This is a genomic window from Paenibacillus hunanensis (genome assembly GCF_014645615.1).
Classification (GTDB): Bacteria; Bacillota; Bacilli; order Paenibacillales; family Paenibacillaceae; genus Saccharibacillus; species Saccharibacillus hunanensis.
The window spans coordinates 1-57,671 of sequence record NZ_BMMB01000006.1; the positions used below are offsets into that span (position 1 = coordinate 1).

At 47.1% G+C, this 57,671-nt stretch carries 44 protein-coding genes, 10 tRNA genes, 1 CRISPR repeat array and 1 riboswitch; of the genes, 46 read left to right on the forward strand and 8 right to left on the reverse strand.

Going from position 1 to position 57,671, the window contains the following annotated elements; genetic code table 11:
- The first annotated feature begins 92 nt into the window (after window positions 1-92).
- The 10 genes from IEX62_RS13600 (at window position 93) to IEX62_RS13645 (ending at window position 1,080) form a co-directional block, all read left to right on the forward strand.
- A tRNA-Asn gene (locus IEX62_RS13600) sits at window positions 93-168 on the forward strand.
- A 3-nt stretch (window positions 169-171) separates the two neighbouring features.
- Window positions 172-263: transfer RNA gene (locus IEX62_RS13605), tRNA-Ser, on the forward strand.
- 91 nt (window positions 264-354) lie between these two features.
- A tRNA-Glu gene (locus IEX62_RS13610) sits at window positions 355-426 on the forward strand.
- 6 nt (window positions 427-432) lie between these two features.
- Window positions 433-508, forward strand: a tRNA-Val gene (locus tag IEX62_RS13615).
- A gap of 19 nt (window positions 509-527) precedes the next feature.
- A tRNA-Met gene (locus IEX62_RS13620) sits at window positions 528-601 on the forward strand.
- Window positions 602-608: 7 nt separating this feature from the next.
- Window positions 609-684, forward strand: a tRNA-Asp gene (locus tag IEX62_RS13625).
- A 56-nt stretch (window positions 685-740) separates the two neighbouring features.
- Window positions 741-815: transfer RNA gene (locus tag IEX62_RS13630), tRNA-Gly, on the forward strand.
- 3 nt (window positions 816-818) lie between these two features.
- Window positions 819-895: transfer RNA gene (locus IEX62_RS13635), tRNA-Arg, on the forward strand.
- A gap of 24 nt (window positions 896-919) precedes the next feature.
- A tRNA-Leu gene (locus tag IEX62_RS13640) sits at window positions 920-999 on the forward strand.
- Between the two features lie 7 nt (window positions 1,000-1,006).
- Window positions 1,007-1,080 (forward strand) — tRNA-Pro (locus tag IEX62_RS13645).
- Between the two features lie 392 nt (window positions 1,081-1,472).
- Here the strand turns inward: IEX62_RS13645 and IEX62_RS13650 are convergent.
- Window positions 1,473-2,711: a cellulase-like family protein gene (locus IEX62_RS13650; RefSeq protein WP_188776435.1), complete on the reverse strand. Its 1,239-nt coding sequence runs from the start codon at window positions 2,709-2,711 to the stop codon at window positions 1,473-1,475.
- 976 nt (window positions 2,712-3,687) lie between these two features.
- Here IEX62_RS13650 and ruvC point away from each other — a divergent pair.
- From ruvC to IEX62_RS13735, 17 genes are all read left to right on the forward strand, one after another.
- Window positions 3,688-4,191 carry a crossover junction endodeoxyribonuclease RuvC gene (gene ruvC / locus IEX62_RS13655; protein WP_188776098.1) on the forward strand — a complete coding sequence of 168 codons (504 nt, stop codon included), beginning with the start codon at window positions 3,688-3,690 and terminating at the stop codon, window positions 4,189-4,191.
- On the forward strand, window positions 4,188-4,808 hold the full coding sequence (ruvA, locus tag IEX62_RS13660) for a Holliday junction branch migration protein RuvA (RefSeq protein ID WP_188776099.1): 621 nt from the start codon (window positions 4,188-4,190) through the stop codon (window positions 4,806-4,808). Before ruvC ends, ruvA begins: the two co-directional genes overlap by 4 nt.
- Window positions 4,809-5,213: 405 nt before the next feature.
- On the forward strand, window positions 5,214-6,230 hold the full coding sequence (gene ruvB, locus IEX62_RS13665) for a Holliday junction branch migration DNA helicase RuvB (protein ID WP_188776100.1): 1,017 nt from the start codon (window positions 5,214-5,216) through the stop codon (window positions 6,228-6,230).
- A 482-nt stretch (window positions 6,231-6,712) separates the two neighbouring features.
- Window positions 6,713-7,459 carry a SurA N-terminal domain-containing protein gene (locus tag IEX62_RS13670; protein WP_188776101.1) on the forward strand — a complete coding sequence of 249 codons (747 nt, stop codon included), beginning with the start codon at window positions 6,713-6,715 and terminating at the stop codon, window positions 7,457-7,459.
- Between the two features lie 254 nt (window positions 7,460-7,713).
- Window positions 7,714-9,783: a SpoIID/LytB domain-containing protein gene (locus tag IEX62_RS13675; RefSeq protein ID WP_188776102.1), complete on the forward strand. Its 2,070-nt coding sequence runs from the start codon at window positions 7,714-7,716 to the stop codon at window positions 9,781-9,783.
- Window positions 9,784-9,789: 6 nt separating this feature from the next.
- On the forward strand, window positions 9,790-10,818 hold the full coding sequence (gene queA / locus IEX62_RS13680) for a tRNA preQ1(34) S-adenosylmethionine ribosyltransferase-isomerase QueA (protein ID WP_188776103.1): 1,029 nt from the start codon (window positions 9,790-9,792) through the stop codon (window positions 10,816-10,818).
- Between the two features lie 243 nt (window positions 10,819-11,061).
- On the forward strand, window positions 11,062-12,201 hold the full coding sequence (gene tgt, locus IEX62_RS13685; RefSeq protein ID WP_188776104.1) for a tRNA guanosine(34) transglycosylase Tgt: 1,140 nt from the start codon (window positions 11,062-11,064) through the stop codon (window positions 12,199-12,201).
- A 94-nt stretch (window positions 12,202-12,295) separates the two neighbouring features.
- Window positions 12,296-12,613 (forward strand): preprotein translocase subunit YajC, encoded by a 318-nt coding sequence (gene yajC / locus IEX62_RS13690; RefSeq protein ID WP_188776105.1) that lies wholly within the window; start codon window positions 12,296-12,298, stop codon window positions 12,611-12,613.
- Between the two features lie 193 nt (window positions 12,614-12,806).
- Window positions 12,807-14,147 carry an ArsB/NhaD family transporter gene (locus tag IEX62_RS13695; protein ID WP_188776106.1) on the forward strand — a complete coding sequence of 447 codons (1,341 nt, stop codon included), beginning with the start codon at window positions 12,807-12,809 and terminating at the stop codon, window positions 14,145-14,147.
- A gap of 155 nt (window positions 14,148-14,302) precedes the next feature.
- The gene (locus tag IEX62_RS13700; RefSeq protein WP_308422649.1) at window positions 14,303-14,554 is read left to right on the forward strand and encodes a post-transcriptional regulator; all 252 of its coding nucleotides are present in this window, start codon (window positions 14,303-14,305) and stop codon (window positions 14,552-14,554) included.
- A gap of 237 nt (window positions 14,555-14,791) precedes the next feature.
- On the forward strand, window positions 14,792-16,285 hold the full coding sequence (secD, locus tag IEX62_RS13705) for a protein translocase subunit SecD (RefSeq protein WP_188776108.1): 1,494 nt from the start codon (window positions 14,792-14,794) through the stop codon (window positions 16,283-16,285).
- A complete protein-coding gene (secF, locus tag IEX62_RS13710) occupies window positions 16,275-17,186 on the forward strand; it encodes a protein translocase subunit SecF (RefSeq protein WP_188776109.1) in 912 nt (303 codons plus the stop codon). The genes secD and secF overlap by 11 nt, the downstream gene beginning before the upstream one ends.
- A 72-nt stretch (window positions 17,187-17,258) precedes the next feature.
- On the forward strand, window positions 17,259-18,236 hold the full coding sequence (locus IEX62_RS13715) for a cation diffusion facilitator family transporter (protein ID WP_188776110.1): 978 nt from the start codon (window positions 17,259-17,261) through the stop codon (window positions 18,234-18,236).
- A 17-nt stretch (window positions 18,237-18,253) separates the two neighbouring features.
- Complete coding sequence (recJ, locus tag IEX62_RS13720; protein WP_188776111.1) at window positions 18,254-20,662, forward strand: single-stranded-DNA-specific exonuclease RecJ; 2,409 nt, start codon at window positions 18,254-18,256, stop codon at window positions 20,660-20,662.
- 26 nt (window positions 20,663-20,688) lie between these two features.
- Window positions 20,689-21,207 carry an adenine phosphoribosyltransferase gene (locus IEX62_RS13725; protein WP_188776112.1) on the forward strand — a complete coding sequence of 173 codons (519 nt, stop codon included), beginning with the start codon at window positions 20,689-20,691 and terminating at the stop codon, window positions 21,205-21,207.
- Between the two features lie 238 nt (window positions 21,208-21,445).
- Window positions 21,446-21,997: a cation:proton antiporter regulatory subunit gene (locus IEX62_RS13730; RefSeq protein WP_373289134.1), complete on the forward strand. Its 552-nt coding sequence runs from the start codon at window positions 21,446-21,448 to the stop codon at window positions 21,995-21,997.
- Window positions 21,997-23,205, forward strand: a complete 1,209-nt coding sequence (locus IEX62_RS13735; RefSeq protein ID WP_188776113.1) for a cation:proton antiporter — start codon at window positions 21,997-21,999, stop codon at window positions 23,203-23,205. Before IEX62_RS13730 ends, IEX62_RS13735 begins: the two co-directional genes overlap by 1 nt.
- 296 nt (window positions 23,206-23,501) lie before the next feature.
- Here IEX62_RS13735 and uraA read toward each other — a convergent pair whose 3' ends face one another.
- Window positions 23,502-24,821: a uracil permease gene (gene uraA / locus IEX62_RS13740; protein WP_188776114.1), complete on the reverse strand. Its 1,320-nt coding sequence runs from the start codon at window positions 24,819-24,821 to the stop codon at window positions 23,502-23,504.
- Window positions 24,822-25,177: 356 nt separating this feature from the next.
- On the opposite strand from uraA, the gene IEX62_RS13745 reads away from it, so the two are divergent.
- The 10 genes from IEX62_RS13745 (at window position 25,178) to IEX62_RS13790 (ending at window position 40,821) form a co-directional block, all read left to right on the forward strand.
- Window positions 25,178-27,358, forward strand: coding sequence for a RelA/SpoT family protein (locus IEX62_RS13745; protein WP_188776115.1), 2,181 nt, complete (start codon window positions 25,178-25,180; stop codon window positions 27,356-27,358).
- A 209-nt stretch (window positions 27,359-27,567) separates the two neighbouring features.
- Window positions 27,568-28,035 (forward strand): D-aminoacyl-tRNA deacylase, encoded by a 468-nt coding sequence (dtd, locus tag IEX62_RS13750; protein ID WP_188776116.1) that lies wholly within the window; start codon window positions 27,568-27,570, stop codon window positions 28,033-28,035.
- Between the two features lie 145 nt (window positions 28,036-28,180).
- A CRISPR array of direct repeats spans window positions 28,181-28,481; the repeat unit is 32 nt; unit sequence GTCACTCCTTGCACAGGAGTGTGGATTGAAAT.
- A gap of 593 nt (window positions 28,482-29,074) precedes the next feature.
- Window positions 29,075-29,581: a type 1 glutamine amidotransferase domain-containing protein gene (locus tag IEX62_RS13755; RefSeq protein WP_188776117.1), complete on the forward strand. Its 507-nt coding sequence runs from the start codon at window positions 29,075-29,077 to the stop codon at window positions 29,579-29,581.
- 95 nt (window positions 29,582-29,676) lie between these two features.
- Complete coding sequence (locus IEX62_RS13760; RefSeq protein ID WP_188776118.1) at window positions 29,677-30,132, forward strand: hypothetical protein; 456 nt, start codon at window positions 29,677-29,679, stop codon at window positions 30,130-30,132.
- Window positions 30,133-30,755: 623 nt separating this feature from the next.
- Window positions 30,756-31,415, forward strand: a complete 660-nt coding sequence (locus IEX62_RS13765) for an SUKH-4 family immunity protein (protein ID WP_188776119.1) — start codon at window positions 30,756-30,758, stop codon at window positions 31,413-31,415.
- Window positions 31,416-32,024: 609 nt separating this feature from the next.
- Entirely contained in the window at window positions 32,025-33,269 is a 1,245-nt protein-coding gene (hisS, locus tag IEX62_RS13770; RefSeq protein ID WP_188776120.1) for a histidine--tRNA ligase, read from the forward strand.
- Between the two features lie 53 nt (window positions 33,270-33,322).
- A complete protein-coding gene (aspS, locus tag IEX62_RS13775) occupies window positions 33,323-35,104 on the forward strand; it encodes an aspartate--tRNA ligase (RefSeq protein ID WP_188776121.1) in 1,782 nt (593 codons plus the stop codon).
- Between the two features lie 297 nt (window positions 35,105-35,401).
- The gene (locus tag IEX62_RS13780; RefSeq protein WP_188776122.1) at window positions 35,402-36,157 is read left to right on the forward strand and encodes a tRNA threonylcarbamoyladenosine dehydratase; all 756 of its coding nucleotides are present in this window, start codon (window positions 35,402-35,404) and stop codon (window positions 36,155-36,157) included.
- 768 nt (window positions 36,158-36,925) lie between these two features.
- Window positions 36,926-39,082: a HelD family protein gene (locus IEX62_RS13785; RefSeq protein WP_188776123.1), complete on the forward strand. Its 2,157-nt coding sequence runs from the start codon at window positions 36,926-36,928 to the stop codon at window positions 39,080-39,082.
- 419 nt (window positions 39,083-39,501) lie between these two features.
- Entirely contained in the window at window positions 39,502-40,821 is a 1,320-nt protein-coding gene (locus IEX62_RS13790; protein WP_188776437.1) for a replication-associated recombination protein A, read from the forward strand.
- 322 nt (window positions 40,822-41,143) lie between these two features.
- On the opposite strand, the gene IEX62_RS13795 is transcribed toward IEX62_RS13790, so the two are convergent.
- Complete coding sequence (locus IEX62_RS13795) at window positions 41,144-42,052, reverse strand: tetratricopeptide repeat protein (RefSeq protein ID WP_188776124.1); 909 nt, start codon at window positions 42,050-42,052, stop codon at window positions 41,144-41,146.
- Window positions 42,053-42,127: 75 nt separating this feature from the next.
- On the reverse strand, window positions 42,128-43,075 hold the full coding sequence (locus IEX62_RS13800) for an ATP-binding protein (RefSeq protein WP_188776125.1): 948 nt from the start codon (window positions 43,073-43,075) through the stop codon (window positions 42,128-42,130).
- A 203-nt stretch (window positions 43,076-43,278) separates the two neighbouring features.
- Window positions 43,279-43,341: riboswitch (Fluoride riboswitch) on the forward strand.
- A gap of 76 nt (window positions 43,342-43,417) precedes the next feature.
- On the opposite strand from IEX62_RS13800, the gene IEX62_RS23805 reads away from it, so the two are divergent.
- From IEX62_RS23805 to crcB (IEX62_RS13810), 3 genes are read left to right on the forward strand one after another with little or no spacing between them, the layout of a single operon-like run.
- The gene (locus tag IEX62_RS23805; protein ID WP_229685783.1) at window positions 43,418-43,606 is read left to right on the forward strand and encodes a hypothetical protein; all 189 of its coding nucleotides are present in this window, start codon (window positions 43,418-43,420) and stop codon (window positions 43,604-43,606) included.
- Window positions 43,588-43,983, forward strand: coding sequence for a fluoride efflux transporter CrcB (gene crcB, locus IEX62_RS13805; RefSeq protein ID WP_188776126.1), 396 nt, complete (start codon window positions 43,588-43,590; stop codon window positions 43,981-43,983). The genes IEX62_RS23805 and crcB (IEX62_RS13805) overlap by 19 nt, the downstream gene beginning before the upstream one ends.
- Window positions 43,973-44,347, forward strand: coding sequence for a fluoride efflux transporter CrcB (gene crcB / locus IEX62_RS13810; protein ID WP_188776127.1), 375 nt, complete (start codon window positions 43,973-43,975; stop codon window positions 44,345-44,347). Before crcB (IEX62_RS13805) ends, crcB (IEX62_RS13810) begins: the two co-directional genes overlap by 11 nt.
- A 324-nt stretch (window positions 44,348-44,671) precedes the next feature.
- Here crcB (IEX62_RS13810) and IEX62_RS13815 read toward each other — a convergent pair whose 3' ends face one another.
- Window positions 44,672-46,177 carry a glycoside hydrolase family 32 protein gene (locus IEX62_RS13815; RefSeq protein ID WP_188776128.1) on the reverse strand — a complete coding sequence of 502 codons (1,506 nt, stop codon included), beginning with the start codon at window positions 46,175-46,177 and terminating at the stop codon, window positions 44,672-44,674.
- 217 nt (window positions 46,178-46,394) lie between these two features.
- Complete coding sequence (locus tag IEX62_RS13820) at window positions 46,395-47,639, reverse strand: MFS transporter (RefSeq protein ID WP_188776129.1); 1,245 nt, start codon at window positions 47,637-47,639, stop codon at window positions 46,395-46,397.
- Window positions 47,640-48,094: 455 nt separating this feature from the next.
- Between IEX62_RS13820 and IEX62_RS24115 the strand changes: the two genes are divergently transcribed.
- Window positions 48,095-48,253, forward strand: coding sequence for a hypothetical protein (locus IEX62_RS24115; RefSeq protein WP_373289143.1), 159 nt, complete (start codon window positions 48,095-48,097; stop codon window positions 48,251-48,253).
- A 166-nt stretch (window positions 48,254-48,419) separates the two neighbouring features.
- On the opposite strand, the gene IEX62_RS13830 is transcribed toward IEX62_RS24115, so the two are convergent.
- Together IEX62_RS13830 and mnmA are read right to left on the reverse strand one after the other, a co-directional pair.
- The gene (locus tag IEX62_RS13830) at window positions 48,420-49,403 is read right to left on the reverse strand and encodes a LacI family DNA-binding transcriptional regulator (RefSeq protein ID WP_188776131.1); all 984 of its coding nucleotides are present in this window, start codon (window positions 49,401-49,403) and stop codon (window positions 48,420-48,422) included.
- Window positions 49,404-49,767: 364 nt separating this feature from the next.
- Window positions 49,768-50,892, reverse strand: a complete 1,125-nt coding sequence (mnmA, locus tag IEX62_RS13835; protein ID WP_188776132.1) for a tRNA 2-thiouridine(34) synthase MnmA — start codon at window positions 50,890-50,892, stop codon at window positions 49,768-49,770.
- Between the two features lie 362 nt (window positions 50,893-51,254).
- Here mnmA and cymR point away from each other — a divergent pair, with 362 nt between their 5' ends.
- The 5 genes from cymR (at window position 51,255) to alaS (ending at window position 57,613) form a co-directional block, all read left to right on the forward strand.
- The gene (cymR, locus tag IEX62_RS13840) at window positions 51,255-51,674 is read left to right on the forward strand and encodes a cysteine metabolism transcriptional regulator CymR (protein WP_188776133.1); all 420 of its coding nucleotides are present in this window, start codon (window positions 51,255-51,257) and stop codon (window positions 51,672-51,674) included.
- A gap of 359 nt (window positions 51,675-52,033) precedes the next feature.
- A complete protein-coding gene (locus IEX62_RS13845; RefSeq protein WP_188776134.1) occupies window positions 52,034-53,179 on the forward strand; it encodes a cysteine desulfurase family protein in 1,146 nt (381 codons plus the stop codon).
- Between the two features lie 120 nt (window positions 53,180-53,299).
- Window positions 53,300-53,806: a PRC-barrel domain-containing protein gene (locus tag IEX62_RS13850; protein ID WP_188776438.1), complete on the forward strand. Its 507-nt coding sequence runs from the start codon at window positions 53,300-53,302 to the stop codon at window positions 53,804-53,806.
- A gap of 170 nt (window positions 53,807-53,976) precedes the next feature.
- Window positions 53,977-54,180 (forward strand): YrzR-like zinc ribbon domain, encoded by a 204-nt coding sequence (locus IEX62_RS13855; RefSeq protein WP_188776135.1) that lies wholly within the window; start codon window positions 53,977-53,979, stop codon window positions 54,178-54,180.
- An 805-nt stretch (window positions 54,181-54,985) separates the two neighbouring features.
- Window positions 54,986-57,613 carry an alanine--tRNA ligase gene (alaS, locus tag IEX62_RS13860; protein WP_188776136.1) on the forward strand — a complete coding sequence of 876 codons (2,628 nt, stop codon included), beginning with the start codon at window positions 54,986-54,988 and terminating at the stop codon, window positions 57,611-57,613.
- Window positions 57,614-57,671 lie beyond the last annotated feature (58 nt).

Genomic DNA, 57,671 nt, shown 5'->3' on the forward strand with positions numbered 1-57,671 from the left:
ACGTCGCCAAGCGAACAAGCAAGACCTCACAGCTTTATTCTGTAAAGCTGGCTTCGAAAGTGTAAGCTGCCGCTCGTAAGAGCGGGTACTATTCCCTGATAGCTCAGTTGGTAGAGCACTCGACTGTTAATCGAGTTGTCACAGGTTCGAGTCCTGTTCGGGGAGCCATACGGAGAGGTGTCCGAGTTGGCCGAAGGAGCACGATTGGAAATCGTGTAGGCGTCACAAGCGTCTCGAGGGTTCGAATCCCTCTCTCTCCGCCAGAAGCCCGTTAGTAATTAACTAATGAAATGTAAAATAAGGCTTGCAATTATGTAAGAAATGTGTTAAGATAATAAAGGTTGTTTTGAGTAAGGCCCGTTGGTCAAGGGGTTAAGACACCTCCCTTTCACGGAGGTAACAGGGGTTCGAATCCCCTACGGGTCATAATATGGAGACTTAGCTCAGCTGGGAGAGCATCTGCCTTACAAGCAGAGGGTCGGCGGTTCGATCCCGTCAGTCTCCACCATATATACTTTATTTGACGACGCGGGGTGGAGCAGTCCGGTAGCTCGTCGGGCTCATAACCCGAAGGTCACAGGTTCAAATCCTGTCCCCGCAATTAAAGTGGAACCGTGGTGTAGGGGTTAACATGCCTGCCTGTCACGCAGGAGATCGCGGGTTCAAATCCCGTCGGTTCCGCCATTTATAACTTATAAGTTTTAGTTATAATGAGGATTACAAAGAAACACATGCAGTATGCGGACGTGGCTCAGCGGTAGAGCATCGCCTTGCCAAGGCGAGGGTCGCGGGTTCGATTCCCGTCGTCCGCTCCATACGCGCCCTTAGCTCAGCTGGATAGAGCGTTTGACTACGAATCAAAAGGTCAGGAGTTCGAATCTCTTAGGGCGCGCCATTTATTTTTAAGTTTTTCACACTTGCCGGTGTGGCGGAATTGGCAGACGCGCGCGACTCAAAATCGTGAGGGAAACCGTGGGGGTTCGAGTCCCTTCACCGGCACTTATATCGGGATGTAGCTCAGCTTGGTAGAGCACCTGGTTTGGGACCAGGGGGTCGCATGTTCAAATCGTGTCATCCCGATACAAAAAAGCCATCATTCATTAAGAATGATGGCTTTTTATTTTATATAGGAGTTTATTGGTGTATAAAATAATGGGTTGGTTAGTTTTTGAATGTACATTGTTGAATATACACTATATAAAATGTATATGTATTTGATTGGTTTGTACGTATCAGATTGGTTTGTACGTATCATGGACATATATACTTCTTATTCTTATATGAGAAAAATACGTATATATAGATGGAGTATATAGGTGGAATACGTATACTGAGCGAATATACTTGATAATTAGTGAGCGTGCTTATATAAAAGCGAGCATACTTATATAAAAGCTCATTTTGCATAGAAATTACATGGAAATTTTAAGTTGTGCATATGCATCGCTGCATATATACATCAAAGTATTGATTTAACTTGTTAAAATGTACTGGTTCCATCTTTGTTGCCAGTGGATGTCTTGCCAGAATGGGTGATGAGGTGCACAGTTAGAGCATAGTGTTATGCCCCAGAAGTTCATTTTCATACTAAGCTGAATAGCATATTCGGCGATAAATTTTCCTACAGGGCCTTCTTCAAAGCTTGCATATAGTGGTGTATAACCGATATATCCTTCGCCTACAACGGCAGGGATATGCTGCTCATCTGCCCATGCGTGAATCTCCGTCAGACGTTCTTCTGCTTTGTTTAGCATCGCTTGTTTATGTTCTCCATAGTGATCGTATAAGTATGCATCCCAGCGATCGGGATCAGCCCAATCATGTACGTATAGCATTTTGGCACCTACAGGATTACCGTCTAATCTCCACGCTTGCTCTGATGGTAGCTGCCATTGTTGAATCGAAGGAGCATTTTCGCGTAATAGGCTTTGTACGAATGGATTAGGAAAAGGAGCATACTGTTCATCCAGATCCATGGCATCCATCAACTGTTGAAGCACACCTTTCAAATAGAGATGGAAATGAGCGACCTGAAAGTTACGAGGTAGAATCTTTTTATCATAGGGCTCATTGGCAGTATAGCAGCCTGTCATCAGTATATCCGGATGACGATCACGCAGTAACTGAACGGCTTCTTCTACATAAGGGGTAAGGTGACGAATCTGTTCACCGATTGGATGTGCAGGAATACCTGCTTCATCGGCAAGGGCAGTGAGTTGTCCAAATTCGATCTCGTTATGTAGCTCAGCGTAAGCGATCTGCTGCTGAAAGCCAGCTTGTTTTAGAAAATCGAGCAAGCTGTTCATCGAATGTGCAATTGTGAGGAAACGCTCGCCTGGTGGTATCTGTCGTAGTTCTTTACATAGCTCGGGCGATTCAAGAAAGCTGGGGCTTTGCTGATATTCCCAGGATGACAGGATAATGTAGCAATTATGAAGCCGTGCTTGCTTAAACAGCTCTAAAATATGCTGATGCCCGTCTAGCTCAGCGCCACCCGCACAATTGTACCAGCGACTTCGCTGACCAAGCTGTCCTAAGTTACTGAATCGCAGCTTTCCTGAACGTGGACCTTGCGATGTAAATAATAGAAAAGGCATTGCACAAATCCGAATTGTATTGTAGCCGCGCTCTACAGCTTCTGTAAAACGTGCCTGCAAGTCATGATAAGGCTCTCCGGGCATGGTCATTGTATACCAGGAAAAATCCCACATTGTAATAGTAAGACGCTGAGGTAGATGATTCGGTATGATCAAGGGAATAGCCACTCCTTTATGAATGAAATGAACTACATTTTTTTATATAGCTAGTGATACTTTCTCTATAGATAACTGTGTCAGCGATAGGTGCGTAGTAGCAGGATCGGTATAGAGAAGATAGCGCATATGGTTAGAAAAAATAAAAGATAGAAAATAAAAGATAAAAATGGAGAATGAACAATGAAATAGAAAAGACAGAAATTTAGAAAAGATATAATCATCTTATGTGCGTGTTCATAGCTATTTGGATCTGGTAGTCATGAAGTTGGTTCGATTGTTGAGTTTCGATTGCTGATTATATACAAAGAATTGTGACTGCGCTGGAATTGATTTAAACAGGTAGATGTAAGAATGAGAGAGGCTCTTAAGAATCAAGATTTTCTTACTATTAAGCTAACGTGAAATGGAATGGATGACAATGCAATAAACCGTGCGAAATGTTTGAATAATAGTGTTGATCAGCTGTCTATTTAATAGAGAAGAGGGCTTATGGACGATAGCTTTGTTGATATAACTGATTACTTTAATCACTCACAGGAGATATACTACATCTTTATTCTGGGGAAAGAAATGAAGCTAGATAGTATGCAGCAAAATTAAACGACGAGGAAAATGTAGGTATACATTAAGAGGTGCAACAAAGATATAGAAGACATCTATAAGATACATATAAAAGACTAAGATACCAATGGAGTAAATAAAGTTAGGGCATATTTTAAAACTAAAAATGATAGAAAAACCTAATTAAGCAGGTATATCGATTCACCAAGGGTGTATAACAATTCGCCGCGACCGCCATAGAAATTTTCTGGTATAATAAAAAAATGATACATATGTTCGCCTGTTTCGCTTATTATAGAGAGGAAGCCATTTTTCAACAAAGACGTTGGAGTGTGGTCTGAACGGCGGGTTACGTAAGGGAGAGATGGATTTGCGTATTATGGGAATTGACCCCGGGATTGCTATTGTTGGTTTCGGGTTTATCGATAAAAATGGTAGTAAGCTGACGCCGGTGCAATATGGCTGTATTCAGACTGAAGCCCATACACCGGAGGAGGAACGTCTACTCCATGTGTATGAAGGTATGGTGCAGCTGATCGAAAAGTATGAGCCACAGATGATTGCATTTGAAAAGCTTTTTTTTAATCGTAACGTAACTACGGCGATGTCGGTTAGTCAGGCGCGAGGTGTAGCTATTTTAGCAGCAGCGCAAAAGGGACTACCGATCGCTGAATATACACCAATGCAGGTGAAGCAGGCTATTGTCGGTTATGGTAAGGCAGAGAAGCGTCAGGTGCAGGAGATGGTGCGGATGTTTTTGAATTTGCAAAAGGTTCCAAAACCAGATGATGTAGCGGATGCGCTCGCTGTAGCTGTCTGCCATGCTCACTCCTATGTATTAAATTCCAAGTTAAATGAGGTATTGAAAAAATGATCGATTTTTTGCGTGGGCCTGTAGTTCATCTGGAAAATGAATATGTAGTGATGGATGTGCATGGCGTAGGTTATCGTGTATTTTGCCCGAATCCATTTGCAATTGCGAAGGCAGAGGGAGAAACGATCGTGTATATTCATCATCATGTACGTGAGGATGCGATTCAGCTGTTTGGTTTTCCGACTCGGGATGAGCAGAAGCTATTTCGTAAGCTGATTGAAGTGTCGGGCATTGGACCTCGAGTGGCACTTGGAATTTTGAGTGGTGGTAGTCCGGAGGGGGTAATTACGGCGATCTATCAGGAGAATATTACGTTCTTGACCAAGCTTCCTGGTATTGGGAAGAAGACGGCACAGCGTATGATTCTCGATCTGAAGGATAAGCTGGATGGTATCGGTGACTCGATCATGGCGACTGGACTGTTTGCAGCGACGTCGACAGCACCAGCTGTAGCTGGTGGCGATGTATGGTCAGAAGTGCGTGAAGCTTTGAAAGCTCTTGGTTATACCGATACTGAACTGGATCGGGTATGGCAGACGCTCAAGCATGAGGTGTTTCCAGAAGATACGGTGGATTCTGTTATGAAACGGGCTTTGAAGATGCTGTATACTGGTTAAGCACAAGCAGCACAAGCAGCACAAGCAGCACAAGCAGCATAAGCGCGGTAAATAAGATAAGTGACAGGAGCAATTGTGCATTTGCACTTGTACGCTTGTTAATAAGCGGTTGTAGCACTGCTTACATCCGTAAATAAAGACTGAGATACAACATGCTAATATCAAATTACACGCTTGTATTATAAAATCTTTTGTACTATAAAATCTGTACTATAAAATCGTATGATCAATATCAAGCAATAATATAAAGCAATTATATCAAGCAACTATAAAATAAGATAAAACAAACAATATGAACGATGAATAGGAGTGTACATCGTATCCATATATTATCTTATCCACGTATGAATAACGTATCGATGATGAAACAAACTTGCCGCAGGCAAGAAGAGGGGAGCGATTAAGATGACGGATGACCGCATTATATCGGCGAATTTGATGATGGAAGACCAAGCGGTGGAACTCAGTCTGCGTCCCCGTTACCTTGCGGAATATATCGGACAGAGTCGTGTAAAGGAAAACCTGAAAATCTATATCGAGGCTGCCAAGATGCGCGGCGAAGCATTGGATCATGTATTACTGTATGGCCCACCGGGACTGGGTAAAACAACGCTGGCGAATATTATCGCTAATGAGCTAGGGGTGAACCTGCGTACTACATCAGGGCCAGCGATTGAGCGTCCAGGGGATCTGGCTGCGTTGTTAACGAATCTACAGGACGGAGATGTACTGTTTATCGATGAAATTCACCGTTTGAATCGTTCGGTGGAGGAGGTACTGTATCCTGCGATGGAGGATTCGGCACTTGATATTATGATCGGTAAAGGACCAAGTGCACGCTCGGTACGTCTGGATTTGCCGCCATTCACGCTGATCGGAGCGACAACTAGAGCGGGACTGTTATCGGCGCCACTGCGCGATCGTTTTGGTGTAGTCAGCCGCTTGGAGTTTTATACGGTGGATGAGCTGACGTTTATCGTAAGTCGTGGTGCGGATATTCTCGGTATTGAGATTCTGGGAGATGCTGCTGAGGAGATTGCGCTTCGTGGACGTGGTACACCGCGTATTGCGAATCGTTTGCTCAAGCGTGTGCGTGACTATGCGCAGGTTCGTGGTGACGGGATTATTACACCGGAGATTGCGAAGGAATCGCTCAACATGCTACAGGTTGACCCTTGTGGTCTGGATCAGATCGATCATAAGATGCTGGAGGCGATGATTCATAGCTTCCGCGGCGGTCCGGTAGGTCTGGACACGATTGCAGCGACGATCGGCGAGGAAGGGCAGACGATTGAGGATGTGTATGAGCCTTATTTGCTTCAGCTGGGCTTTTTGCAGCGTACACCGCGTGGACGTGTGGTAACGCCAAAGGCGTATAGTCATCTGGGCATTCCGATGCCGGAGGATTTGAAGGGGAAGTAAGGTTATAGTCTAGTATAGGAGAAAGCTACAGATACATGAATGTGTATATCTGTAGCTTTTTTGTATGCTTATTTGGTTTTGATAGGCTCACACAGGAACGGGCACGAACGATTCTATTTTTAAGCAAGATACATCATAAAATGCATCTAAGTACAAAGTAATACATCCCATAGGCTGTAGCTCACAATTTAACTGGAATCGGTTTACTTCGATACCGGGCTATGAAATAATTCAATAAAATACATTTTTCTGGAAATCGTAGCCTGCCAATAGTTAGATGGATGTAAGCTAGAGAAGTCGACCCTATTAGAATTCACCTGTAAATAGTAATGGATGAATAGTTGTTTGTGAAAAGATGAATAGTCAGTAGTGAAAAATTGCTGGGTAGTGAAAAGCTGTTGATTTGTTTTAATTAATAGAAACGAACAAAATAAGCAACATCAAGTACATACGATGTTCTAGTAAACAGGAGGTTGATTGGGATGAACAAGAAAGTTATTGTGATGGCATTAGGTATTATAGTCGTAACTGCGGCTGGAGTAGCTGTTGGGAGGTACGGAGGAGCACAGCCGTCAAAGGAACAAGTGGCTGCACAGCGGCAGGCAGTTATGCAAACAACGTTTGATCAGCTGAAGTCGAAGGAGGGTCAGAAGGGCTCTATATTTGGAGAATCTACGCATTCGTCAAACCATGCACTGATTGTGGAAGGCGACAGCATCCACGTTTCCAAACAGGAATTTGATTTTTACAAAGCAAATGTAGAAATGGTGACAACGCTCAATCAGCTACAGCAGGGAACAGATAGCTCTGTAAATATTGGAACGGATGCTGAACTACTGAATCAATTATTGAAAAAAGAGCTGGCTGCCCAATATGCACAGAAACTAGGCATTACCGTCTCGGAGCAAGAAATGGCACAAATGGTGAAGACTGAAAAGGATCGTTTATATGATCCTGCGCTGGCAAGCAAAGGTAACGACCAGCAGCTTATTCAGCAAATTATGAAGAGTAGGATCGCATTGACCGGACTTAGCGAACAGGAATTTTGGAATAGTAAGCAGATCCAGCAGCAATATGGACAAACGATCTATATCAGCAAGCTGTATGATGAGCTATTGAAAAAGGGACAGATTGATGGGCCTGTTGCATTTGATGCCTTTCAGGATCAACTTGTACAGCAGCAACAGGGTCAATATACAATAAATACACAATTGTTTAACAAAAGCTAAATTCAATCAAGTTAAAAAGAGCTATTCACGATGTCGTATAGACGTGGTGGATGGCTTTTTTCCATGAGGAAGTCGTTTGTATACTCCCGTTATAGCCATCGTCAGCAAAAATCCTAAAAAAGTGTTATATTTATAACACGTATGTCTGGCAGAATTATCGTCAGGCATAAAGATGAAGTATAATTAAAGTAGATCGTCATGTCGTGAGTGTATCCTTTGAATGTTCAATCTATAATAAATCTTCTGAGGTGTGTATGCGTAAAACAAGTAGCTTTCTTTTGGCAGTGGTGATGAGCTGTAGCTTCTTCGGTCATTCTTCGGTATCTCATGCCAGTGAACCTTCGTTCGAAGAGGACGTGCGGGTGGGGCTCTTTTTTAATGGCGGTAGTACATATACGTCTATCGTGCCAGTCGTTAATGTAAAATCTGCTGCTAGTTTGCAGGTTGGGGTGACACAGGGCGGCGTATTTGATTCGTGGCAGGATATCGGTCAGCAGGCGAGCTTTGGCATTGACGGGTATCGGGTTAAGGTATTGGAAACGCCTAGCTTTGATACAGTGGCTGCTGGAATCAAATTACTTCAGCCAACTAGCGATAAGCCGATTGTATTCTCTACCTCAAAAGGTGGACAAACGGTGTATCAGTTGTATACAGGCATGTATGCTTCTGAAGCGAATGCACAAACGGCAGCCACTCGTGTCGCTTCCACTGCACGCTCATTACTGGGCGGACAAACGCCAACAGTGAAGGGTGGCATGCATCTGTCCGCAGGTAGCTTTGTAAGCTCAGCACAGGCGCAGGGCGTGCTTAATACGGCTCAAGCAGCAGGTCTGGATGCTTATATGGTCATGACTGGTAGTGGCTCTTACGAGGTCTGGATTGGTGAGGAAGCGAATGCTACGGCGCTTGCAGCGGTAAAAGCGACGGCAGCGGAAGCCTTACCTACAGCTCCGTTAACGACAGTGAGCAGCTCCACGCCTGCGTTAATTATGCGTCAAAATGTGACGTCAAGCGTAACCAGTCCGTCGCCGGTTAATCACTATATATTAAGCGGTACGAATGCCAAGTTGACGATTAAGGGCAATGCATCGGGTGCGCAGGTGACGGAGCGTTCTGCACGTACGTATCGTGGTGATTTTGAGCTGAGTAATTATAATGGTCAGCTCGCATGGGTGAATGTGCTTCCGATGGAACAATATCTGTATTCGGTCGTTGGTGGCGAGGTTTCGGCATCATGGCCTGCGGAATCGCTCAAGGCGCAGGCGGTAGCTGCTCGTAGCTATGCTCGTTTTCAAGAGCAGGGCTCCAAGTTTAAAATTGCTGATGTGGTTGATACGACACTCAGTCAAGCCTATAATGGCGTAGGTGCAGAAGATAAGCGGATCATTGCCGCAGTCGATGCTACAGCTGGCGAGGTCATTATGAAAAATGGCAAAGTGATCGAGTCGATCTTCTCTGCTAATGCGGGTGGCGCTAGCGCAGACACATCCGAGGTTTGGAATAGCGGCGGTGGCGATGTATTTGTGACCGTTGATTCCAAAGGCGATGAAGCGGCGCAGGCTTCACTCAAAAAGTGGTATCATGTGCTGCTGGATAATGGAAGCTCTGGTTATATACGCGAGGATAATGTAAAGCTGACTGGCGATAAGACATCTGCTGGGTTGGATAAAATGACGGTGACGACTAAAAATACCAATGTGCGTAAGCTTCCGGTTGTACAAAACAGCGTGCAGTCGGTATCGCAGCTGAACCCGGGCGATGAGGCGGTTGTACTGGAGGTCGTTCCAGAATCAAACAGCTATCAATGGATTCGTGGCCCTTTCAAATCAGCGGAGCTACTCGCTGCATTAAAAGGAAAAACGACGTCTACCTTACCTTCTACGATCACATCGATTCAGGTGAGTCAGCGCGGACCGTCTGGTCGTGTAACGGAGATTAAGATCAATGGGAGCGTCGTAAAGGTGAAGTATCCCGATATGTTCCGTTCGGCATTGAATAGTCTGCCAAGCACGCTATTTGATGTGGTGAGCACGGACAAATATACCGTGATCGGCTCTGGCAATGCACAGGATGAACTATCTGCTGGCGGTACGACATTGCTAGGCGCGTCTGGACAGGGTGCAGGCAGTACGAGTACGGTGATCTTGAATGGAGATGGCAATGCACGTGTGACTGAGCCAGGCGGCTTCCTGTTTACCGGTCGCGGTAATGGGCATGGACTGGGGTTATCGCAGTGGGGTGCCAAGGGTATGGCGGATGAAGGCGCCGATTATAAGGAAATATTAGAACATTACTATCATGACGTTGATATTGTGAAGGGATAAATGAACATGAAAGTGGATTTGTATGATTTTGAATTACCGGAGCATCTGATTGCACAGGTGCCACTCAAGGATCGAACAGCTTCTCGTTTGCTGGCATTGAACAAGCAAACCGGTGAAATTCGTCACCAGCATTTTGGTGATATTTTGGACTATTTTAATGAAGGCGACACGCTGATTTTGAATGATACACGCGTCATTCCAGCCCGTCTGTTTGGAACGAAAAAAGATACAGGTGCCAAAGCCGAGGTATTGCTGCTCACTCAGCTGGAGGGCGATCGCTGGGAAGCGCTCGTTAAGCCAGGTAAAAAGATCAAAACGGGTGCAGTCATCCAGTTTGGCGATGAGCTGGAAGCGGTGATCGAGGAAGAAGGCGATATGGGCATGCGTGTGCTCACCTTCCGCTATGAAGGTATTTTCCAGGAAATTCTGGATCGCCTGGGTGAAATGCCACTTCCTCCTTACATCAAGGAAACGCTGGATGATCGTGAACGTTATCAGACGGTATACGCGAAGCATGAAGGCTCGGCTGCCGCACCGACAGCAGGGCTTCATTTTACGACAGAGCTGTTAGAAGCGATTCGTGCCAAAGGGGTATCGATTGGCTTCGTTACGCTGCATGTCGGTCTGGGTACATTCCGTCCGATGAGCGTGGATACGATAGAGGATCATGTGATGCATGAGGAGTATTATTCGCTACCCGCGGAAACGGCAGAGCTGATCAACACGACCAAGGCTCGTGGTGGACGCATCGTAGCAGTAGGTACAACATCAGCGCGTACGCTGGAGACGGTAGCACGTGATTTTACAGGCAAGCCGCTGGAAGCAACAAGTGGCTGGACGCAAATCTTCATTTATCCAGGGCATACATTCGGTCTGGTGGATGCGATGATTACGAATTTCCATTTGCCAAAGTCAACGCTGGTAATGCTGGTGAGTGCGCTGGCTGGGCGTGACCATATTATGGCGGCGTATGAGGAAGCGATTCGTGAGCAATACCGCTTCTTTAGCTTTGGCGATGCGATGTTCATTTATTGATATATTCATATAAACATATATTGTGCTAAGTAGGGTGGCTCCGGTATAATAAAATGTCGGTGCTGCCCTTTTTTTGGCTGTGATACGAATGAAGGCAGCGGCAGAGGGTTTACTGTTTACGTAGAATAAAGAAGGGTGTCTGCGTCGAAACAGACACAGTTGCCGATAGATGCTAAGCCAGGTGACGAGCGTCCAGCTGGACGTGAACGAATATTTTAATGCAGAAAGAAGAGAATACATGTGATGTCTGGACCAATTCGATACGAACATATTAAAACCTGTAAGCAATCCGGTGCGAGACTGGGCCGCGTGCATACACCGCATGGTGTGATCGAGACGCCAGCCTTTATGCCAGTAGGTACACAGGCAACGGTAAAAACGATGAGCCCGGAAGAACTGAAAGAGATGGATGCGCATATTATTTTGAGTAATACGTATCATCTGTTCCTGCGTCCGGGTCATGACCTGATCAAGGAAGCAGGCGGGCTGCACAAATTCATGAACTGGGATCGTCCTATTTTGACCGATAGTGGCGGCTTTCAGGTATTTAGCCTGAGCGAAATGCGTAAGATTAGTGAGGAAGGTGTACATTTTCGTTCTCACTTGAATGGAGACAAGCTGTTCCTGTCGCCAGAAGTGGCGATGGAGATTCAAAATGCACTTGGCTCGGATATTATGATGGCATTTGACGAGTGCCCTCCATATCCAGCCGAATATGAATATGTGAAAAAATCGCTGGAGCGTACGACACGCTGGGCAGAGCGTTGCCTGGAAAGTCATACACGTTCACATGATCAAGGATTGTTCGCGATCGTGCAGGGTGGTATGCATGAGGACCTGCGTAAGCAGAGTGCACTTGATTTGACTTCGATGGATTTCCCGGGGTATGCTATTGGTGGACTGAGCGTTGGCGAGCCTAAGCATTTGATGTATCAGGCGTTGGAGTATACGATGCCATTTTTGCCAACGAATAAGCCGCGTTATCTGATGGGTGTTGGTTCACCGGATGCGCTGATTGAAGGCTCTATTCGCGGTGTCGATATGTTCGACTGCGTATTGCCAACACGTATCGCGCGTAACGGTACAACGATGACCAGTCAGGGACGTGTGGTTGTGCGTAATGCACAATATGCACGCGATTTTAGCCCGCTGGATCCGAATTGCGATTGCTACACCTGCCGCAATTATTCCAAGGCGTATTTGCGTCACCTGATCAAGGCAGACGAGACATTTGGTCTGCGTTTGACGACGTATCATAACCTGCATTTCCTGCTGAATCTGATGCGCGGTGTACGTCAGGCGATTATGGAAGATCGTCTGCTTGATTTCCGTGATGAGTTCTTCACGCAATATGGACTGCACGGTAATGACAAGGGCTTTTGATCCAGCCCATTGATGAGCGCAAGACCAATGATAGAAACACAACGGAGCCCGGGCGACCGGCTTCCGGTTTATATTTTAATAAGGGGGAAACACCATGTTTAATGTAGCAACTGCTGCAGGGGGTTCTAGCAACATGTGGATGTCCATTTTGCCGTTTGTACTGATGTTTGTTGTATTTTATTTTCTGCTGATTCGTCCGCAGCAAAAGAAGCAAAAGCAACGTAACCAGATGCTGAATGCACTGGGTAAAGGCGACAAGGTCGTAACGATCGGTGGTCTGCATGGTACAATTGTAGAAATGACAGACGATATCGTTGTACTGCGTGTAAATGATGTAACAAAGCTGACTTTTGATCGCTCGGCAATTAGCCATGCATCGGCAAAAGAAACAGCTCCAGCAGCTAAAGCCTAACCTGCTGTATCGCTATAGGGCGACAGGCAAGGTGGTATGATTCTAACAATGAATGTTGAACGGACTGCGCTTCTGCGTAGTCCGTTTGCTTTTTAACTATCGTTTATGTTGCACAGTGGAAGTACGTGCATAGGGAGTGAGTCTGCGGTAATATGAAGGTTGTACAAGGCAAGGATAGGGGGAATGAAGGCTAATGATAACGGAAATGATGAGCTGGCAGCCTACGGTTGCGCTCGTGATTTTTCTGGTGGCATATGCGATCTGGATGACAGGGCAGTTGAATCGAGCACTGGTTGCGCTAATTGCCGCTGTGCTTTTTTTACTGCTTGGTATCGTGCAATGGCGTAGTGCGTTTCAGCTTCATATCCAGTGGGATACGCTTCTATTATGGGCAGGGCTTCTGATAATGGCTGCTGTGATGGGTCGTAGTGGCTCGATACATCGGTTTGCGCTTGTGCTCATTCGTTATAGTGGAAGGCGCCCAGCATTATTATATCTATATATGATGCTGCTTGCAGGAGTCGGTGCAGCACTGCTTGAGCCTGTAACGATGATGCTGATCCTGGTGCCGATTATGATCGCGGTGGCGAAGGCATTTCGATTGTCGGCAGTGCCGTTTCTTATTGGTTCTGTACTCGCTACGAATATTGGAGGTACCGCAACATTAATCGGTCAGCCAGCGAATATATGGATTGGAACAAATAATGCTGAGCTTGATTTTGTAGCCTTTGTTACAGCGCTGGGACCGATTGTGGGAGTATTGTTTGTGTTGAACATCGTGCTCGTATGGCTCTGTTATTGTAAAGTACTGCGTATCCAGCCATCTCTTCTACAGCCTGAGCAATCATCCATCGTACCCGAAATAGTGAATTCATCGCATTCTATCGTAAGGCGCGCTGTCGTACCTGTATTATATATAGCAGTGATTATATTATTGGTATGGGCTTCGCAGCTTGGATGGGAGTCAGGCTGGATTGCAGCAGGTGGTGCAGTGGTATTACTCATTGCAGGTAAATGGACGAGTGGCATTCGTCCATCTAGTGTATTGAAGCAGTTAGAGTGGGATACGTTGCTGTTTTTTGCCGGGCTATTCATTCTAGCTGGTGGGCTGATCCAAACAGGCTGGATTATTGAAGGAGCTACCTATCTGATCGAGCTGACGAATGGTAATATGGGTCTGGTCGCAATGATTCTTTTATGGGTGACGGGTCTGCTGTCGATGACAATGGATCATATGCCATGGATCGCCGCCGCGATTCCGCTAATTCAGGAAACAGGTCAGCAGATGGAAGCAAGCTCAGCCGGGCTGCTGCATCCATTATGGTGGGCGCTTGCGCTTGGTGCAGGCATTGGAGGTAGTGGTACATTGCTAGGCTCAGCAGCTGGTCTTATCGCCGCCTCGATGGCAGAGCGAGAGGGACAGCGGCTACGCTATATTGAATTTTTACGAATTGCTTTGCCGCTGACCTTGCTATCACTTGTGCTGGCTTCACTCTATCTCATGTATGTGCTGATGCCTTCATCGGTAAGCTAATTCTACATTTTTATATGTAAAGTTTATGTAAAAAGCAGGAATTTGAGAAGGTAAGGGCGAAAGGTATAGAGTGTATTGTGTGCTGGACAGATCATCTGGCGGCGGTCATGTGAACAAGGCAGGATATGAAGTTAAAGGGAAGGTAGCTGGTGGATATGGATGAACTGAGCAATGCGGAGCTAACCGAGCTGATCGAATCGCTATGCCAGAGCAAGATTGAAGAATTTAAATTGCTTGGTTATGAGCAAATCACCTCGGAAGAGCTATGGGATTGCCTGAATAGTAAATATGCTAAGCAGGGAATGCCCAGACTGTATGAGCTGGTGAATGATATTTTATCAATGAAGCCGAATCAGTTAATGCACTACCTGACGATGTCCTCGTACAAAGAAGCAGATATACGGTAATTCCATTGCCGGGGGAACGTGATATGGATGCCGTTATCCACATATCCATGTACAAAATGCCTGCAATTGTCACATTTTGTTCGCAAAACGATCGACATTCATTGGACCAATGAGAAGCTGGGGCCGGTGTTTTACTGGCATCAGCTTGTTTGTTTTGTCGACCACCGGTAAATTGACTGTCATTTGTCGCATCGCTATAATAGGAATATTGAGAATGAAAGGGGAACCACACACGGGATGAAAAGACTCATCAGCTTCGTAGTCGTAATACTCGTCGTGGCCGGTGTGATCGGCTTAACGACACCGCTGTTTAAGGACATCCGTTTAGGCTTGGACCTTAAAGGCGGTTTTGAGATTTTGTATCAGGCTACGCCAACGACACAGGGGGAAGCAGTCACCAGGGAATCCCTGATTCAGACTGCAAAAAGTTTGGAGCAACGTGCGAATGCACTCGGTACAAGTGAGCCGGAAATCACTACAGAGGGAAGCGACCGAATTCGCCTTCGGATCGCAGGTGTAACGGACGAGGCTACTGTTCGTAAAACCATGAAAGAGCCAGCTGAGCTTACATTCCGCAGTATGTCGGGATGTCCAGTTGATTCTTTCCAATCGAGCTCTAAGGACCAAACATCGTCCACAGAGAAAAGCACTACAGACAAAGGTGCTGAAAAGAGCACAACAACTAGTAAATCCAGCGGAACGACCGAAACCAAATCCGGTTCCGACAGCAATGCCGTGTCTGCACAAACTGTAGGCTCTCCAGAAGGAGTAGAGGTAACGCCGTCAACAGGTGAGGAATCCGTTCCTTCCGATACGAATGCCGCTGCTGCGAGTCAAGATCCACTGAAAGTGTACTGTAAAGTGGAAATGACAGGTAATGACTTTAAGGAAAATGGGGCTTCAGTTGTATATAACTCGCTGAATCAGCCTGAAATCACAATTAAAGTTAAAGATGCTAAAAAGTTTGCTGAGATTACAAAACGTCTGATCAATCAGCCACTGGCAATCTTCCTGAATGATGATCTGCTGTCTGCACCAACAGTTCGTGCAGAGCTGACAGACGGTACAGCAAGCATCTCTGGTAACTACACCGTACAGGAAGCACAACAACTGAAGGATCAGATCAACCTCGGCGCATTGCCGCTGAAATTGACCGAGATCTATTCGCAAAGTGTTGGTGCATCGCTTGGCCAACAGTCGCTGCAAGATACACTGCGTGCAGGGATTATCGCGTCCATCGTCATTTTACTGTTCATGATCTTTGTTTATCGTGTACCAGGTCTAATTTCTGGCTTCTGTATTATCGTATACATCTGGCTCACACTGATGATCTTTATTGCAGGTGACTTCACATTAACTCTGCCAGGTATCGCCGCCTTCATACTCGGGGTCGGGATGGCAGTCGATGCGAATATTATTACCTTTGAACGGATCAAGGATGAGATTCGTACAGGTAAAAGTATGTCGTCTGCATTCAAATCGGGTAGCCGTAGCTCGTTCGGTACTGTTATCGATGCGAACTTGACTACAATCATTGCGGCAGCCGTAATGTTTGGTCTGGGTACAGGTGCAGTACGTGGTTTTGCACTGGTACTGATTTTCAACATTCTGGTTAGTATCGCAAGTAACCTGTTCTTCTCCCGCTATCTGTTGTCCCTGCTGATCAATGGGAAACTGATCGACAAACCGGAGTATTTCGGTGTAAAGGAGAGTGAACGCAGTGCGCTTTAAGTGGGACTATGATTTCGTTAAATTAAGCAAGTATTTCTACACATTCTCCATTGTAGTCACGATTGCTGGTATTATTTCACTGGCTGTGTTCGGATTGAACTATAGCGTTGACTTCCGTTCGGGCTCGAACGTGGATATTACGCTGACCAAGCCACTGACAGAGCAGCAGGTAAAGCCTGTGATCGATAAGCTGGACTTTGGTGAAGCCGCAGATATTAGTAATGGTAGTGCAGAGCGATTGTCCATCCGTTTTGAAAATGTACTGACGGATACACAGGAAAATCAACTCAAGCAAGCCTTCACAAAGGATCTGGATAGTGGCGCTTCGTTTGAAGTGAATACGGTAGATCCGACGATTGCGAAAGAGCTGGAGCGCAACGCGATCTATGCAGTTCTGCTTGCAAGTCTCGGGATTATCATTTATGTTACGATTCGCTTTGAATGGCGCTTTGCGGTGGCTTCGGTTGTCGCGTTGCTGCATGATGCGTTTCTCGTTATCTCGGTCTTCTCCATTTTCCGTCTGGAAGTGGATCTGACCTTTATTACAGCGGTGTTGACCATCATCGGTTACTCCTTGAACGATACGATCGTTATCTTTGACCGTATTCGTGAAAATATGCGGTTTGCCAAACAGAAAAACCGTGGCGATGTGGCAACAATCGTGAACAAAAGTATTTCTCAAACGATGACTCGTTCCCTGAACACGGTACTGACTGTATTTATCGCGTGTCTGTTCCTGTTCATTCTGGGTAGTGAGTCGATCCGTATGTTCTCGCTGGCGATGATGATCGGTCTGGCATTCGGGGCATACTCCTCGATCTTTATCGCGAGTCCACTCTGGCTCGTACTGAAAAACAAACAAAAGCCAAAAGCAAAAACACCGTCGAAGACGACGGCATAATCTTGCAAGCTTTCAACGGTGAAGCCGCGTCCTGTTATTGGCGCGGCTTCCGTTTGTCTTAGGAGGACATTAATGGATAACAAGCCGATCCGGCAACAGGAGCATGGATTATGGACATCGGTGCTGACAGGTTTCGTTTTGGCAATTGTAAAAGGTGTTGCTGGTTATATCGCGATGAATAAAGCGTTAATCGGTGATGCACTGTATACCGCTTCATCGGCGGCAAGCACGCTGGCAGAACGCTTGCTGCGTCGTAGCTGGAAAAGCCGTCGACGTGCGGCTTTGCGTTCAGAGCATCGTCCTGCCGAGGGTGTAGGCGCGTCCTTTGCACAGATGATCATTACTGTCGTTTTATTGCTCGGTGGGCTGGAAATTGCGATTGCTGCTGTACGTGATCTGATGGCACATGTGGAGCCAGAGCCTAAGCCATTTGCCATTGTGCTTGTCTTTTTGGCGATGGCGGTCAATGAAGCGGTATTTCGTTACCGTTATCGGTATATGTCCAAGCAAAAGAGCAATACGCTGGAGGAAATGATCGATACCCATCGCTATTCGCTGTATTCCTCAATTATTGTACTGGCGGGTATGCTGGGTACTATTGCTGCGCTGGAGCTAAATGAGGATCGACTGTATTATGTACAGCCTGTATCAGCGTTGCTTGTAGCGATAATTTTGTGGCGTCAGGGCTATCGTTTAGCCAGACAGGCGATCTATGGACGGCTTGTGCAGACGATGGAGCAGCAGGATGCTAGCGATTATATGGAGACGGTACAGCGCGTACGCGGCGTGATCGCGGTCGAGCGATTGCAGGCTCAGGAGCATGATCGCGGTGTACATATCGAGCTGGTGCTTGCCGTTAATCCGAATATTACGGTACTGGCGGCGGCAGAGATTGCGGAGTATGCTCGTAATTTGCTGTTACACCGATTTGATCATGTGAGCCGGGTACAGGTATATACGATTCCATATACAGGCGGCTATCCATATAAGTCCAATCATGATTGGGCCGCTCATTCGGATCGTTCGTCTGGCGATGGAATGCTTCACTGAAGGAGGAACTAAGCACCATGATTCATTCACAATATCACTGGAATGTAAAACACCCCAATATAGCGGCTGCACAGCAGCTTAGCCGCGAGTTGAATATCGCTCCGCTAACTGCGACGCTGTTAAGCGGGCGAGGGTATACAACACCAGCAGCAGCAGAGACTTTTCTGGAGAGCAGCTCGGGAACGAGTCATGATCCATTTCTGCTGGCAGGTATGCCGGAGGCGGTTGAGCGTATTCGCCTGGCGCTGGAACGTAGCGAGAAAATCTGGATTTATGGTGATTACGATGCAGACGGTGTATCCAGCACCTCACTGATGATTCAATTGATGCGCGTATTAAAAGCGGATTTTGACATCTATATTCCACATCGTGCCAAGGAAGGCTATGGCCTGCACAATCATGCGCTCGATCTAGCACATGAGCAGGGTGTTACCCTGATCGTGACGGTGGATACAGGCATCAGTGCTGTCGAGCAGATTGCGTATGCAGGTGAGCTTGGCATAGACGTTGTAGTAACCGATCACCACGAACCGCCAGAGAAGCTACCCGCAGCAGTAGCACTCGTCAATCCGAAGCTACCGTATTGCCCGTATCCGTTTAAAGGGCTAGCCGGTGTAGGGGTCGCCTATAAGCTAGCCCAGGCGCTGCTGGGCGAGGTGCCGGATTCCTGGCTGGAGATCGTAGCGATCGGTACGGTAGCCGATCTGATGCCACTACAGGACGAGAATCGGCGTATGGTAAGCATCGGTGTGCAGCAGATGAAGCAAAGCGCTTTTCCAGGTATACATGCGTTACTTAATATTGCTGCCATCGACCCGGCGCAGGTGAGTGCGACTCATATCGCATTTGCAATGGCACCACGTATTAATGCGAGTGGTCGAATGGAGCATGCCAAACGTGCTGTCGAGCTGTTAACGACAACAAATATGAGCTTAGCTGATCGAATTGCCTTTGAGCTGGATCAATTAAATAAAGAGCGTCAGGAGCTTGTCAACCGGATGGTGCAGGAAGCCATCGTCATGCTAGAAGCGGAGCGTGATCAACATCCACGCGGTGTACCTGACGTTATCGTCGTTGCTGGTGAGGGCTGGAATCCAGGGGTAGTGGGTATCGTTGCCTCCAAGCTACTGGATCGTTATTATCGTCCAACGATTGTACTCGGTATCGATCCTGAGACTGGAATGGGTAAAGGCTCAGCACGTTCAATTCCCGGCTATGACATTTATCGTGCATTGCTTGATTGTGAGGATGTGCTGGATCATTTTGGTGGACACCCATCCGCAGCGGGTATGAGCCTGCATCGGGATCAATTGGATGCCTTCCGCAGTCGTCTGAATGAACGTGCAGCACAGCTACTTACTGAGGAAGATCTGGTTCCACAGACAGAAGCCGATTGTGAATGCAGTGTAGATCAGATCACACTGGAAGCGGTCGAGGAGCTGGAGCGGCTCGCTCCATTTGGGATGAATAATCCTTTACCTAAAATTGTCCTACGAGGCGTTACTCTATCTGAAGCACGTGCGATCGGTAAAACGTCAGATCATCTACGACTGGTCGTCGAGCAGGATGGAGCTGTGCTTGAAGGCGTCGCCTTTGGTAAAGGAGAGCTAGCATCGCTGCTACGTGCAGGTGATCACATCGATCTGCTGGCAGAGACGAGCATTAATGAGTGGCGCGGTGTGCGTAAGCCGCAATTGATGGTGCAGGATATCGCTGTACCAGGCTTACAGGTCTGGGATCGCCGTGGTGCCAATGATTGGACAGGCGAGCTAACGACCATTCAGCACAAATGGTCGCGTTATATGGCAACCGAAATGGGACAATTCGGTGTACTGGGCGATGAAAAACGGATGGAAACTTTAAAAAGCCAATTGTCGGATGTATCCCTTTGGGGTTATGATAGACAAGTTGATATTGCGGCTTGCAATCATGTCTCCATACAGTATGGGGCAGAAGCCATACGCACATTATGTCTGTTATCATTACCAGCGCATATTGAACAATTGAACGTCATTTTTGCGCGCTTTACCAGCGTGGAAAATATCGTTCTGCTGCATGATCGTCCAGACCGTCAGGATCGCCTGCAAATTCCCGATCGGGAGCAATTCAAGCTGATCTATGGCTGGCTCGCCAAAAGCAGTGCTACCATTGCTGAAGAACAGAAGCTAATCCCGTATTTGAGTCAAAAAACATCCAGCTCGGTACGTATGGTGCAAATGATGCTGGACGTGTTTGAGGAGCTGAAGTTCATCGTGCGTCAGGATGGACAGATTCGCATGAACACAGCGCCTGATAAGCGTCCGCTCGGTAGCTCACAGCTGTACCGGGAGCTTGGCGAACTGGCTGAAATGGAATATATGTTATGTGAAAGTGATCTGCCACAGTTGACTTCATGGATGATTGCCCGTATGCAAGGCGTATCATAAACGCTAACTTTTAGGAGGAGATTTTTTTGGATTTTAAAGAGCATATTCGTGTCATTCCGGATTTTCCGCAGGAAGGAATCAGCTTCAAGGATATTACAACCCTGCTGCAAAACGGCGAAGCGTACAAGCAATCGATCGATGAGCTGAGAAAGCTGCTCAAGGATTTGAAAATTGACGTAATCGCTGGACCGGAAGCACGTGGCTTTGTTGTCGGCGCACCGCTGGCGTATGCACTGGGCGTAGGCTTTGTGCCGATCCGTAAAACAGGCAAGCTGCCATACAAAACGATTCAAGCTGAATATGCGCTTGAATATGGTAAGGATGTACTGGCTATGCACGTCGATGCGATTCAGCCAGGACAAAATGTACTGATCGCTGACGATCTGCTGGCAACAGGTGGCACAATTGCAACCTGTGTTGACCTGATCCGTCAAGTAGGCGGTAATGTGATTGGCGCAGCATTCATGATCGAGCTGCAAGACCTGAACGGACGCGAAAAACTGCCAGATATCGAGGTATTCACACTTACTCAATATCCTTTCTAATATTTACCATTATCAGCCTTCTCTTTATTATAATAAAGCAGAGCTTGATGGACGAGTCTTTTGAGACTTTTAAATGGTGATAAAAGCCAAAAACGAATTATAAATAAACCCGATTTTCATTGTCATCATGATGAAAATCGGGTTTTTTGGCGTTTTTTGAACAAAATTGCCTTAAAATCGACTTTTTGTTGAAACCTTATTAGGGATAAGCCGTATACAGTAGGGAGGCATGCTGCTTATGAGCGCATGGATGTTCAATGGGTATGCCAATTTTATAGAAAAAGGAGGGGGAAGTATGGCGATCATTCGCGAGACGGACTTGCCCGGTATTGGAAGGAAATTTGTAGTGGAAACCGAGGAACAGGATCATGTAGCGATCATTGTGCATGAGGATGGAAAGCGTGAGCTGTATCATCAACCATCCGATAGCCCGGACGATCATGAGCTGGTCATGTCACTGCACGATCATGAAGCAAGACAGCTTGCCAGCATTATTGGTGGGATGAGTTATCAGCCAAGCGCGTTAGAAAAAGCAGAATTGTCGATTTCCAAATTAACGATTGAGTGGCATAAGCTCAAGTCGGGTATGGGCTGTATTGGCAAAACGATCGGTGAGCTATCGATTCGTGAGCAAACCGGTACGGTGATCATCGCTGGAATTAGTGCAAAGCAGCAACAGATTATTCCAGGCCCGGACTATGTGCTACAAAGTGAAACCACACTCGTTATTGCCGGCGAGCGAAATGGAATTCAATTGCTCAAAGAGCTGCTCGAAAGGGGGAGCGGCTGATGGATTACATCGTGTTTGAGATCGGTATTGCGGTATTGCTCGTTGCCCTTGCAGGCTTGCTGGCAAGTAAGCTCCGCTTCTCGGTCGTTCCCTTTTATATTCTGGCAGGTATGGCGGTAGGGCCTCATGCGCCGGTATTCGGAATTGTCGATTTCCGTTTTATTCAGAGCGCTGAGCTGATTGAGTTTATGGGTAAAATCGGGGTTATCTTCCTGCTATTCTATCTTGGACTGGAATTTTCGGTAGGTCGATTAGTGAAGGCAGGGCGCTCGATTGCACTTGGCGGTACGATCTATATCGGTATTAACTTTACGCTCGGACTATTATATGGCTTATTGACTGGCTTTGATCTCAAGGAAATTCTGGTGATTGCCGGAATTACAACGATCTCGTCCAGCGCGATTGTAGCCAAGGTACTGGTCGACTTGAAGCGCACAGCTAATCCAGAAACGGAAATGATTCTGGGCATCATTATGTTTGAGGATGTGTTCCTCGCCGTATATCTGTCCGTACTGTCTGGCTTGCTACTTAGCGGAGCAACATCGGTTGGCGGTATTCTATTGTCAGCGGCGATTGCACTGGGGTATATGCTACTCATTCTCATCATTGGACGTAAGGCAGTGCCATTGCTTAACCGAGTGCTAAATATTCAATCTAATGAAATCTTTATGTGCGTGATCTTTGCAGCGTTGTTCCTGATCGCAGGCTTTTCGGAGACGATTCACGTAGCTGAAGCGATTGGCGCATTGCTCGTCGGTCTCGTGCTCGCAGAGACATCCCATATGCACCGAATTGAAAAGATTATTTTACCGTTCCGTGATTTCTTTGGTGCATTGTTCTTCTTTAGCTTCGGTCTAACGATCGATCCGTTGTCGCTGGGTGGAAATGCCGTATGGCTGGCGATCGGTGCAGTAATCATCACGATGATCGGTAACTATAGCGCAGGTATGCTGGCAGGAAAGACCGCGAATCTGTCTCCACAGGCATCCTCGAATGTCGGCTTGACGATTATGTCGCGTGGTGAATTTTCTATCATTGTGGCGAATCTGGGTGCAGCGGGTGCATTATCTGGCATTTTACAGCCATTTGCCGCGATCTATGTATTGATTCTAGCGATACTGGGCCCACTGCTAACTAAAGAATCGAAGTTTATTTATAAGGGTGTGGCACGCGTATTTCGATGGAATAAACAAACAAACAAATCCTGATGCTAGATAGCAAAGGGATGAAAAGACTGCATCTCATTAAAAGCGAATTATTTTCCTATAACACGTCTGGCCGACCTTGATAATGGTTCGGCGGCGCATCATGATTACGATACAGGCATGCAAGATCGTATTATAAGAAAATGACTTGCTGAGGATGGTTCTAATGACCGCAATATCCTGATCGCAGCTCAAATGAAAATAGCTCCTATCACCGAAAAGGATGATAGGAGCTATTTGTTCATTCTTCATTGTTATTGATGTAGCAGCACAGCATACAAAAGTAGCATCAATGCAGCTTAATCTGGAATTTTCGCTGGTGGTGCTTCATCGTTACGATCATTCGTCAATCCAGTCACCTGCAAAATGCGGAAGAAGAGACTGAGCAGAATGCCGACGATAGTAGCCAGTGCCATACCTTTGAGCTGTACCGTGCCTAATGTAACCGTCGCACCACTCAGACCGGTAATCAGGACAACCGTAGTCAGCAGCATATTTTGCGCTTTGGAGTAGTCGACCTTTTGCTCAACTAGAATACGCAGACCTGATGCAGCGATAACGCCAAACAGCAGCAGGGATACGCCGCCCATAACCGGTGTTGGAATAGCGGATACGGCACCTGTGAATGTACCGGAGAACGAAAGGACGATCGCAATAATCGCTGCACCGCCGATCACATATACCGAATACACACGAGTGAGCGCCATAACGCCGATATTTTCACCATAGGTTGTATTGGGAGTTGAGCCTACAAAGCCAGACAGAATTGTCGATAGACCGTTACCCATCAGTGAGCGATGCAGCCCTGGGTCTTTGGATAGGTTTTTGCCTACGATATTACTTGTAACCAGCAGGTGACCAACATGCTCCACGATAACAACCAGCGCTACCGGAATAATAGTCAAAATAACCGACAGATTGAATGAAGGTGTAGTGATATGCGGTAATTGCAAAAAGCTAGCGTTGGTGATCGGGTCTGTATTGGCAAGACCGAGCGGAAAAGCAAGGGCATAGCCAACGACGATACCGATCAGAATGTGGATGATTTTCGGAAAACCGCGGAAGGTAACAGCACCGATCAGTGTGACACCGAGTGTAATGAGGGATAGAGCGATCACACGTCCATCTGGCGTCCATGTTGCTGCGTCAGCGCCGGATGGAGCGATAAAGCCAGCCATCTGTGCAGCGACAGGAATGAGCTCCAGACCGATCAATGCGACGATGGCGCCCATAGCTGCTGGAGGGAAGACAACGTCAATCCAGCCGGTACCTGCATATTTTACAAGCAATGCAACCAGTATGAAAATAACACCTGTGACGATAAATGCGCCGAGTGCGAGCGAATAGCCGCTATCATCATAGCCGTACTTGGTCAGTACAAGTGTAACCGGTGCGATAAAAGCGAAGCTGGAGCCGAGATACGCAGGGATTTTCCCTCGACAGATCCATATGTAGATTAATGTACCAACACCGTTCATCAGTAGAATCATACCCGGGTCGACTTTAAATAGATTCGGCACGAGCACCGTACTGCCAAACATAGCGAACAGATGCTGTAAACTGAGCAGCAGTCCAGGGCCGAGTGGCAATCTTTCATTTACCTGAATTTCGCGTTGCAATGCATTCACTCCTTAATTATCGATTATGTTGTCCGTCCGCGGGAACCCCCGCAAATTTGCATCTTTACTAGAGTAATGACTTTACACACTTTTTTCAATATCGTTTTTCGCGTGAGGGATGTAAAATTTTCAATCACCGCCTTTCGACAATCTTTACAAACCCTTCATGTATAACGGTTGACGCGGCTATGTGCAAGAGGCATAATTAGAGGAAACCCCTTTTTGGTGCCTGTGGCTGTAAGGTAGCTTGTCAGGCCTTGTATTGAACGTATTTTCAAGATTTATGAAATGAAAAGTATATATTCGTCGGTTTACAAACCGTTATTTATGAATAGAAAGGATACGACAACGATTCCATGGGCATAGAGCGATTACTTGAAAAGGCGTCCGCCTATATAAAACCAAAGGATCTCGAACGTATCCAGGAGGCCTATGAATTTGCCGATCAGGCTCACCATGGCCAGGTGCGTAAGTCGGGAGAACCTTATATTTTGCATCCACTGGCAGTTGCAGATATCGTGGTGGGCATGGAGATGGACACCATCTCGATCATCGCTGCACTGCTGCATGATGTTGTCGAAGACACCACTGTACCTCTGGAAGAAATCCGTACTCGGTTTGGTGATAGCTGCGCTATGCTGGTTGATGGACTGACCAAGCTGGAGCGCATCAAATTCCGTTCCAAAGAAGAGCAGCAAAACGAGAACTATCGTAAAATGTTTATCGCGATGGCACAGGATATTCGCGTTATCGTTATCAAGCTGGCTGACCGTCTGCACAATATGCGCACGCTGAAATATCAGTCGGAGGAAAGTCAGCGCCGAATCGCTTATGAAACACTAGAAATCTTCTGCCCGGTTGCTCACCGTCTCGGTATTTCCGCGATTAAGTGGGAGATGGAGGATATTGCGCTTCGCTACTTGAATCCGCAGCAGTACTATCGTATTGCGAACCTGATGCACAAAAAGCGTGCAGAGCGTGAGCAATATATCGATAATGTTATCGTGCGTATCCGTGAAAAATTGCAGGAAATGGGTATCGATGCGGATCTGTCCGGTCGACCAAAGCATATTTATAGCGTGTACCAGAAGATGACGAACAAAAACAAGCAATTTAACGAAATCTATGATCTGCTGGCGATTCGGATCATTGTGGACAATATTAAAGATTGTTACGCAACACTCGGTATTATCCATACGCTGTGGAAGCCGATGCCAGGACGATTCAAGGATTATATCGCTATGCCCAAGCCGAATATGTATCAGTCGCTGCATACGACCGTAGTAGGTCCGAATGGCGAGCCGACAGAGGTACAGATTCGTACATGGGATATGCACCGTACGGCTGAGTTCGGTATCGCTGCACACTGGGCGTACAAGGAAGGCGGCTCTACAGGCGGCAATATGGAAAATAAAGTACCATTTTTCAAAGAAATTCTGGAGCTTCAGCATGAAGCACAGGATGCTTCTGAATTTGTAGAATCGCTGAAAATGGACTTTTTCTCTGATCTGGTGTTTGTCTTTACGCCAAAAGGCGAAGTCATCGAGCTGCCGAATGGCTCGGTGCCGCTCGACTTTGCATATCGTATTCATACCGAGGTCGGTAACCGAACGATCGGTGCCAAGGTCAACGGACGTATCGTGCCGCTTGATCATCGCCTCAAGACGGGCGATATCGTTGAGATTCTGACCTCCAAGCATTCGTATGGCCCAAGTCAGGACTGGCTGAAAATTGCACAATCTTCCCACGCGCGCAGTAAAATTAAGCAGTGGTATAAGAAGGAAAAACGCGAGGAGAACGTGCAAAAGGGACGCGAAGCGCTGGAGCGTGAGATTAAGCGTCTAAACCTGGAGCCTTCGGCATGGCTGAGTGATGATAAGCTGCTGGAGGTTGGTAAAAAGTTTGCTTTCCACGATGTGGAGGATATGCTCGCTGCGATCGGATTTGGCGGCATTACCGCAGCTCAAATCTGCACACGACTGACAGAGAAGCTGCGTCGTGAGCAGGAAGAATCGAATATGATCGAGCTGTCCAATCAGGTGAAGGAAGTCAAAACAGCTGCACCTGAGCAAAAACGCCGTCCAACCCACGGAGTAAGCATTAAGGGTGTCGATAATCTGCTTGTACGCTTTGCACGCTGTTGTAACCCTGTACCTGGCGACGATATCGTCGGCTACGTTACACGCGGACGCGGTGTATCGATTCACCGTAGCGACTGTACGAATGTACCGAATGTCGATGATCCGAACGAATCGGCTCGTATTATCGAAGTCGAGTGGGAAGATGCAGTGGAAGCGAACTATAACGTCGATATCGAGATCACCGGTCACGATCGCCGTGGTTTGCTCAACGAAGTGCTGCAAACCGTTGCCGAGAGCAAGACTAACATCTCTGCCGTCTCGGGACGCTCCGATAAAAATAAAATGGCCATGATCCATATGACGATCATGATCCGTAATACCGATCATTTGCAATCGGTTGTTGATAAAATCAAACGCGTGCAGGATGTGTATACCGTGCACCGGATTATGCAGTAAGCATCCGTAATACCAGTAAGTGCTATTAGTAATACGTAAAGCATAGTAAAATGTGTTGCTGTGTAAGTGGATAGCTGCTTATCCGCTCAACAAAACCGCTCTAAGAAGAAGCCAATCTCGCTGTGATGAGCGGCGATTGGCTTCTTTTGTTATATCGATCAATACCACGAACTATACATCCTATCTTGTAAACGAAAGGAATCATTCCCATGAGAGTAGTTATCCAGCGCTGTAAACAGGCAGCGGTGACTGTAAACGGCGATACCGTCGGACAAATTGGAAAAGGCTTAATGGTGCTCGTCGGCGTTACTCACGGCGATACAGTAGAAGATGCACAATACCTTGCAGGCAAAGTCGCAGGCATTCGCATTTTCGAGGATGAAGCAGGTAAAATGAATCTCGGCATTAGCGATATCGGCGGCGAAGTGCTGTCTGTATCCCAATTCACCCTGTATGGCGATTCCCGTAAAGGCAAGCGCCCCAGCTTCATTGAAGCCGCTCGCCCGGACGAAGCGATCCCTGTCTACGAAGCCTTCAATGAGGCGCTGGAGCAGCACGGATTAACCGTAGCTACCGGCATCTTCGGCGCCGACATGGACGTCTCTCTAACCAACTGGGGCCCCGTCACCCTCATCATCGACAGCCCCACCAAAAATGCGAACCTCAAGCTAACATAAAATCCCTGGGAGGTTCGCACCCCGCACCCAGCAAGGGCTGCGGGGATTTTTGTTGTTTTTTGATATCGTTTGAAGTAGGCTAAAAGAGAGGTTCGCACTTTTAGCCACTTTTGGCGTTGATACATAAGGGCTGGTTGGGTGTACAGTCACTCCTTGCACAGGAGTGTGGATTGAAATCGTCAAAGAACAATGATGCATCCCATAGAGTTTGGTCACTCCTTGCACAGGAGTGTGGATTGAAATATGATCTATAGATACTACTACAAAAGAGACGATAGAGCGTCACTCCTTGCACAGGAGTGTGGATTGAAATTATGAGCGCAGGGGTAACGTCAAATACCCCGTGCGGTCACTCCTTGCACAGGAGTGTGGATTGAAATTCGTCTGGTTTGTGGAACATCATGATTTTTTCTAGTCATTCTTTGCACAGGAGCATGGATTGCAATACAGCACTTATTTAAAACAGATTTTCGAATATTTGAGTCACTCTTAGCACGAAATTTCAAATTAAAACACACCAAACTTGATCAATAAATCACTAAAACACTTACTCCCCAAATCAACTTAACCCACTCGCATGGACAAACTACACCATCCCCAACTCGCATAATCTCCCCCACCTGAACGAAGGAAAGGAAATAAGGGCAAAGGACGACTTTGGAGGGCGGGAATCTACATTTGCTTCATCATTCGTAGATTCCTGCGCTCCACCCGAGTCCGTGCCCTTATTCCTTTTCAGAGTGGGGTCGCCAATCATGCTCGAATACGAGTACTCCTACCACATATTCAATCACAGCAAGCCCACTCCTTTCCCCAGCATGTTATATCCGCTCAACAACAGGGTAATAACATTAACGAAACCCAAGCCCATATCCCGCTTGCACCCGGCAAAGCAATAACCTGTGCTTCCTGTTCAATTCTATCGAACTCCATACACACCAGCACAAAAACCAGCCGAGCACATTGGACATTCGCCGCCCTGCAAGCACCGGGCACCCGAATCAATTACATTTCACGATCCAGGAGAGGAGATAACATCATGAGTAAAATAGCGTTTCTACTGGCAAATGAATTTGAGGATTCCGAAATGCAGGTACCTTACGACGAGCTGACGAAGGCTGGTCATGAGGCGGATATTATTGGACTGGAAAAGGGTCAAAAGGTAACAGGTAAAAATGGAAAAGCGGAATATACAATCGAAAAAGCAATCACTGAGGTGCAAGCCTCCGATTATGATGCAGTGGTTATTCCAGGTGGCTCTTCGCCAGAGAATCTGCGCCTGAACGCGGATGTACTGAATTTTGTTACCGAGATTGATAATGCCAATAAAACCATTGGTGCGATCTGTCACGGGCCACAAATTCTGGCGAGTGCAGATCTGCTAAAAGGGCGCACAATCACATCGTATCCAGCATTAAAGGCGGACATGATGAACGCTGGTGCGAATTTTAAGGATGGCGAAGCGATTGTCGATGGCAATCTGATTACATCCCGTGTCCCAGATGATGAGCCAGCATTTGTACGCGAGCTGCTGAAAGTACTGTAAGTCTCCAGTTCAGTTCACATGTTACTTGCTCCACACCAGACAGGCTGTAGGGAGGAAATCGCTACAGCCTGATCAATAGCGAGGAGGTCATGACGATGACACAACATATTCAGGCTTACTTTCGTACCGAGGATCAGGCAGAGAGCGCTCGTATTTCATTAGAGACATTGAACGTGAAAAATCTAGAGGTTGGACGCCTTGAAAGCCAGGTGAATCAAGGTGGTCGTGTACTGGTGCCGTTGCTGCCAGTCAATGCTGGTGGAGGAACAACCGGTGGCACAACGAGCGGCGTAGCAGGCGGTACAGGCCCGGGAACGATTATTCCACCGACAGCGATTATCGGTGATGATGGCAATCGTAACGAAGTACGCGATAATGATTCCGACCGTGACGCACGTGATGATCACGACGCATGGAGCGCAATGAATGCAACGGATAAAGACTATGACGATCTGAAATACGTCCTTTCCGTTACAGCGATGGAAGCAGATGTAGAGAGCGTCGTGCAAAAGCTGCGTACAAACAACGCATTTGTCGAGGTTCTTGAATAGAATCCCTTCACTTTACAAGAGCAGAACAATGAGCAATCATGCGATGTTGTAAACGTTATCAAATGGTTTGGCGATAGCTACGTTTCATTATCCTTCAATCGCGAAGCCAGCATGTAGGACGTAGCTGAATCCCACACATTTGTACTCGATCAGAGCATGGTTGCTCGTACTATAGATGAAATTAAACACAGGCAAAATCGATAAAAGTAGCTTTCCCTTCAAGGATAACGAAGGAGGAGCTACTTTTTATGTAGGATGGAAATATATAAGAAAAGGGCAACTTTTGAGCCTGTTTCAGCTAGGTGATCGTATAAGTTATACCTATTGTAACGAAACTGTAATATAGGAAACATCTTCCCTTAACAATGTGCACCTATAATGAACACATGACCCCCTTTTAACATACTTGTTGACCTGCAGCCCGTTGCTGCAGGTATTTTTTTGTGCTTAGAGCATTGACTTTAGCGCGGTAGTTCATTACAATCGGTAAATATAACATGAAGCTATCTCTAGTGCCATCTTTGCCAGGGAACCAGCATGAGACCCCAGCATCGTATAGTCTCGCGCTGTACATCTTGCCCTGCATGCTATGTCTAATTGTACTGAAGTGAGGAGTTGAGCATATGACTGATCACCATCCCTATCCGATGTTATATGCGTCTGGATCGATCAGGGTTGCAGATCATTTGCTTAATGAAGCTTCCTTGCCTGTGGAAGTGCATGATTTTTTGATGCAGTATGGTTTGCCAATGCTACCGACTAAGAATGACAATACGATAGCTCCTGTGCAATTTTGCGAGCCATTTATACATTCGATAGGAAAGCGGCAATGGTTCATTATTGCTAGAGAAGAGTGGAGTGAAGGGCTGCGAATTGGGCTTGATCTTGCCAGCTTTGAAGTGTGTTGGCTGGAGGAGACAGGCAATGGTCGTCCTGCAATAGCTGTCCTGAATCGTTCGTTGTTTTGCTTTTTGGACTTTATGGAGCAGCTGCTGGTCTTCGTAGCCAAGCATCCATTGCCAGAATATGAAGCTCAAACGTATACCGCTGAGGAAGCAGCAGAGAAGCTAGCAGCCTGGCGAGAACGTCAGCGAACCGGACAATCGATTCAGCGAACACCGGAGCAGGAAAAACGTATTCGTATGAATCGTCAGCTAGAGCAACAATTTCAAGCAGGCTTGCGCCAATTAAAGCAATCTTTTCGCCAAACGGACGCTATCGCCATGAAACGTAATTCCTGGTGGAAAGTAGTGCTTGAACAATTAGAAGATGGTATAATATAATTTATGAAATCAAGTGTGAGTGATCTCCTCACACGAGGTACAATGAAAAGAGGATTTTTGCAAAGCAAAATATCCCACAACTGTATGAATGATTCATAGACGGGAAAAGTACCACCGATACCGGACAGTTCCATTTTGGAAAAGAGAGGAATCCCCCTGGGCTGCAAGGGTTCCCTGTACGACGGTGCGAAAAGACCTCCCCGAGAACATGATGTGAAAGATAGAAAAGGATGCAGCGCGAATAGGGTTCGAGTGTTTCGTGAAATGGACAAGCCTCTGGCTTTACCTCATGCTACTTTTGGAATCTAAGTAACCTCATGCGTAGTCAGCGGGCGTTAACCGCTTAATGAAGCGAATGTATCTGGATGGGTTGTATCCGGGAGCTTTGGCAGATTTCATTCTGTGCGTTTTGCATGAATGATATCGATCAGCCAGACAGTAGCCGTATACACGGCAGCATTCGAAATGTGGGTGGCACCACGGGTGAATGGTATATCCAGTCCCTCGTCCCTGTTTGTATGATCGAACAGTGACGTGGGGCTTTTTTGTGTTTTCTAATCCAAGTCGTCTAACCAGTCACTGGTTTTCAGCTAAGAAGGAGGAGCAATTATGGCGTTTCAAAAACCAACAGGCACGCAGGATTTCCTGCCAGGCACTGTGGAGAAATGGCAGTATGTTGAAGAAAAGGCAAGAGATCTGTGCAGACGTTTTAACTATCGGGAGATTCGTACACCGATGTTTGAACAAACCGAGCTATTCCAGCGCGGTGTCGGCGAAACGACAGATGTCGTACAGAAGGAAATGTACACCTTCGAGGATAAAGGTCATCGCAGTATGACACTTCGCCCAGAAGGGACAGCAGGCGTGGTTCGCGCGTATGCGGAGAACAAGCTGTATGGTGAGCCAGATGTGAGCAAGCTGTATTATATGGGGCCGATGTTCCGTTATGAGCGTCCGCAGGCAGGTCGTTATCGTCAATTTCACCAGTTTGGTGTTGAGGCGTTTGGGTCGGTTGATCCAGCGATCGATGTGGAGGTTATCGCACTAGGCTTGCAATTTTTCAAGGAGCTGGGTCTGAAGGATGTATCGGTTGAGATCAACTCGGTCGGTACTTCTGAGACACGTGCAGCTTACAATGAAGCGCTGCTCGGCTTCCTGCGTCCGATGAAAGACACACTGTGCAAGGATTGTCAGCATCGTATGGAGCGTAACCCGATGCGTGTGCTCGATTGCAAAGTCGATCAGGATAAATTTGTCGGTGCACCGTCCATTTTGGATAGTCTTGATGAAGAGAGTACAGCGTACTTCCAGCAGGTAAAGGATCATCTGACCGCGATGGAGGTTCCGTATCGTGTGAATGAGCGTCTCGTACGTGGATTGGATTATTACACGCATACAGCGTTTGAATACAAAGCGCAGGGTATCGGTGCAATCGATACGATCGGTGGCGGCGGACGTTACAACAAGCTCGTGGCTGAGGTTGGCGGCCCGGATCAGCCGGGAATTGGCTTTGGTATTGGAATGGAGCGTCTACAGCTCATTCTGGCCAGTCAGGAAGTCGAAGTGCCAGCAGTGAAGCCGATTGACGTCTATCTGGTAGCGATTGGCGAAGCGGCGGAAAAAGAAACCGTAAAGCAGCTATTCAAGCTACGTACACTCGGCTTCTCCGCAGAGCGTGATTATCTTGGACGCAAAATCAAAGCACAAATGAAATCCGCTGACCGTTTTCAGGCACGTTATACAGCGATTCTCGGTGACGATGAGCTGTCACGTGGCGAAATTTCACTTAAAGCGATGGACACGGGTGAACAACAAAATGTAAAACTGGCTCAGCTTGCTGACCATTTGAAATAAGTTGAACTACATTTTCATCACAATTAAGCATTGGATAAAAAGGAGAGTATAACATGTTAAGGACTCACAACTGCGGACAATTGACCGCTGCCAGCATTGGCGAAACGGTAACACTGAACGGCTGGGTGCAAACTCGTCGTGACCTTGGAGGCGTATTGTTTATCGATCTGCGTGACCGTACAGGTATTGTACAGATCGTATTCAACCCATCGTTCTCCGGCGATGCATTGCAAATTGCAGACCGTGTACGTAGCGAATATGTACTGGCTGTTAAAGGTGAAGTCGTTCGTCGTGACGAGGAAACGATCAACCCGAACCTGCCAACAGGCGACATCGAAGTGCGTATTACAGAGATCGAAGTGATCAACGCGGCGAAAACACCTCCATTCTTCATCGAAGATGGTGTAGAGGTAGACGAATCGCTGCGTATGAAATATCGTTACCTTGACCTGCGTCGTCCAGAAATGCAAAAAACACTGATGTTGCGTTCAAAAGCAACAAAAATCTTCCGTGACTTCCTCGATGAGCAGGGCTTCATCGATGTCGAAACGCCGATTCTGACTAAAAGTACACCAGAAGGCGCGCGTGACTATCTCGTACCAAGCCGTGTGCATGAAGGCGAATTTTTCGCACTGCCACAATCACCGCAAATTTACAAGCAGCTGCTGATGGTGAGTGGACTGGAGCGTTACTACCAGATCGCTCGTTGCTTCCGTGACGAAGACCTTCGTGCAGACCGTCAACCAGAATTTACACAGGTTGACATCGAGACTTCGTTTATCGAGCGTGATGAGCTGCTCGGTATGATGGAGCAGCTGATGGTGCGTCTGTTCAAGGAAACAATCAACGTAGATATCCCGACTCCGTTCCAACGCATTACGCATGCAGAAGCGATGGACAAGTACGGTTCTGATAAGCCTGACCTGCGCTTTGGTCTGGAACTCGTTAACGTAAGCCATATCGTTGCGAACAGCGGTGCAAAAGTATTCGCATCCGTGATCGAAAACGGTGGGGAAGTCAAAGTGCTGAACGCTAAAGGCTGCGGCACATGGACGCGTAAAGAGATCGACAGCCTGGAGCCGTATGCAAAACGTTACGGTGCAAAAGGTCTGGCATGGATTCAAGTCAAAGAAGGCGAATTCCGCGGCCCTATCGTGAAATTCCTGAGCGAAGACGAAATTCAGCAGCTGCGTGAAACGACAGGTGCTGAAGAAGGCGACCTGCTGTTATTCTCGGCAGATAAGAAGCAGGTTGTAGCCGATGTACTTGGCGCAATGCGTGTGAAAATCGGTCGTGACCTCGGTCTGATCGACGACAACAGCTATAAATTTGCATGGGTTGTAGACTTCCCACTGCTCGGCTACGATGAGAACTCCAAGCGTTATGTAGCTGAACACCATCCATTCACACGTCCTTACGAGGAAGACCTGGAGCTGTTCGATACAGACCCTGGCAAAATCCGCGCGCAAGCGTACGATATCGTATTGAACGGCTATGAAGTAGGTGGCGGTTCCCAGCGTATTTACAAACGTGATCTGCAAGAGAAAATGTTCGAAATGCTCGGCTTCACACCAGAAGCAGCACGTGAGCAATTTGGCTTCCTGATGGATGCGTTTGAATATGGTACGCCTCCACACGGCGGTATCGCGTTCGGTCTTGACCGTCTCGTTATGCTGCTGGCTGGTCGCACGAACCTGCGTGAAACGATCGCATTCCCGAAAACAGCGAATGCAACGGATCTGCTGATGGACGCTCCAGCTCCAGTCGAAGCGTCTCAACTGGAAGACCTGCACATCCGTCTGGCACCGAAAAAGCTCGTTGTCGACAAAAGCTAATTATTCTAGCTGATGTATCGGAATGATATATAAATGCACTATCCACAACTGCTGCAATCGATCATTGGACGATTGCAGCAGTTGTTTTGTGGGTATGTGGTATCATGGATTATTGTGGATAGAGTCAATGCAAAACTAACTTGTCGCCTAGGGTCGCTACAGTGTACGATTGGTTTGACGTGGGCTTGGATTAGAGTTCAATTGTAACTGACGTATCTACTAGCCAGCGACAGGTAGGTGTCAATATGTAGTGGTCATACGGAACAATAAATGTAAATGGAAAGGAGCTGAACTGAAATGCTGAATCAATTTTCCCGTACCGAGCTCGCCTTTGGTCCGGAAGGCATTGAAGTGATGAAAAATAGTACGGTTGCTGTGCTTGGTATTGGCGGTGTAGGTGGAATTGCCGTTGAAGCGCTGGCGCGTACTGGTGTAGGTCGCATCATCCTGATCGATAAGGATGTTGTCGATATTACGAATATTAACCGTCAGATTCATGCGCTCACATCAACTGTAGGTCAGAAAAAAGCAGACCTGATGGTCGAACGTGTGAAGCTGATCAACCCGGAATGTGAAGCGATCGCGCTGAATATGTTTTATACCGAGGAAACGTATGAGGAGCTGTTCAAGTACGATCTCGATTATGTGGTCGATGCATCGGATACGATCATTTACAAAATCCATCTGATCAAGCAGTGTCTGGAGCGCGGTATCCCGATCATTTCCAGTATGGGTGCTGCCAACAAAATGGACCCGACTCGCTTCCAGGTCGCAGATATCTCCAAAACGCATATGGACCCGATCGCACGTGTCGTACGTACAAAGCTGCGTAAGGAAGGTATCCGTAAAGGGGTAAAGGTTGTATTTTCAACCGAGGAGCCAATGAAGCCCCGTGTGGATGTTACGCAAAAGATCGTTCCAGAAAATGCACCGGAAATCCGCAAAGCGAAGCAGCCGCCAGCAAGTAATGCCTTCGTGCCGCCAGTGGCAGGACTGATTATGGTGAGTGTCGTTGTGCGTGAGCTGTTGGAAAAGAACGGGATTGAGCTTTAAAAGCGGATTTACGCTGAATTAGGCGTTGATTGTTTTGAATAGCGCTTGGTGTATGCAAATACAGATTGCGCGACATCCATAGGAGCTGGCACATAAGTCTGCGAATACGGAAGCTGTAAACCACTGTAGACGTATCGACCAATTGCTCCAAAGCAGTATTGTAGCAGGTTAATGTTTCGCATAAGCTGGTTATATCTGTTGTTGACGCGTCATTGCAATAATAGATGTAGCCAGCTTTATGTTTAGAAAAGAGGGGTAAAGCATGTTTAATATTCCAAGCTATCGACAAGGGTGACTTTTCAGTCTACAATGCTCTGGATGAAACTAGAATTATGTTTGGCGAGCAGTTAGCAGCTGAAATGCTAAACAACGGTACAAAGCTCAGACGAACACAAGTTTTTTAACGATATAGATCAAAAAAACAATAAAATTTAGCGCGCAATTGCAGTCATTTTGCCAAAACAGCGATACACTCTATTCTAACAAACCATACACCTACCCATAACCAACGATACACTTATCTGCAATAATTCCCACTAGCGCTCCCCTGCAAACTATGCTACACTAAACATCCTTTGTTCCGAAATGCATCGAACCGATGATGCGCACGGATAACTTTATGGCTCAAACTATAAACAAAGCGCAAACATATGAAAAGTACATTCAACACTCCATCACCTTCATGGTCTTGGAGCGGACTGGGTGTGCTTTTTGCTCGTTATTTGCGGGACAGGGGACACATAACGATGTTCTTAGGAGGTAACTGAAATGGACAAGGATTTTCAAAGTGCCTATCAAGAAGAGCACAGCAAGCTGCTGCTCACGCTGGAAGAGGTAGACGCGCAGCTCAAGCGGCTGACGGACATTCCGGTCTATACCGGACATGATTTCACCGAGCAGGTGCTGGAGGCAGGGCGTGAGCAGCAGCGGCAGACACTCACGAAGAGTGCAAGAGAGCCTTACTTTGGCAGACTCGACTTTGCGGAAGGCGAGCAGGGCGAACGTCGCCCGCTGTATATCGGCAAGGTGGGTGTGGGCAAAACCGAGATTGATGAAGAACCACTCGTCGTTGACTGGCGAGCACCCGTAGCGAGCTTGTTTTACTCGTTCACCGGTGGGGAAGAGATCGCCGAGTACGAAGCACCGGAAGGAATCGTACAGGGGCTTGTATTTCTCAAGCGTAACCTGGTCATTCGACAACGAATGCTGGAACGACTTGCGGATACGTATGATCGTGAAAGTAGCGAGCCTGTCGTGACCGATGAATTTCTCGTATATCGATTAGGCGAAAATAAAGATAACAAACTGCGGGATATCGTATCCACGATTCAGGCAGAGCAGGATCGTATTATCCGCGCAGCCAAAAATACGGCGTTAATCATTCAGGGCGTTGCCGGTAGTGGTAAAACGACGGTAGCGCTTCATCGCCTTGCCTTCCTGCTGTATCAGTATCAGGAGCAGGTATCGGCAGAGCGTATGATTATTTTTGCACCGAACCACATGTTTTTAGATTATATTTCCGAAGTGCTGCCAGAGCTCGGTGTAGGCGATATTCAGCAAAGCACCTTTGCTGATTGGGCGCAGCAGCTGCTCGAAAGCGATATTCGTCTGGTGCCTCAGTCAGAAACGTATGAGGAATGGTTTGAGACGACCACACGCCCGGACGTGAGCGATGCTACGCCATCGCGGTATAAAGGGTCGCTGGCATTTATGGAGCTATTACAGCAATATGTCGGTCTGCTGGAGCAGCATTCGGTGCCAGAGCAAGACTTTAGTCCATGGGATGGCAAGGTGCTGACGAGAGAGCAGATTCTGGAATGGTACAATGTCGAGTATCGTCCGTATCCGCTGGCACGGCGTAAGGAACGGGTACTTGCAAGGCTGCATCGCTGGATTGAGATGGAGCTGAAGCAAGCACCATCCGAGGCGATTCGTAAGGAACGCCGCAAAAAGGCAGCACAGCGTGAAAAATCATACGCCGCCAAATGGCCACGCTACGAACCAATCGCACTGTACAAGCAATTGTTCAAAGCAGGCAAAAGTGCTGTGACCGCAGAGCAGCTGGAAGAGATCTGGTCGCAATTACCAGCAGGTATGCTCAAGGCAGTCTCGACTGAGCTGAAAAAAGATCGTATTCGCGATGAAGACCTGCCTGCACTCGTATATATTCATACGCTTCTGCATGAGATGGATAGCAAGCATCGATTTGACCATGTGGTGATTGACGAAGCGCAGGACTTTTCACCATTTCATGTTGCCTTGCTGAATCAGTATGTGCGTGGGGGCTCGTTTACGATTCTTGGCGATCTGTCGCAGGGCATTCACGCGTATCGTGGTGTGCATGACTGGCAGGAGATGAGCAGTCTGTTCAATAGCGAGCAGACAGATTATTTCCCACTGACACGAAGCTATCGCTCCACGATGGAGATTATTGAATTTGCGAATATTATTCTGGAGCATGGTGTACGCAATGGGATTACAGCGGTGCCTGTCTTCCGTAGTGGTGACCCGGTACGCTTGTTAGAATGCCCTGCTCCACAGCGAGTAGAGGTGATCGCTCAGCGCTGGCAGGAGCTACAAGCGAAGGAGTTCCGTACAAGCGCAATTCTGACACGTACACTGCATGAAGCAAGGGAATTACATGAGCAGCTAACCGCCGCAGGACTTGATCTGCATCTGATCGACGGCGGTAAAGCAACGTATCAGGGTGGACATTCCATTTTGCCAGTGTATCTATCGAAAGGGCTGGAGTTCGATGCGGTACTATTGACCGATGTGGATCAAGCTCATTATCACGATGATCCGTGGGATGCGCGCCTACTGTATGTTGGCTGCACGCGTGCACTGCATGAGCTGTGGTTGCTATGCGGAGAGAAGTTACCGGATTATGTACGTCAGCCGCAACTGGAATCGGTAGAGGTATAATGACGAGATAAATGGCTGGCTGCGAATGGATGCTTCAGGCGTTCTAATGCTGATATGCACCACGCGTAGCTTGCGACATGACGGTACATGTAATTTAAAGCCACCTATCTCATCACGATGACAATATAACGAATCAAGCTACAGTACAAGATCGTACATGAAATTATATGACTAGCTCGGCAAAGAAGCTTTTCTGTTCTGTATACTCTAACAGCACGATACTTCGTCTGACCTTCCCTATGGAAACAGATGAAGCCTAGACGCTGATAACGGTATATAGACAGAAGGCTTCTTTCTTTTTCAATCGAAGCGTGGAGTGGTAAAATAGTAAAGGCAGATTGTAAAGCCTTCACGATTATGGAAGCAACATGATAATATACACCGTGCATTTGCCGGATATGATAAAAGGACGTGATTCCATGGACCTGTTCTCCTTTAACGAACAAAATAATACGGCTGCGGATGGTATGGGTGTGCTTGCCGATCGGATGCGTCCGCAGTCGCTGGATGAATATATCGGGCAGGAGGATATCGTTGGTCCTGGTAAGCTGTTACGCCGAGCGATCGAAGCGGATCAAGTATCCTCGATTATTTTATATGGGCCACCCGGATGTGGGAAAACGACGCTCGCGCATATTATTTCCCGTCATACGAAGGGTGAGTTTGTACGTTTGAATGCAGTCGATGCGACGGTGAAGGATGTACGTGAGGTCATTGAGCGTGCTGGAACGAACAAATCATTATATGGCACGAAGACGATTTTATTTTTAGATGAGGTGCATCGTTTTAATAGCTCCAGGCAGGATGCATTGCTGCCAGCGGTGGAGAAGGGTACGATTATTTTTATCGGTGCAACGACAGAGAATCCATTTCATTATGTAAATGGTGCCTTGATGAGTCGTTCGACCTTATTCCAATTGCATTCGCTCGGTCGGGAGCATTCTTTAATTGCGATGAGTCGTGCACTGGATGATGCGGAGCGTGGACTTGGCTTTATGCAGCTACAGACCGATGATGCTGCGCTGGAGCATATCGCATCGATGGCAAATGGAGACGTTCGGCGCGCACTAAACGCGTTAGAGCTAGCTGCGCTTACGACACCACCGCAGGAGGATGGTACGATCCATATTACGCTGGAGGTGGCAGAGGAATCGATTCGCCGCCCGATTGTACGTGCGGATGAGTCGACCCAGTACGATGTGCTATCTGCTTTTCATAAAAGTATTCGCGGCTCCAGTGATGCTGCATTATTCTGGTTCCTGTATGCGGTCGAGAAGCTGGGCATGGACCCGATGACATTCATTCGCCGTCTGATCGCGGCGAGTAGTGAGGATATCGGACTGGCGAATCCACAGGCGATGGTGCAGGCACTGGGCGCGCTCGATGCGTATCGTACGAATGGTTGGCCAGAAGCGAAGCTGAATATCGCGCAAGCGATTCTGTTTGCAGTTGAAAGTCCGAAGTCGAATGCGGTATATACCGCTATTTCACGAGCGATGTCGGCGATGGATGACGTCAAGTCGGCAGAGGTGCCACTACATCTGCGCGATACGCATTACAAAGGCTCCGCTCAGCTCGGACATGAGGGCTACCAGTATCCGCATAATTTCCCGAATCATTATGTAGAGCAGGAATACTTGCCTAAAAACCTATCAGGACGCGTCTTCTACAAAGCGACCGAGCAGGGCAATGAATCGAAGATCAAGCTCAATCAAGAGCGAAGACGCGGGAAGAATTAAGGGAATAGCGTGGGATGCTTGAGGCACAACAGACACAACAGACACAACAGTATCCATTTAATACAGTGTCCCGATATAAAAATATACAATAAACCAGATGCTTCTATAGAAACCGAATGACAAATTCCATGTTTCTATACGTGGCGGCAAAGCTTGGCATGAACCCAATATGGTGTACTAGCTAAGCATGCTATATACAGAAATATCTAAAAAACTCCACACATGCCGAAAAGCCCGACATCTTCTATGTGAATCCGATTCACATCGAAACGTCGGGCTTTTGCTATGATATGCGCTTAATAATAAAGTACTTCGTTCTTAGCTACCTCTTTTTCATCTTCTTTCTACTTTTCGGAGCGCGATGCCAGCCATATACCTGCAAGTGAACAAACGCTTTACTGAGTAAATGACTCACAATATACAGAAGGATCATCACGATGAGCAGTGGACGGAATAGCAGCCATGAAACGAACCAGATCAGCAGCAATTGCCAGCGTTTTAGCTTACGTAAAAATAACGGTAACGTAAAAATACGATAAAACCAGTAGTTCTTTTGCAGCGCCTCCATATATTCGGTGCGAATCTGCTCATTGTTTGGCGCCAGCCGAATCGCTTGCTCCATCATCTGCTTGGCGGTTTTGGCATCGCCGCGTCGTTCTGCCGCCCAGCCCAGATACATAAAGGTTTGCGGCTGCTCCAGATCATATTGTAATGCTTCCATCGCGACTTCCTGCGAAGCTTGTTTCTGATTCATATTCGCTAACACATAACTATATAACGCTAGATACAGTCCGCTGCTTGGCAATATGCGTAGCGCTTCCTTGACCTGCTCAGCTGCCTCTTGAAATTTACCCTTCGTATTGTACATATTGCCCATCAGATAATACATATGCGCGCGATAAGGATTAATACGCAGCACTTCTTCTACCGCAGGCTGCATCAGCTCCCAATTGTGCTGATCATAATAAACGAAAGCACGGATCGACCAGGCATCCTCATTATCCGGCTCCATACGCAGCGCTTGAGCTGTCATTTCCAGCGATTGGTCGAGCTCTTCCATACTCATATAAATGGTTGCCAGCGCATTATAAGGTTCAGGCTCTTCGGGTGCCTCGCGCAGCCACTCACCCGCTTCACGCAATGCCTCGTCATAGCGCTCCCATTCCAAAAGACGCTCAATCCGTTCCGACCGAAGGCCAGACAGATCAGGCTCGTTCGTATAATTACTCATAAGCGGCTCCTCTGATCATAAAATAGCTACCGGATCGTTGATCCTATACGTAGAATAACGATTCGGCAGCATGGACTAGCGGATTTTATGCTTTTTAATATAATCGAGCACAGCAGTATATTCCCCGTTTGTATCGCTAAATGTTGCATAATTACGCGCTGTAGCGAACCATTCGGTTGTAGACGGCTGACGCGTTTTGAGAGCACGATTGAAATCCAGATCTGTCAGCGGCTGAATCTCACCTGTTTCCATCGCTCGCTCCAGTGCAATCTCAATCGTATCGCGTACAAGCTGCTCCAGATCAGCTCCAGAAAAGAGCGCTGTATTCGCGGCGAGCTTTTTAAAATTAATCGAATCGGCAGGCTTATCGCGTAGCTTCAGATCGAGAATCGTGCTGCGCTCGGATTCTTCTGGTGGTGAGACGAACAGCAGATTGTTGAACCGTCCTGGTCGACGTAGCGCCGAGTCCAGATACCACGGCGTATTCGTAGCTCCAATAATAAATACATTTTCATTAAAGCTCGCTAATCCATCTAGCTCCAGCAGTAGCTGGTTCACCAGCATCCGATCATGATGCTGACGCATATTGTGACGACTGCCGCCGAGCGCATCCAGCTCATCGATAAAGAGAACGCAAGGCGATTCTGCGCGCGCCTTTTCAAATACATCATGCAAATTATGCTCACTACCGCCTACATACATGGATAGGATTGCCTGTAATTCCAGATGCAAAAAGCTAGCATTAATCTCGCCTGCTACCGCGCGCGCAAGAAACGTTTTCCCGCAGCCTGGTGGCCCATAAAGTAGAATCGAGCCGCCTGCCTGCTTACCATAGGCAGCGAATAGCTCGGGCTGCTTGAGTGGCAAAATAAAGTTCATACGAATTTTCTTTTTAATGTCTTCCATACCGCCCACATCGTCAAATGTGATAATTGGTTTTTCCAGCTCAACCAGATCGTTGGAATCTTTATCAAATTGAATCACTTTTAGATTTTTGCGGCGTTGTTCATGATCATCGCTCATTGTACACCACTCCATATGTAGATTTGCCTTGCTATACTTGCTAATGTAGTAACATCATAACTCATACGGAGTTATCTGCACCACTATCGATTTCCCTTTTCTACTATATAGATGAAGATAGCGAGATAGATCGTGAGGTTGAAGGAGCAGAGGATGGATGTATACATATTTACACATCGAACCGGATACAGTATGATAGGAATAACGTAATCGGCGATGGAGTTCGCCATAAACCGCTGACATCAGCTAATGACTCCTACCTGTAAGCATGGGCGATCCATGTTTTGTTCAGGTAGGAGTTTTTTGTGCGTTAGAGGTGAAGATAACGATTGGGATGTATAGTTGTATATTCCTGATCGATCCGTATCATTTGAGAACGAGAACGAGAACGAGAACGAGAACGAGAACGAGAACGAGAACGAGAACGAGAACGAGAACGAGAACGAGAACGAGAACGAGAACGAGAACGAGAACGAGAACGAGAACGAGAATGAAGAAGAGGAAGTGGACTTATGCTATATGTACTGGTAGCTCTGGCTGGTGTTGTAGGTGCTGTATGTCGTTATCTGATTGGAATGCTAATCCCCAGTCACGGATTTCCATTAGCAACATTGATGCTCAATCTGACCGGATGCTTTCTACTGGCAATTGTGATGCGTTATCTCGCGCGCTTGCCGCGTGTGTCCTCCAATATGGTTACTGTGATCGGAACGGGCTTTGTCGGCTCATATACGACCTTTTCCACCTTTAGTCTGGAAAGTATTCAGCTCATCGAACACCAAATGTATATCACTGCCTTGCTATACATCGGAGCAAGTCTGATCGGTGGTCTGCTCTTTACATGGCTCGGCTTTGTATGCAGTGAACGCCTGTTAGCTCGAAAGGAGGCACGTACTAATGCTCGTTAATATTGGATTTGTTGCACTCGGCGCTGTATTTGGCGTGCTGGCGCGCTTTCTATTTTCTCGTTGGATGAAAAAGCGCTGGCCAATGGATTTCCCACTGGCAACGCTACTTATTAACCTGAGCGGATCGTTCTTGCTCGGCATGCTTGTCGGCTCTGGAGCAGGTAGTCACTGGCAGTTATTAATTGGGACAGGCTTTATGGGTAGCTATACGACCTTCTCTACCTTCAAGCTGGAAAATATAGAGCTTCATTTGAAGCAGCAACATAAGGTGCTGATTGGTTATTTGTGCCTTTCATATGTAGGTGGGGTCGTGCTTGCAGGCGTGGGACTCTGGCTGGGGCATGAGATGAGCGCAATACGTTAACACGTTCCAATATCAAGTTGGATTTTCCCGAGGTGATGAAACCTGAATCTGCATCGATTTCTTAGCTCATTGGTGCTGTTCCACATCAAATAATGTAACGAAAGTACGGGTAGTGACAGGAATCCTTACACGGATATTTAATGTATGGAAATGTAATCTATCGAGATTCGTTATATGGGGATTTTATAAGCAGCAATTTTACTCATCACATACGTAAGCCATACCTGACAAAAATAAAACCAAAAGCTCTTCTATGTATACCCGTCGATCCCCCTGTAAAAGGTATAACGGATCATAAAAGAGCTTTTGGCTTATTAACCATGATTAAGAAATAGTAGTATCGGTATGCGGAGTAGCAGTTTGCCAGATATCACGTAGTGACCAGCATGTCCATTCCTGAACCTGCGCCTGTCCGCCCGTTGCAGTCAGTTCCATACTGGCGCCATTTCCCTGCGGGTAGATACGGCTCGTCAATGTTGCTTGTCCATCATTCGCAAATACTTCAATTGAAGAACGATCGACAAAAATACGTAATGTCAACAATGCGGCCTTTGCCAATGGTGCTGTTCGAATGCCATCCTGCGGTTTACCGGATTGCGAAGCATCAAGGATTAGCTTTTCATTTACATTATCATACATAATGACCGTTTGATCACTGGCATCGCTATGCAGTGTCAAACTTACTTTATCCGCGTCACTGTTGTTCAAATCGAACAAAACGCGAATTTCCAGCAATGATTCGGTTATATTCGTGCGATAAGAATCAGTCACTGTAAAGGATTCACCCAGCGAAAACTGTTCCTGACGAAGAAGCTTCGTTTCTTCAACCGGATTCATCAGCAGTCGTCCACTGGAATCCACATTTAGCACACGTGGCAATGTTAATGCCCCTGCCCATCCATGCGCTTTGGTCGGCATATCCGATTCCCACATATCCATCCAGCCGATTGCAATACGGCGACCTTGATCATCCAGCAACGTTTGTACCGCATAAAAATCATGACCATGATCCAGTTCATGGAATTCGCCATGCTGAAAATCATTTGCGTCATAATTATAATCACCAATGAGATAGCCCGTTTGGAACAGATTGAGATAGCGATCCTCCTTGCGCTCGATGCCTTGAGGGGAGATTAGCAGCACATGCCGACCGTCCAGCTCGAAGAAGTCCGGACATTCCCACATAAAGCCGAGTGTACCATCACTTTCAGCAAGAATGCCATCATACGTCCATTGGCGTAAATCAGAAGAGTGATAGCGAATGACGCGTCCATGACCATCCTGCGTTGCGTTCCCAAGCACCATATACCATGTATCGCCATGCTTCCATACTTTAGGATCACGGAAATGGTGGGCGCTATCTGCTGGCGGCTCTGCGATGACCGGATTGGCTTCGTATTTGTGGAAATGAATGCCATCGCGACTAAATGCAATATTTTGATTTTGCGTGAACAGGTCTTTTTCCCGATCAGTATAGTGATGACCCGTATATACTAACGTCAACACGCCGTCATCATCAACAGCACTACCGGAAAAGCAACCATCCCGGTCGCATTCATCACCCGGTGCAAGTGCGATCGGGCAATGCTGCCAGTGAATCAAATCTGTACTTTTCACATGTCCCCAGTGCATGGGACCCCAATGCTCGTCATACGGATGGTGCTGATAAAAGACATGGTATTCCCCGTTAAACTGAATCATCCCATTCGGATCGTTGATCCAGTTGGCAGGAGCAGCAATATGGTAACCAGGGCGATATTGCGGGTTGATTTTCTCTCCAGCAAGCTGAAGTGCCTGAGCGGCATGGTGTAGGGAATGTAAAGTAGACAATGAATTTCCTCCTTCAAAATAGTAAATATAGCTTCATAATGAGATCATCTCGCGAAAGGTTGACCGAATCTACTCATGATCGTAACAATTCACGATAGCATAACCGAACCACCTGACAACTCTGTCATAAAAGCTCATTGTGGTACAACCTCAGACGATGACCTCGCGCTATACACGAATGCGAGATTGCTTTGCTGAACGCTCCAGACAATGGCACTTACGTTAATGGCTGTGTCGTTTCAAGAGGCTGATTGAGTTTAGACGCTTTTTGCTTATCATTAAACAAAGTGAAAATGGAGATAACTGTAAACAGCAGCACCAGTGCGCCCATGATCAAATACGTATGACGGAAGCCCATATCATCGTACAATGAACCGGCAATCGGTGATAATACCGCCTGCCCGACCTGAGAAGCGAATTGAAAGCCGACAAGGTATAGGATCGACGATAGACGTGTATCAAAATGCGCTGCCAGGTATTTGAAAATAGCAATCAGCATAATTGGCAATTCCAGCGCGTGGATCAGCTTGACAGCAGAAATGCCGATCGGCTCAAATACAAGTCCAGAACCGATAATGCGTAATGCCATCAGCAGCCCGGCGAGAATAAGTGACTTTTTGGCTCCCAGCTTGTTTACAATAAATGGAGCCATGAACATCATGCCAGCTTCCAAAAACACCTGAAAGGAGTTCAAGTAACCATATACTTGATTGCCCAGCGCATGAGTAGGGAACAAGGATGAATAATAGATCGGAAATTGCTGATCATACACACCGTAGACGCAGGCGACACCGACTACATACAGAATGAAATACCAGAATGGACGAAGGGTGAAAAGTGTGCCGATATCTTTGATTTTGACGGAAGCAGCTTTTTCTAACTCATTTTCCGTTACCTGAATGCGAATCGATAGAATAATGCCTACAAGCACGACAGCAGAGAGCGAAGAAATCCAGAAATTAATATTTGGATTCAGATTGAACAATTGTCCAGCGAAGAATGTAGCAGCAGCCCAGCCAAGCGAACCCCACATGCGGGAACGTCCGTATTCAAATCCGTACTTGCGACTTACTTTTTCGACATACGTTTCGATTGCTCCAACTCCAGCAAGAAAGCCCACACTTAAAAACAAGCCGCCCACAATCGCGCCAAGCCATACATTCACCTGTAGTAATGGAGCATAGACAAATACAAAGAATGGCCCTGTAAATACAAGTAATAAGCTAATAAACAATAAAATATTGCGCTTTAAACCGATTTTGTCAGAAATGTAGCCATAGAGCGGTTGCGCACATAGCGCAAATATAGCGTTTACAGAAAAAATAAGCCCGGTTTGCGTCCCTGTCAGCTTCATCTCCTGACCAAGCCAGATCGAGAACAATGAATAGCTGGACGACCAGCATACGAAAAAGAAGAAAAAGTAAAGGCTGAGCTTCCAGTACAAACTTTTGGATACGGACATATCATTCGCTCCTTCATTCATGTAAGTGCTTTCTTGGACGAATTATATGTCAACCGCTTTCATATGTCAACCGCTTGCATACAGGAGACAGAAGAAAGATGATGCTTGAAATTGTGCTTAGTAGAACCTGAATACAAGCTCATGTATACGAAAATAGCTAATTGCATTAGGATGAGTACACAAGCCTGATATGGTTGTGTTGTGGCATACACCACTCCGGGAAGGAATAAGGGGATGGACTCCGTCTCGCACAGGAATCTACGGATTAAGAGAGCGTTGTAGATTCCCGTGCTCAAAAGTCCTCCATTCCCCTTATTTCCTTCCCTCCGTTCTGTGAGGTTCGTACCATACTCATTTGCATATATTTTCTAAGTTCATTTGTATAAGTTTGACTATATTTATTTTGGTAATGCAAATATAAAAAAGCGCTTCCAAAAACCCAGCCTGTCAGTACAATTGAGCAGACAGCAGACAGCAGACAGCAGACAGCAGACAGCAGACAGCAGACAGCAGACAGCAGACAGCAGACAGCAGACAGCAGACAGCAGACAGCAGACAGCAGACAGCAGACAGCAGACAGCAATCTGCACAGCAAAAAACGCCTTCTGCAATGAAGGCGTTCATATATATGGCTTGATGTTTATAATGCGATAGGGATATCGTTTTTAAGTTGTATTCATGTTCATAGCATAAGTAGCCGAAACGATATAAGGATAGAATAGACACCTATTTCTGCCTACAGGCAACACATTTTCCCGCTTATCCAGTCACCTCAATAGCTCAGGCAGTTGAACCATCGCGTATGTGTACCGGTAGTATCGTTTGATGTGCGATCTCATCAAATTCTCCTTCAATCTCCCGCAGTAATACCTCAATAGCGGTACGTGCAATGTCTTCGATCGGCTGGCAGATTGTAGTGAGCTGCGGCATAAGCGAAGAGACGATTGTCGTTCCGTCATAGCCGATCACCTTCAGATCATCAGGAATCGACATCTGGCGAACACCTGCCTCATAAATGACCGAAGCAGCAATCATATCGTTACTCGCAAATACGCCATCCACCTCAGGATGTTCATCAAATGCGCGTTGGATGACCGACAACTGGTGATCGCGATCTAAGGGCAGCTCCAGCTCATATGTATGATGAGGTAGTCCATGCGCTTGCATCAAGTCTTCAAAGGCTTTGCGACGCAATTGCGCAGGTGTTTCCAATTCAGCAGGCCCGTTAAAATGCAAAATATGCTTACATCCGCGATCGATTAACCGCTGCGTAGCCAGCTTGCCGCCTTCATAATTGTCAGAACTGACGACCGGAATGGTACCTGATAGATAGCGGTCAATCGCGACTACGGCTAGATTGGCTTTTTTATAATTAGAAATGCCGCGGTTATGCGTGCCGACAATAATGCCATCCACCTGATTGCGAATAAGCATTTCAGCATATTGCTCTTCTTTATCAAGCTGGTTGAGACTATTGCATAACAGCACTTTGAGCCCCTGTGCCGCACATAGATTTTCAATATGGAATGTTAGCTCGGCGAAAAACGGATTCGCAGTGGTTGGCAAAATCAACCCGATCAGATGGGTACGCTTACTAAACAGTGAGCGCGCCAGATCGTTTGGAAAATAATTCAGTTCTTCCATCGCGCTCTGCACCTTCATTCGGGTTGCTTCGCTAACATAACCTCGATTGTTCATCGTACGTGATACCGTAGTCGGAGAGACACCGGCGAGTCGGGCAACATCTTCAAGTTTGGCTTTCATGCGGCAATCTCCTTTTTTGCTCTCATTATACCATTTGCCTATAGGCAACAAAAGGATCGCTCCATCGGTGGAAGAAGGAGAGGGCCATTATAAAAGCAACCAACATGTGTACAATGAATGAATCTGATACAACTAACGACTAACTAGCAACTATAACAACAAGCGTAGCAGATGATTGCGGTTGGTTCATGATCAGTATACCTAGGCGAAAAATAGAATATAACTTAATCGAACCATAAATTGTGCCTTTCAAAGCTCTAATGAATCAGCAAAGACAGCAAAGAAGTCTGCTTTCGCACCATCCATCGGACGGAGTCGAAAGCAGACTTTTTAAGTTGCATCATTAATATTTATACAAGCAAATTTACACAAGCGCCTCATACGGAACTTTCTCAGCAACTTCAATCGTACCGCCGCCCAGACAAACCTCACCATCATAAAATACAACAGCTTGTCCTGGTGTAATCGCCTTTTGCTGTACATCAAACTGCACATGTACATTGCCGTCCTCTTGCCATGTCATCGTTACGACTTGATCTGGCTGACGATAGCGGAACTTCGCTGCGCATTGCAGCGTTGTTCCTGGTGCTGGTGTGCTGCCATCAATCCAGTTTACACCGGATGCAATCAGCCCAGTCGAGTACATACTTGGATGTGCATCGCCCTGAACGACATACAGAATATTGCGTTCCAGATCCTTATCGGCAACAAACCACGGTTGTCCATTACCCGAACCGCCAATACCGAGACCCTGACGTTGTCCAAGTGTGTAATACATCAATCCATCATGCTTGCCTTTCACTTCGCCAGTCGCGATATCGACCATATTACCGGAACGTGCTGGCAGGTAGTTGCTCAGGAATTCACGGAAATTACGCTCGCCGATGAAGCACACGCCTGTACTATCCTTTTTCTTTGCTGTATAGAGATTCGCTTCTGCTGCAATACGGCGAACCTCCGGCTTCGGCAGATGTCCAATCGGGAACATCGCACGGGAAAGTTGCTGTTGATTCAGCGCATTCAGGAAATACGTTTGATCCTTATTGTTATCAACGCCGCGTAGCAGGGTGAATTGTCCGTCCTGCTCAACTACGCGTGCATAGTGACCGGTAGCTACATAGTCTGCACCCAGATCCAGTGCTTTGTTCAGGAACTCGCCGAATTTGATTTCGCGGTTACACATGACATCTGGATTGGGCGTGCGGCCACGCTTGTATTCGTCGAGGAAATACGCGAATACTTTATCGTAATATTCCTTCTCGAAATTGACCGTATAATAAGGAATGCCGATCTGTTCGCACACGCGGCGGACATCTTCTGCATCGTCCTCAGCGGTACAGTTACCGAACTCGTCGGTGTCATCCCAGTTTTTCATAAAAATACCGATTACATCATAGCCCTGCTGTTTGAGCAGGAGCGCGGTGACCGAAGAATCCACGCCGCCGGACATACCGACTACGACACGGGTTTCGGAGATTGCTTTTGCCATTTGCATATCACATCCTCGTTTAATCAATTTGGATATTTTGCTTCGCAAAAATCCTTTTTTCATTTCAACTCGTGTTAGAAGATCACTAACACTAAAATTGAACCGGATTGAAGTGCCGGCGGTGCATTGGTTGGCTGCCTTGCACCATAGATGATTACAATTTCCACATATACAGCAAATCCATTTCCCAAACGGTATTCGTTTATGTTACGATAGAATAGAAAAATGATCGGAATACACTGAATTGATGAAAATGCATAGCATATGTGCAACTGCTAATTATAACTGTGATAGTGAAATAAAGCAACAGCAATAAGGCAACAATCGTTCATGATTTTGGTCAAATGAGACGAGGTGCGATAATGAAAATTTCAACTAAAGGCCGTTATGGTTTGACGATTATGATGGAACTGGCATCGCGCTTTGGCGAAGGTCCAACTTCGCTGAAAAGCATTGCCGAAAGAAACCAGCTCTCCGAGCATTATCTGGAGCAATTGATCGCTCCGCTACGTAATGCCGGTCTGGTCAAAAGTATTCGCGGTGCGTATGGCGGATATATTTTGTCCCGTGAACCGGAAGGCATCACAGCGGGTGAGATCATCCGTGTGCTGGAAGGGCCAATTTCCGTCGTAGATTTTACCGATGAGGATGTAGCTGCCAAGCGTCATCTGTGGCTGCAAATTCGCGATGCAATCGCCAGCGTGATCGATTCGACAACGCTGAAGGATCTGATCAGCTATCAGGACGAGGGTGCAGAAGACAATTATATGTTCTACATTTAATAGGTAGCTGTATCATGACAGTAAGCGAATCATCATAATAGATGAATCTTTAGTGGGATGATGCAGGCTGATGATGCTTGGTTACGAATGCACTAAAACGTGCTAGTGCCAATAGTTGAGTGCTGGAGCTAGTAGGTATTCGAGCAGTAAGCATTCAAGCTGTATGTAACGGAAGGACCGTAGCCCAGGCGCGGAAACCTTCCGTTTTTTGTTGAATTTTGTGTGATAAATAGATAGGATATCGAGCATTAGAAAACAGTGTAATGAAATGAATAGAACCGTTTATCTATAACGAATCCAGAATTGAACTATATGTTTAGAATAAAATTATATTTTCATGAAAGACAGGGTGAACTGTAATGACTTCAATCTATCTTGACCATGCTGCCTCCACACCGGTGCATCCAGAGGTAGCACAGGAAATGTTAAATGTAATGACAGGCACGTATGGAAATGCGTCCAGTGTGCATGGCTTCGGTCGCGCAGCGAAGCGTATCGTTAGTGGTGCACGTGATCTAATGGCGGCAAAGCTTGGCTGTCATCCTAATGAGCTGGTGTTCACCGCAGGTGGGACAGAGAGCGACAATATGGCATTGTTCGGTGTGGCAGAAGCGATGAAGGAAAAAGGTCGCCATATCATCACATCCAGCATTGAGCACCATGCTGTATTGCACGCGTGTGAAGCACTGGAGAAGCGTGGCTACGAGGTCACCTATCTACCCGTCGATCCACAGGGACGGGTAGGGCTGGATGAGCTGCGTGCCGCGATTCGCCCGGATACGATTCTGATCAGCATTATGTTTGGCAACAATGAAGTGGGAACACTACAGCCGATCAGAGAGATTGGCGAGCTGGCACAGGAGCAAGGTATCCTTTTTCATACCGATGCGGTACAGGCACTTGGCGGCGTAGCGATTAACTGTCATGAGCTTCCGGTCGATCTGATGAGCTTTTCCGCTCATAAAATTAATGGGCCGCAAGGAATCGGTGCATTGTATGTACGTCAGGGAACACGACTGGAGCCACTGCTGCATGGAGGCTTGCAGGAGCGTAAGCGCCGTGCAGGCACAGAGAATCTGGCAGGCATCGCTGGCTTTGGCAAGGCGGTAGAGCTGGCAACAGATAAGCTGGAGGAGCGCACGACAAGCCTGCATCAGCTACGTGCTGCATTTATCGCGGAACTGACAGAGCAAGCAGGACGTGACGCTTTTGTGATCAATACACCGCTGGAGCAGTCGCTTCCACATATATTGAATATGAGCTTTCCTGGGATTACGAGTGAGACGATGCTGATGAATCTGGATATGCAGCAGATTGCTGCTGCTAGTGGCTCCGCATGCACATCAGGTTCACTGGAGCTGTCCCATGTTTTACAGGCGATGAATTTACCAGAAAATGTACAACAATCGGCGATTCGTTTTAGCTTTGGGCTGGGTAATACTACAGAGGAAATTGAACAAACCGCACAAAAAATTGCAACCATTTTAAAACGGCTGCGTAAATGATGGAAGGGCTCCCCTGTCTGGTGAATAAGGGAGGATAGATGTCGGCTACTGCCACCGGCCGGGCGTAAGGAATGATGCCTTACCCCGCGCAAAATGTGCGCCGAGGAGGTCCTGCAAATGTTGAAGATTCAGAGCATGATCGGACTTGCTGTATTTGACGTAGAAGACGGCAAGCAGCTAGGCAAAATCCACGATTTTATCGTGCATGAGGACTGGTCGGTATATGGCTTCGAGCTGGAAGGCAAAGGGCTATTTTCGCTACAGGTTCGCACGGTCAAATGGGAAGACGTGGTCAGCTTTGGCAGTGATGCCATTATGATTCGTAATCAACAGGCAGTGCGCCAAACGGCGGCTGACGATATCAAGCATACATTCCTTATCGGAAACCGTAAGCTCAAGGAGCTGCCGGTTCTTACCAGTGACGGAGCCATGCTCGGATATGTATCCGATGTTTACTTTAATCCTGAACTGGGTAAAAGCATTACCGGGATCGAAATCAGCGACGGTTTTATTTCCGATCTGATTGGCGGAAGAAAATGGCTTCCGATCAGCGACCAGATTGCCTTTGGTGAAAGCGCCATTATGACGCCAGTAGCGAGCGATCAGCGACTGAAGGAATGCCTGTAAACTGTAGCTGGCATAGCGGAGAAACCTTACAGAATCGCTCTGCCTCAGATGCTTAGCAGCATGACGTAGGCTGACTGAATCGATTCTGTAGCTGGAGGAAGCGCCGGGAATGAGGCGCTGCGCCGCAAGGCTGGCTGCCCAAACTTGTAGACGGATAGGGTGAGTGCGGAATGAAATGTCCAAACTGTAGTTCCAAAGATATTGGAAAGATCGGCTCGCATCAATTTTATTGCTGGGGCTGTTTTATTGAATTGACCGTAAATAACGGTAAAATGTCGGTGTACCAGGTGGAAGAGGATGGTACACTTAGCTCGCTGGACGATTTGTTCGTGGAACATCCAGCTGTAGCGGCTCAGCTTCCTTTGTCCTCCTAGATGAGACGTGGAGCAGAGGCAATTAGTATTCAGTAGGATCGGGGAATACGGCTGTGCAATCATCGCCTTATACATACCATGATAACAGCGGGCTATTGACCCGATTTAGACCTTGACGGTCGATGCGCACGATTGCTGCGTATCGACTGCTCCAGGTTTTTTTGCATTCTGGGGCCATACAGTTATTGCTGACAGGCCGCACGATGTTGATGGCCCACATGAAGCCCCACAGCTAGACCGCTAGAGCACAGTCAGAAAGCGCTTTTCATGCCCGGCTGTCTATGATGCGTGCGATTGACAGAGCCGGATACGCTGGATATACTGATATAGGTTGTTGAAAAATCGTGAACTTCCGCTAAAAGACTGATTATTCTGGCGGAATCAGGTATCCGGGCATACCTCTTTTTTACCGTCCACTGTCTAAATGAACTGCCGCAGCTCGTAAGAAATAATCTAGTTGTGCAGTATCATATATAGGGCATCCTTTTGGTGCCATTTACAGACAGCTGGAAGCGGCATAACAAACGGCGACTGTGCTCTGTAGCAACAGATGACAGTAGCAGTGCCTGCTGTACACAGCCTTGGCATAACAAAAAAGGGTGCAGGGAGAAGCCGTTTCAGGAAATACAAGAATACCGTCCCTGATCTATCGACAGGGGCGTTTTTTAGATTCCGGGCCTTACAGGGTTCCCGTATAATGTGGCTGGCTCAGAGTCATGCTCTGGTGTCGCTACGAGAATCTGGTTATACACCGAACAACTGCGTTTGCATGGTCAAACGCTATACTTAAGGAGGCTCGCTATTTATGAAAGCAAGTGAAATTCGTTCCAAATGGCTCGCTTTTTTTGAAAGCAAAGGACATAAAGTAGAGCCGAGTGCACCGCTTGTGCCGATTAACGATCCATCTTTGCTATGGATTAATGCCGGTATGGCGCCGCTGAAGGCTTATTTTGATGGTCGTATCCAGCCGGATAACCCGCGTATTACGAACTCGCAAAAATGTATTCGTACCAATGATATCGAGAATGTCGGCAAAACGCGTCGTCACCATACATTTTTCGAAATGCTGGGCAACTTCTCTATCGGTGATTACTTCAAAGAAGAAGCGATCACATGGGCATGGGAGTTCCTCACAGGCAAGGAATGGATCGGCTTTGATCCAGAGCGTCTGTCGGTAACGGTCTATCCAGAGGATGAGGAAGCATTCAAGCTGTGGAACGAGAAGATCGGTCTGCCAGCGGAACGCATCATCAAGCTGGAAGATAACTTCTGGGATATCGGTGAAGGCCCTTGCGGTCCGTGTACTGAGATTTTCTATGATCGTGGCGATGCTTATGGCGCGCTTGATCCAAATGATCCAGAAATGTATCCAGGCGGTGAAAATGAGCGTTTCCTCGAAGTATGGAATCTCGTATTCTCCCAGTTTAACCATAACAAAGATGGTAGCTACACACCGCTGCCTAACAAAAATATCGATACCGGTGCAGGTCTGGAACGCTTCACTTCCATTTTGCAGGATGTGGATTCCAACTTTGACACCGATCTGTTCCAGCCGATGATCCAAGAAACAGCACGCATCGCAGGTGTAACGTACAAGCAAAACAACGATACCGATGTAGCGCTGAAGGTTATCGCTGACCATATTCGTACCGTAACATTCGCTGTAGGTGATGGCGTATTGCCTTCTAATGAAGGACGCGGCTATGTTATCCGCCGTCTGCTACGCCGTGCGGTTCGTTACGGAAAAGTAATCGGTCTGGATAAGCCATTCCTGTTCAGCTTGGTAAAAACAGTAGGCGACGTGATGGGCACGTACTACCCAACGGTAGTAGAGCAACGTGATTATGTTGAGAAAATTATTCGTACAGAGGAAGAACGCTTCCACGAAACACTATCTGATGGTCTGAACATTCTGGCTGATCTGAGCCAGCAGGCGAAATCGAATGGACAAACGGCAATCAGCGGTGCTGATGCGTTCAAGCTGTATGACACCTATGGTTTCCCATTTGACCTGACAGAAGATTATGCTCTGGAAAATGGTCTGACGGTAGATCGCGAAGGCTTCGATGCAGCGATGCAGGAGCAGCGTGATCGTGCGCGTGCTGCACGTCAGGATAGCGGTAGTATGAAAGTACAGGGCGGCGTGCTGTCCGAGCTGGAAGCAAAGAGTGAATTCGTCGGCTATGAGCAGCTGACTGTACAATCCACAGTAGCAGCTATTATTGCAGATGACGCTTTTGTACAGAGTGCTGGCGAAGGTCAGACTGTACAGGTGATTCTCGATGTGACTCCATTCTATGCAGAGAGCGGCGGTCAGGTGAGCGATCTCGGTCTGTTGACTAGCGACAAAGTGGAAGCATCCGTAGAAACACTGTTCAAAGCACCACGCGGTCAATCCGTGCATATCGTAACAATTCGCTCGGGCGAGCTTCATGTCGGTGATACTGTAACGGCGCAGGTGGATGCACCTAACCGCAACGATATTATCAAAAATCACACCGCTACTCACTTGATGCACAAAGCGCTCAAGGAAGTGCTGGGTAACCATGCGAATCAAGCAGGTTCCCTCGTTGAAGCAGAGCGTCTGCGCTTTGACTTCTCGCACTTTAGCAGTGTAACTCCAGAGGAACTGGCAGACATCGAGCGTCGTGTTAACCAGGAAATCTGGAAAGGTCTTGACGTGGAAATTAGCTATGCTGCTATCGATGAAGCGAAAGCGATGGGGGCAATGGCACTGTTCGGTGAAAAATACGGTGATATCGTACGCGTCGTCAAAATCGGCGATTACAGCATCGAGCTGTGTGGCGGCTGTCATGTGGACAACACCTCCCGTATCGGTCTGTTCAAAATCGTTTCCGAGAGTGGTATCGGCTCCGGTGTACGCCGCATCGAAGCGGTAACAGGTCGTCTGGCTTATATGTTCCTCGATAGCCAGCTGGATATCCTGAAACAGGCAGCAGTACAGCTCAAATCGAACGTACATGATGTGCCAAAACGTATCGAAGCGCTGAACCAGCAGGTTCGCGATCTAGGTCGTGAAAACGAATCGCTGCAAAGCAAGCTGAGCCTGATCGAAGCTGGACAATTGACGGATCAAGTCGAGACTGTTGGTAGCACACCACTACTTGCAGCAGAAGTACAGGCACCAAGCATGGATGCACTTCGTGGTCTGGCAGACGAGCTCAAGGTGAAGCTACCAGAAGCGGTACTCGTACTCGGCGCAGCGATTGAAGACAAAGTAAACTTTGTTGTCGTTGTACCAAAGTCCGGCATTGAGCGCGGACTGCATGCAGGTAAGCTTGTAAAAGAAGTCGCTGCAATCTGCGGCGGCGGTGGTGGTGGGCGTCCGGATATGGCGCAAGCTGGTGGTAAGGACGCATCCAAGCTGCGCGAAGCACTTGAAGCAGCGAAGAAGCATGTCGCTTCCGTTTAAGCTATACCAATGAGTTAAATAGAGGCAACAGGTGAGCAGGCGATATAGCTATAGGAGC

Excerpts from the sequence above, each read along its gene's own strand:
- IEX62_RS13755 (WP_188776117.1), top strand. The coding sequence starts at position 29,075 with ATGAGTAAAATAGCGTTTCTACTGGCAAATGAATTTGAGGATTCCGAA.
- ruvB (WP_188776100.1), top strand. The coding sequence starts at position 5,214 with ATGACGGATGACCGCATTATATCGGCGAATTTGATGATGGAAGACCAA.
- IEX62_RS13670 (WP_188776101.1), top strand. The coding sequence starts at position 6,713 with ATGAACAAGAAAGTTATTGTGATGGCATTAGGTATTATAGTCGTAACT.
- IEX62_RS13650 (WP_188776435.1), bottom strand. The coding sequence starts at position 2,711 with ATGTGGGATTTTTCCTGGTATACAATGACCATGCCCGGAGAGCCTTAT.
- IEX62_RS13855 (WP_188776135.1), top strand. The coding sequence starts at position 53,977 with ATGAAATGTCCAAACTGTAGTTCCAAAGATATTGGAAAGATCGGCTCG.
- IEX62_RS13700 (WP_308422649.1), top strand. The coding sequence starts at position 14,303 with ATGGATGAACTGAGCAATGCGGAGCTAACCGAGCTGATCGAATCGCTA.
- IEX62_RS13800 (WP_188776125.1), bottom strand. The coding sequence starts at position 43,075 with ATGAGCGATGATCATGAACAACGCCGCAAAAATCTAAAAGTGATTCAA.
- IEX62_RS13845 (WP_188776134.1), top strand. The coding sequence starts at position 52,034 with ATGACTTCAATCTATCTTGACCATGCTGCCTCCACACCGGTGCATCCA.
- IEX62_RS13790 (WP_188776437.1), top strand. The coding sequence starts at position 39,502 with ATGGACCTGTTCTCCTTTAACGAACAAAATAATACGGCTGCGGATGGT.
- yajC (WP_188776105.1), top strand. The coding sequence starts at position 12,296 with ATGTTTAATGTAGCAACTGCTGCAGGGGGTTCTAGCAACATGTGGATG.
- hisS (WP_188776120.1), top strand. The coding sequence starts at position 32,025 with ATGGCGTTTCAAAAACCAACAGGCACGCAGGATTTCCTGCCAGGCACT.
- alaS (WP_188776136.1), top strand. The coding sequence starts at position 54,986 with ATGAAAGCAAGTGAAATTCGTTCCAAATGGCTCGCTTTTTTTGAAAGC.
- IEX62_RS13745 (WP_188776115.1), top strand. The coding sequence starts at position 25,178 with ATGGGCATAGAGCGATTACTTGAAAAGGCGTCCGCCTATATAAAACCA.
- IEX62_RS13760 (WP_188776118.1), top strand. The coding sequence starts at position 29,677 with ATGACACAACATATTCAGGCTTACTTTCGTACCGAGGATCAGGCAGAG.
- cymR (WP_188776133.1), top strand. The coding sequence starts at position 51,255 with ATGAAAATTTCAACTAAAGGCCGTTATGGTTTGACGATTATGATGGAA.
- dtd (WP_188776116.1), top strand. The coding sequence starts at position 27,568 with ATGAGAGTAGTTATCCAGCGCTGTAAACAGGCAGCGGTGACTGTAAAC.
- crcB (WP_188776127.1), top strand. The coding sequence starts at position 43,973 with ATGCTCGTTAATATTGGATTTGTTGCACTCGGCGCTGTATTTGGCGTG.
- IEX62_RS13735 (WP_188776113.1), top strand. The coding sequence starts at position 21,997 with ATGGATTACATCGTGTTTGAGATCGGTATTGCGGTATTGCTCGTTGCC.
- queA (WP_188776103.1), top strand. The coding sequence starts at position 9,790 with ATGAAAGTGGATTTGTATGATTTTGAATTACCGGAGCATCTGATTGCA.
- recJ (WP_188776111.1), top strand. The coding sequence starts at position 18,254 with ATGATTCATTCACAATATCACTGGAATGTAAAACACCCCAATATAGCG.
- IEX62_RS13830 (WP_188776131.1), bottom strand. The coding sequence starts at position 49,403 with ATGAAAGCCAAACTTGAAGATGTTGCCCGACTCGCCGGTGTCTCTCCG.
- secD (WP_188776108.1), top strand. The coding sequence starts at position 14,792 with ATGAAAAGACTCATCAGCTTCGTAGTCGTAATACTCGTCGTGGCCGGT.
- IEX62_RS13765 (WP_188776119.1), top strand. The coding sequence starts at position 30,756 with ATGACTGATCACCATCCCTATCCGATGTTATATGCGTCTGGATCGATC.
- ruvA (WP_188776099.1), top strand. The coding sequence starts at position 4,188 with ATGATCGATTTTTTGCGTGGGCCTGTAGTTCATCTGGAAAATGAATAT.
- mnmA (WP_188776132.1), bottom strand. The coding sequence starts at position 50,892 with ATGGCAAAAGCAATCTCCGAAACCCGTGTCGTAGTCGGTATGTCCGGC.
- IEX62_RS13695 (WP_188776106.1), top strand. The coding sequence starts at position 12,807 with ATGATAACGGAAATGATGAGCTGGCAGCCTACGGTTGCGCTCGTGATT.
- tgt (WP_188776104.1), top strand. The coding sequence starts at position 11,062 with ATGTCTGGACCAATTCGATACGAACATATTAAAACCTGTAAGCAATCC.
- IEX62_RS13780 (WP_188776122.1), top strand. The coding sequence starts at position 35,402 with ATGCTGAATCAATTTTCCCGTACCGAGCTCGCCTTTGGTCCGGAAGGC.
- IEX62_RS13785 (WP_188776123.1), top strand. The coding sequence starts at position 36,926 with ATGGACAAGGATTTTCAAAGTGCCTATCAAGAAGAGCACAGCAAGCTG.
- crcB (WP_188776126.1), top strand. The coding sequence starts at position 43,588 with ATGCTATATGTACTGGTAGCTCTGGCTGGTGTTGTAGGTGCTGTATGT.
- IEX62_RS13795 (WP_188776124.1), bottom strand. The coding sequence starts at position 42,052 with ATGAGTAATTATACGAACGAGCCTGATCTGTCTGGCCTTCGGTCGGAA.
- IEX62_RS13715 (WP_188776110.1), top strand. The coding sequence starts at position 17,259 with ATGGATAACAAGCCGATCCGGCAACAGGAGCATGGATTATGGACATCG.
- IEX62_RS13820 (WP_188776129.1), bottom strand. The coding sequence starts at position 47,639 with ATGTCCGTATCCAAAAGTTTGTACTGGAAGCTCAGCCTTTACTTTTTC.
- IEX62_RS13675 (WP_188776102.1), top strand. The coding sequence starts at position 7,714 with ATGCGTAAAACAAGTAGCTTTCTTTTGGCAGTGGTGATGAGCTGTAGC.
- aspS (WP_188776121.1), top strand. The coding sequence starts at position 33,323 with ATGTTAAGGACTCACAACTGCGGACAATTGACCGCTGCCAGCATTGGC.
- IEX62_RS13730 (WP_373289134.1), top strand. The coding sequence starts at position 21,446 with ATGAGCGCATGGATGTTCAATGGGTATGCCAATTTTATAGAAAAAGGA.